The sequence below is a fragment of the Bacillus sp. B25(2016b) genome (assembly GCF_001679765.1).
GTDB lineage: Bacteria > Bacillota > Bacilli > Bacillales > Bacillaceae_G > Bacillus_A > Bacillus_A thuringiensis_K.
Window position 1 is genome coordinate 64,530 of sequence record NZ_CP016285.1, and the last position, 55,792, is coordinate 120,321.

Genomic DNA, 55,792 nt, shown 5'->3' on the forward strand with positions numbered 1-55,792 from the left:
CGATGTCGGCTCATCGCATCCTGGGGCTGTAGTCGGTCCCAAGGGTTGGGCTGTTCGCCCATTAAAGCGGTACGCGAGCTGGGTTCAGAACGTCGTGAGACAGTTCGGTCCCTATCCGTCGTGGGCGTAGGAAATTTGAGAGGAGCTGTCCTTAGTACGAGAGGACCGGGATGGACGCACCGCTGGTGTACCAGTTGTTCTGCCAAGGGCATAGCTGGGTAGCTATGTGCGGAAGGGATAAGTGCTGAAAGCATCTAAGCATGAAGCCCCCCTCAAGATGAGATTTCCCATAGCGTAAGCTAGTAAGATCCCTGAAAGATGATCAGGTTGATAGGTTCGAGGTGGAAGCATGGTGACATGTGGAGCTGACGAATACTAATAGATCGAGGACTTAACCATATAATATGAAGCAATGTTATCTAGTTTTGAAGGAATATGCCTTCATAGTTTGGTGATGATGGCAGAGAGGTCACACCCGTTCCCATACCGAACACGGAAGTTAAGCTCTCTAGCGCCGATGGTAGTTGGGACCTTGTCCCTGTGAGAGTAGGACGTCGCCAAGCAACTAAACACGAGTCAAATGACTCGTGTTTTTTCGTATTTTCTTTTATAATCCATAGTAATTAAAAAAATGTGCTTAAATAATTACTATTTTGATTAAATGCAGGGGAATGTGGCTAGGATAGTGAATAAGCAAAAGAGTTGCAAATTTTATTAATACGTATATAATTAAAGTCAAAGATAGTCAAAGTCAATAAAGGTGGCGGATAAATGAGAAATATATCTGATATCATTGAGCAATATCTAAAGCAAGTTATTGACTTAAGTAATAATAATGTGATTGAAATCAAAAGAAATGAGATTGCGGATCGCTTCGAGTGCGTACCATCTCAAATCAATTATGTAATCAATACCCGTTTTACATTAGAAAGAGGATTTGTAGTAGAAAGTAAACGTGGTGGAGGAGGTTACATTCGCATTATAAAAGTCAAACTGCATGATGATATAGACATTATTGATCAAATGCTTCATATGATTGATCATAGCGTTGCACAAGGGAATGCAGAGAGTATGATTATACGTTTATTAGAAGAGGGAATTATAACAGGCCGTGAAGCAAAACTAATGTTAAGTGTACTAGATCGTTCTGTATTATCAATGGATATTCCTTCTCGAGATGAACTTAGGGCTCGAATATTATGCGCAATGTTAAGAACACTGAAATATAAATAAATACAGCTTTTGTAAAAGAATGATAATTAAGATAGGGCAGTTAAATATTGTAGAAGTTTTGAAAAAGAGCATGTACTTTTATCTAAATGGATTAAGGAAAGAGGACAATCTAGTAATGTATGAAAAGTATCATGAGGTAGATCGTTCCTGTTGTAAAGGTGGGGATATTGATGACTTGTCAAAACTGTAATATAAGACCAGCAACTTTACATTATACAAAAGTAATCAACGAGAAGAAGGCGGAAGTTCATCTTTGTGAGCAATGTGCAGAGCAAAGTGGCTATACGTCTTTCTTTCAATCATCACAGTCTAACTTTTCATTTCATGATGTATTTGCTGGTTTATTACACGGTGAATCAACAATGTTTGGAGAAGGAAAAAACGGGTTTTCAAATACAAATACAGTAAGATGTCCAGGTTGTAAGATGACATATGAACATTTTACAAAGGTGGGACGCTTTGGTTGTGCTTCTTGTTACGATACATTTAAAGGACACTTAAACCCATTGTTAAAGCGACTTCATGGTGGACATACAGAACATTGTGGAAAAATTCCGGAACGAATGGAAGGAAATATCCACTTAAAGAAAGAATTAGATGAACTAAAACTTATTCTGAAACAATATGTACAGAATGAGGAGTTTGAGAAAGCTGCTGAGGTAAGAGATGAAATTCGAGGGCTTGAAACTCAGCTTAGTGAGCATAGAGAGGGGGAGTAGTTCTATGTCACTGGACAAAATTATGAATGAAGCGATTAGTCCATGGATGAAGGGGGATGGCCCTGATTCTGATATTGTTTTAAGTAGTCGAATTCGTTTGGCTCGTAATTTTAAGCAATATCAATTTTCTACTATGCAAAACGAAGAGGAAGCTCAAAAGGTTCAAGAATTATTTAAAAAGAAATTTATAAATAAAGCGGTAGAGCCCTTTGGGAAGTTTGGACTATTAAAAATGAATGAATTAACTCCTCTTCAAAGGAGAGTTTTAGTTGAAAAGCATTTAATTAGTCCAAATCTAGCAGGGACTGAATATGGAGCATGTCTGTTATCAGAAAGCGAACACATTAGTGTGATGCTTAATGAGGAAGACCACATTAGGATTCAGTGCCTATTTCCAGGACTACAGTTATCAAAGGCCCTTCAAAGCGCCAATCAAATAGATAATTGGATTGAAAAAGAGGTTGAATATGCTTTTGATGAATCACTTGGATATATTACGAGTTGTCCTACTAACGTTGGTACAGGATTAAGAGCTTCTGTAATGATTCATTTACCAGGGCTGGTTTTAACAAAAAGAATTAGCCGTATTATACAAGTAATTCAAAAATTAGGTTTAGTAGTAAGAGGAATATACGGTGAAGGTAGCGAAGCGTTAGGTAATATATTTCAAGTATCAAATCAAATGACGCTAGGGAAATCCGAAGAAGATATTATTGCAGATTTAAAGAGTGTCATGCAGCAAATCATACAACAAGAAAAATTGGCCAGAGAATTAATTGTACAAAATTCGAGTATTGAGCTTGAAGATAAGGTTTATCGTTCTTACGGTATACTAGCAAACAGTCGTTTAATTCAATCTGCAGAAGCGGCAACTTGCTTATCGGATGTACGACTCGGTATTGATCTAGGATATATAAAAGGTATATCGAGAAATATTTTGACTGAGCTAATGGTTCTTACGCAACCTGGTATTTTACAACAATATGCAGGAGGACCTTTAGGACCAGAAGAAAGAGATTATCGAAGAGCAACCTTAATCCGTGAGCGATTACGTATTGAAAAAAACTAAGCGCAAGTAGGAGGCGATTTCTATGATGTTTGGAAGATTTACAGAAAGAGCACAGAAAGTATTAGCTTTATCTCAAGAGGAAGCAATTCGCATTGGGCATAATAACATTGGAACAGAACATATTTTACTTGGGCTTGTACGCGAAGGTGAAGGAATTGCAGCAAAAGCGTTAATTGCTCTTGGATTGAGCCCGGAGAAAGTGCAAAAAGAGGTAGAAGCGTTAATTGGACGTGGAACAGAAGCTTCTCAAACTGTACATTATACACCTCGTGCTAAAAAAGTTATTGAATTGTCTATGGATGAAGCGCGTAAGCTAGGACATTCTTACGTTGGAACAGAACATATTTTACTTGGCTTAATCCGTGAAGGTGAAGGTGTAGCGGCACGTGTATTAAATAATTTAGGTGTAAGCCTCAATAAAGCAAGACAACAAGTGTTACAACTTCTTGGAAGTAACGAAGCAAGTTCAGGTCACCAAGGTGGTTCATCGACAAATGCAAATACACCGACACTAGACAGTTTAGCGCGCGACTTAACAGTTGTTGCACGTGAGAATCGTTTGGATCCTGTTATTGGACGTAGTAAAGAAATTCAACGTGTAATTGAAGTGTTAAGCCGTAGAACAAAAAACAATCCAGTGTTAATTGGAGAGCCTGGTGTAGGTAAAACAGCAATTGCTGAAGGGTTAGCACAGCAAATCGTAAATAATGAAGTTCCTGAAACGTTAAGAGATAAGCGTGTTATGACACTAGATATGGGAACAGTGGTAGCTGGGACGAAATATCGTGGTGAGTTTGAAGATCGTTTAAAGAAAGTAATGGATGAAATACGTCAAGCAGGGAATATTATTCTATTTATTGATGAACTTCATACATTAATCGGTGCAGGTGGAGCAGAAGGTGCAATCGATGCATCAAATATTTTAAAACCATCTTTAGCACGCGGAGAATTACAATGTATTGGTGCGACAACTTTAGATGAGTATCGTAAATATATTGAAAAGGATGCAGCTTTAGAGAGACGTTTCCAGCCAATTCATGTTGATGAGCCGAGTCTAGAAGAATCAACTCAAATCTTGAAAGGTTTACGCGATCGTTATGAGGCCCATCACCGTGTGTCTATTACAGATGATGCAATTGATGCAGCTGTGAAACTTTCCGATCGTTATATTACGGATCGTTTCTTACCAGATAAAGCAATTGATTTAATTGATGAAGCTGCTTCAAAGGTTCGCTTACGTTCTTATACAACACCACCAAACTTAAAAGAGCTTGAAGTGAAGCTTGAGGAAATTCGAAAAGAAAAAGATGCGGCTGTACAAAGTCAAGAGTTTGAAAAGGCTGCTTCCTTACGTGATATGGAACAACGCTTACGTGAGAAATTGGAAGATACAAAGCGTCAGTGGAAAGAACAACAAGGAAAAGAAAATTCAGAGGTTACGGTAGAAGATATTGCAAATGTCGTTTCTACATGGACACGTATCCCTGTTTCTAAACTTGCACAAACAGAGACTGATAAATTATTAAACTTAGAATCCATTCTTCATGATCGTGTCATCGGCCAGGATGAAGCGGTAGTGGCTGTAGCGAAAGCTGTTCGTCGTGCAAGAGCAGGACTGAAAGATCCGAAACGTCCAATTGGTTCATTTATTTTCTTAGGACCAACAGGTGTAGGTAAAACAGAATTAGCAAGAGCATTGGCAGAATCTATGTTCGGTGATGAGGATGCAATGATTCGCATTGATATGTCTGAGTATATGGAGAAACATTCAACTTCTCGCTTAGTTGGTTCTCCTCCAGGATATGTTGGGTATGAAGAAGGCGGACAATTAACAGAGAAGGTTCGTCGTAAGCCGTATTCAGTTGTCCTATTAGATGAAGTAGAGAAGGCGCATCCTGATGTATTTAATATTTTACTACAGGTATTGGAAGATGGTCGTTTAACTGATTCTAAAGGACGTACAGTTGACTTCCGTAATACGATTGTTATTATGACGTCTAACGTTGGTGCTGAGGCGTTAAAACGTAACAAACATCTTGGATTTAACGTACAAGATGAAAGCCGTGATTATTCGGATATGAAAGGTAAAGTAATGGATGAGCTGAAAAAGGCATTTCGTCCAGAATTCTTAAACCGTATTGATGAAATTATCGTATTCCATATGCTTGAGAAAAAACATATTCAAGAAATTGTGACTCTTATGGTAAATCAGTTAGTGAATCGCTTAAAAGAACAAGAAATTGAATTGCAATTAACAGAAGGGGCGATTGCAGCTATTGCTGATAAAGGGTTTGATCGTGAATATGGTGCTCGTCCACTACGTAGAGCAATTCAGAAGCATGTAGAGGATAGACTATCGGAAGAACTTTTAAAAGGTGCTATTGAGAAAGGACAAAAAGTTATCTTTGATGTAGAAGGGGAAACATTTGTCATTCATAGTGCTGAAAAGGTAAAATAAGTATAGACAAACTAAGAGGGCTACGAGATAGCCCTCTTTCTTGTACGAGAAGGTCAAATGTTTATAGATGAAAGCGAAGTGAAATATAAAAAGATATGGCTAAAAAGAAAACAAAATTCACATGTCAAGAGTGTGGTTATCAATCACCAAAATATATGGGTAAATGTCCAGGGTGTGGTCAATGGAATTCGCTTGTTGAAGAGATGGAACCAGTTGTATCATCCAGACGCCTAAATTATGCAAATGCAATTCAAACAGAAGTAACAAAACCAAGACGTCTTACAGAAGTAGAAACAAAGTCTGAGGCACGTATTGAAACAAAATTTCAGGAGTTTAACCGTGTACTAGGTGGCGGAATTGTAGATGGATCTTTAGTACTTATTGGTGGGGACCCTGGGATTGGAAAATCAACGTTATTATTACAGATTTCCTCGCAATTAGCAGATGCTTCATATGATGTATTGTATATATCAGGTGAGGAGTCAGCAAAGCAGATTAAACTTCGTGCAGATCGTTTACATGTAAATGGTAGTAATCTATTTGTTGTATCAGAGACAGATTTACAGCGTATTGCAGCACATATTGAAGAGATGAATCCTGCTTTTGTTGTTATTGATTCTATTCAAACGATACATTTACCTGAGGTGACATCAGCTCCTGGTAGTGTGGCGCAAGTACGTGAATGTACAGCAGAATTAATGAAACTTGCAAAAACAAAGGGAATCCCAATTTTCATCGTAGGGCATGTGACAAAAGAAGGTGCAATTGCGGGACCGCGTATGCTAGAACATATGGTCGATGCAGTTCTTTACTTTGAAGGAGATCGACACCATACATATCGTATTTTACGAGCTGTAAAGAATCGTTTTGGTTCTACGAATGAAATGGGTATCTTTGAAATGAAAGAACTTGGCCTTGCAGAAGTCTTAAATCCTTCTGAGATTTTCCTTGAGGAAAGACCAGTTGGAGTTGCAGGTTCAACAGTAGTTGCCTCAATGGAAGGAACAAGACCAGTTTTAGTAGAAATACAGGCATTAATTTCCCCTACTAGTTTTGGAAACCCTCGAAGAATGGCGACAGGAATTGATCATAATCGTGTCTCGCTTATTATGGCGGTACTAGAGAAAAGAACAGGTTTACTATTACAAAATCAAGATGCGTATTTAAAAGTAGCAGGTGGTTTGAAATTAGACGAACCGGCAATTGATTTAGCTGTCGCCTTAAGTATAGCTTCAAGTTTTAGAGATAAATCTACGGCACCAACTGATGCGGTAATAGGAGAAGTTGGATTAACTGGAGAAATAAGAAGAGTATCAAGAATCGAACAACGTGTACAAGAAGCAGCTAAATTAGGATTTCAACGTGCTATCATTCCTAGAAAAAATTTAGGGGGGTGGACAATTCCAGAGGGGATTGAGGTTGTAGGTGTTTCTAATTTAGGAGAAGCGCTTCGTTTGACATTAGGAGGCTAGGCTATGGAAGAAAATAAGCAACGTGTCAAAAGTATAATTAATATTTTACAGCTCGTGGCCCCGGGAACACCACTGCGCGAAGGGATAGATAATGTACTTCGCGCACAAACAGGGGGACTAATTGTTCTTGGGTATAATGAGCAGATTAAAAGCATTGTTGATGGTGGTTTTCATATTAATTGCGCATTCTCTCCTGCTAGTTTATATGAATTAGCAAAAATGGATGGAGCACTTATTTTAAATGAAACTGGAAGTAAAATTTTAATTGCAAACGCACAGTTAGTTCCAGATTCATCTATTGATTCTATTGAAACAGGTATGCGTCACCGAACAGCAGAGCGTGTAGCAAAGCAGACGGGCAGCCTTGTTGTGGCCATTTCACAAAGACGTAATGTAATTACGCTATATCAAGGGAACTTACGTTATACATTAAAAGATATAGGTGTCATTTTAACAAAAGCAAATCAAGCAATTCAAACGCTAGAAAAATATAAGGCTGTATGGAATGACGGCATTACGAATTTGGGTATTCTAGAATTTGAAGAGGTCGTTACAATGTCCGAGGTGGTTCACGTTTTACATAGTGTTGAAATGGTGCTGCGTATAAAAAATGAAATATTGAGCTATATTCATGAGTTAGGAACAGAAGGTAGGTTAATTCGTTTACAGCTTACAGAATTACTAGCTGATTTAGAGGCAGAGGCAGCATTGTTAATTAAAGATTATCACCAGGAGAAAACACAAGACCATCATCAAATCTTGAAAAAGTTACAAGATCTTGCAAATACACAACTTTTAGAGGATAGTGATTTAGTTAAATTACTTGGCTATCCAGGACAAACAAGTTTAGAAGAAAGTGTGACACCTAGAGGGTACCGAATCACAAGCAAGATTTCTCGTGTTCCGCCACTTATTATCGAGAATTTAATTAATCGATTTAAAACATTGCAAGGTGTTTGCCGAGCAACTATTAATGAATTGGATGATGTGGAAGGAATTGGAGAAGTGAGAGCGAAGAAAATACGAGAAGGTCTAAAAAGAATTCAAGAGCATCTCTATATGAGTAGACACAATTAAGAATATTACATTGATTCTATAATATAACGACACTAGAACATTTTTGGTATATGATATGATATATTGGTAAATAAAACTATTTACAAAAAAACACGTCCGCTTTTGCATTCGGCGTTTTGATTAGCGAAACAATGGTTAATAATGAGTAGGAGGTGGTTGGATGTTAAAACGGATTGTACAGCTCTTCTTTTTAGTGATCGGGGGAGCGTTAGGGATTTACTTAATCCCAAAAATTATTAATGTATTAGATATCGGTGCGGTTCCTTTGTTGGAAGGATCGTATGTTCGTGCAATTATTGGTGCAATTATTTTATTTTTAACAACATTTTGGCTTGTAGATTATATTGTTCAACTTATTAAGCATATTGAAGAGGCTCTTGTAAAGGCGCCTGTAGCAGATGTTTTATTTGGTACATTAGGATTAATCTCTGGTCTTATTGTTGCATATTTAATTTTGATACCAATTCGTGAATTTACAATTCCAGTTATTAGTACGGTGTTGCAAGTGTTCTTCACCCTTTTACTTGGATATTTAGGATTCCAAGTAGGATTTAAAAAGAGGAATGAATTGCTAGGATTATTTACATTACCCCAACGCGGAGGTAAGAAGAAAAACAATAGTGAGAATGAAGAGGTAGAGGTCGAAGCGGAAAAATCTACGACTCATTGGAAAATTCTCGATACGAGTGTAATTATTGACGGACGTATTGCAGATATTTGCCAAACAAAGTTTTTAGAAGGAACAATTGTCATTCCGCAATTCGTATTAGAAGAGCTTCAGCATATTGCCGATTCTTCAGATGCTTTAAAGCGTAATCGTGGCCGCAGAGGACTAGACATTTTAAATCGTATTCAAAAGGAGATGCCAATTCCGGTAGAAATTTATGAAGGCGATTTCGATGATATCCAAGAAGTAGATAGCAAGCTTGTAAAGTTGGCAAAAATCACTGGTGGAACTGTAGTAACAAACGATTTCAATTTAAACAAAGTTTCTGAATTACAAGGGGTTACGGTGTTAAACATTAATGATTTAGCTAATGCGATTAAACCAGTCGTACTCCCTGGTGAAGAATTAAGTGTTTATGTTGTGAAAGATGGTAAAGAACAAAATCAAGGTGTTGCATACTTAGATGATGGTACGATGATTGTAGTAGAAGATGGTAGAGAGTATGTGGGTTCACAACTTGATGTACTTGTTACTAGCGTATTACAAACATCGGCTGGTCGTATGATTTTCGCAAAACGTAAATTGCTAGAAAAAGCATTATAAGTAGAGGATTATTAATATGTATACATTAATTATTCCGGCAGCGGGCCAAGGGAAACGAATGGGTGCTGGTAAAAATAAGTTATTTTTACTTATAGATGAAGTACCAATTATTGTGCACACATTGCGTGCTTTTGAAAAAGATAAAGCGTGCAAAAGTATTATTATGGCAATTAACGAAGAGGAACGCCCGTATTTTGAAGAGTTAATGCAGAAGTACCAGATTGAAAAGCACGTACAATTTATTCAGGGTGGAGCCGAAAGACAAGATAGCGTATATAACGCACTTCAGTATGCGAGTGGTGTCGAATATGTTCTTGTGCATGACGGGGCGCGCCCGTTCGTAACGAATAAAGTGATTCGCGATGTATTAACTGCAGCAGAAAAATATGGAGCTTCCATTTGTGCAGTGCCAGTAAAAGATACTGTTAAGAAAGTAGAGCGGGGTGTTGTTGTAGAAACGGTAGAGCGATCTCAACTTAACGCTGTACAAACACCACAAGGATTCTCTGTTTCTCTTTTGCTAGAAGCTCATAGAAGCGCAAAGCAAAGTTGTTTTCTTGGCACAGATGATGCAAGTCTCGTAGAACGTGTTGGGAAGCAAGTAGGTGTAGTAGAGGGGAGTTACTATAATATTAAAGTGACGACTCCGGAAGATCTATTAATTGCTGAAAGTTTCCTACGTGTTCAGAAGAAATAACGTTGATGATGTGTTAATAAAGAAAAGCTCGGCAACAGCCGGGCTTTTCTTTATAAGGATAGCGATATAATATAGAGTCATAAAGCTCAGTAGTTTAGCTTAAGGAGGAAGTAAGGATGTTTCGAATTGGACAAGGTTTTGATGTACATGAATTTGCGGAAGGGCGCCCGTTGATTATCGGTGGAATTACAATTCCACACGAGAAAGGATTAATCGGTCATTCAGATGCAGATGTATTGTTACATACGATTGCTGATGCATGTTTAGGTGCGATTGCAGCAGGAGATATCGGAAAGCATTTTCCTGATACAGACCCAGCTTTTAAAGATGCAGATTCAGCTGTATTGTTACAAAAAGTTTGGGAATTTGTACGTGAACAAGGTTATGAGTTAGGAAATTTAGATTGTACAATTATTGCTCAAAAACCAAAAATGGCACCACATATTGAGAGCATGCGTAAGCGCATTAGTGAACTGTTAGAAACGTCTATCAATAACATTAATGTAAAGGCAACAACAACAGAAAAATTAGGATTTACAGGTAGAGAAGAAGGGATTGCTTCTCAAGCGGTTGTTTTATTACAGAAAAAATAATGGTTTTTAATTCGTAAGATGGATAATCACATTTTTTTGGTGTACAATTATAGAATGTGTTGACATTAAGAATGGAAGGTGTACCAATTATGGAAAAGCAAGTGAGAGTGCGCTACGCGCCAAGTCCAACAGGACACTTACATATCGGAAATGCGCGTACGGCATTATTTAATTATTTATTTGCTCGTCATTTAGATGGCAAATTTATTATTCGTATTGAAGATACTGATGTAAAACGTAACGTGGCTGGTGGAGAAGAAAGCCAATTAAAATACTTGAAATGGCTCGGTATGGACTGGGATGAAGGTGTTGATGTTGGTGGTGAATTTGGACCATATCGCCAAACAGAGCGTTTAGATATTTATAAAAAATTATATGAAGATTTATTAGAGCGTGGTCTAGCTTATAAATGTTACATGACAGAAGAAGAGCTAGAAGCAGAGCGTGAAGGACAAATCGCTCGTGGTGAAACACCTCGTTACGCAGGTAACCACCGTGAATTAACTGAAGAACAAGTGAAAGAATTTGAAGCTGAGGGACGTATTCCAAGTATTCGTTTCCGTGTACCAGCTGATCGTGACTACACATTCAAAGATATTGTAAAAGATGAAGTTGCGTTCCATTCAAATGATTTCGGTGATTTTGTTATTGTGAAAAAAGATGGAATTCCAACTTATAACTTTGCAGTAGCAGTAGATGATCATCTAATGGAAATTACACATGTACTTCGTGGTGATGATCATATTTCAAATACACCGAAACAAATGATGATTTATGAAGCTTTCGGCTGGGATATTCCACAATTCGGTCATATGACTCTAATTGTTAATGAAAGTCGTAAAAAGTTAAGTAAGCGTGATGAATCTATTATTCAATTTATTGAGCAATATAAAGAGCTTGGGTATCTTCCAGAAGCAATCTTTAACTTTATTGCACTACTAGGTTGGTCTCCGGTAGGAGAAGAAGAAATCTTCTCTAAAGATGAGTTTATCAAAACGTTCGATGCAGCTCGTTTATCAAAATCACCTGCATTATTTGATTCTCAAAAACTAAAATGGATGAACAACCAGTATATGAAAAAGCAAGATTTAGATACGGTTGTAGAGTTAAGCTTACCGCATTTAGTGAAAGCTGGACGTGTGGGAGAAACTTTAAGCGAACAAGACCAAGCTTGGATTCGTGATGTAATTGCTTTATACCATGAACAAATGAGTTTTGGAGCTGAAATTGTAGAGCTTTCTGAAATGTTCTTTAAAGATCATGTTGATTATGAAGAAGAAGGACAAGAAGTATTAAATGGTGAACAAGTACCTGAAGTACTTCGTGCATTTGCTGGTCAAATAGAAGCTCTAGAAGCAATGGAGCCAGCAGCAATTAAGGCAGCGATTAAAGCAGTTCAAAAGGAAACAGGACATAAAGGTAAAAATTTATTTATGCCAATCCGTGTTGCAACTACAGGACAAACGCATGGTCCAGAGCTTCCGAATGCTATTGCACTTCTTGGAAAAGAAAAAGTTTTAAATCGTCTTCAAAAAGTAATTGGTTAACATTTTCTAGATTTAGAAATATAATAAGTATACCTAAAACCTAATAAGGAAAAGCGACGAGAAGGAGAAGTAGAAAATCAGGCTTTTTACAGAGAGAACCACCTTTAGGCTGGGAGTGGTTTATAAGCGGATTTTTGAAATGCCCCTTCGAGTCTTCTGCTGAACAGCGAATTGCTTCGTGGGATGTCTTAGGCCGCAAAGTAAGCAGAAGCGGTGTACACCGTTATCATGGATGAGTTTGAGGCTTTTTTAAGCCTAAACAGAGTGGAACCGCGCTTAAAAGGCGTCTCTGTCAATATGACAGAGACGCCTTTTTTTTATACCGTGTAAATAGGTATGAATATAGAATTTATCTCCTTATATAAAGAATTAGAGGAGAAGTGATGAGTTAGGGGAGTTAGTTCGTTCGACAAAAAAGCAGCCCATAAAGGGGAGGGAACACCGATGTTTAAGAGGCTTCGGGAAGATATTGAAGTCGTTTTTGAACAGGATCCAGCGGCAAGAGGTTATTTCGAAGTCATTTTAACTTACTCTGGATTACATGCAGTTTGGGCCCACCGAATTGCACATGCTTTTTATAAAAGAAATTTTTTCTTTCTTGCACGTTTTGTTTCACAAGTGAGCCGCTTTTTTACTGGCATTGAGATCCATCCAGGAGCAACTATTGGTCGACGCTTTTTCATAGATCATGGAATGGGAGTTGTAATTGGAGAAACTTGTGAAATTGGTGATAATGTAACGATTTATCAAGGGGTTACATTAGGTGGTACAGGAAAAGAAAAAGGGAAGAGGCACCCAACAATTCAGGATAATGTATTAATTGCGACGGGTGCTAAAGTTCTTGGGTCTATTACTGTGGGGGAGAATTCTAAAATCGGAGCAGGGTCTGTCGTATTAAAAGAAGTTCCTGCACATTCTACAGTTGTAGGTATACCTGGCCGTGTCGTTATTCAAAATGGAGTAAAGATTGGTCAAGAATTAAATCACTCTGACCTTCCAGATCCGATTTTTGATAAATTAAAGGCTATGGAAGTAGAAATTGATAAATTGAAGAAACAATTGGAATTAAAGGTAGAAAGGAAGGATAAAAATGACTATTCACATTTATAATACGTTAACACGTCAAAAAGAAGAGTTTATTCCATTAGAAGAAAATAAGGTAAAGATGTATGTATGCGGACCTACAGTTTATAACTACATTCATATTGGGAATGCAAGACCTCCTATGGTATTCGATACAGTGCGTCGTTATTTAGAATACAAAGGATACGATGTGCAATATGTATCTAACTTTACGGATGTAGATGATAAATTAATTAAAGCGGCAAATGAATTAGGTGAAGATGTACCGACAATTGCTGATCGTTTTGTTGAAGCGTACTTTGAAGATGTAACAGCACTAGGTTGCAAACACGCAACAGTTCATCCTCGTGTAACAGAAAATATGGATATCATTATTGAATTTATTCAAGAACTTGTGAATAAAGGGTATGCATATGAATCAGAGGGTGATGTGTACTTTAAGACGAAGGAATTCGAAGGTTACGGTAAATTATCACATCAACCAATCGCAGATTTACGTCACGGTGCTCGTATTGAGGTAGGGGAAAAGAAACAAGACCCTCTTGATTTTGCTTTATGGAAAGCTGCGAAAGAAGGAGAAATCTTCTGGGAAAGCCCTTGGGGGCAAGGACGTCCAGGATGGCATATTGAATGCTCAGCAATGGCGCGTAAGTACTTAGGGGATACAATTGACATTCATGCTGGTGGTCAAGACTTGGCGTTCCCACATCATGAAAATGAAATTGCGCAGTCAGAGGCATTGACTGGAAAAACGTTTGCACGTTACTGGATGCATAATGGATATATTAATATTAACAATGAGAAGATGTCTAAATCGCTTGGTAACTTTATTTTAGTTCACGATATTATTAAGCAATACGACCCGCAGTTAATTAGATTCTTTATGTTATCAGTACACTATCGTCACCCGATTAACTTTAGTGAAGAGTTATTACAAAGTACGAATAATGGACTGGAAAGAATTAAAACAGCTTATGGAAACTTAAAGCATCGTATGGAGAGTAGTACGGATTTAACGGACCATAATGAGAAATGGTTAGCTGAAATAGAGAAATTCCAGACTGCATTTGAAGAGGCAATGAATGATGACTTTAACACTGCAAATGCAATTACCGAATTATACAACGTAGCAAATCATGCAAATCAATATTTACTTGAAGAGCATACATCTAAAGTTGTAATTGAAGCATACGTAAAACAACTGGAAACGTTATTTGATATTTTAGGATTAGAATTATCAAAAGAAGAATTACTGGATGAAGAAATTGAAGAGCTTATCCAAAAGCGCATTGAAGCTCGTAAAAATCGCGATTTCGCATTGTCTGATCAAATTCGTGACGATTTAAAAGAACGTAATATTATTTTAGAAGATACCGCTCAAGGTACAAGATGGAAAAGAGGATAAGGATGATTGATGCAAAGCAATTAAACAGCTTGGCGTTAGCGTATATGGGTGATGCGGTATATGAACAATATATCCGCTATCACCTCCTTCAAAAAGGAAAAGTTCGCCCTAATCAATTACATCGCTTAGGGACGAGCTTTGTTTCAGCAAAAGCACAGGCGAAAGTTGTTTATCATTTATTAGAGACGGCATTTTTGACAGAGGAAGAAGAGGCGGTATTAAGAAGAGGGCGTAATGCAAATTCAGGTACAGTTCCGAAAAATACGGATGTACAAACATATCGACATAGTACAGCCTTTGAAGCACTAATTGGTTATCATCATTTATTAAATAATCGTGAAAGATTAGATGAAATTGTATATAAGGCAATTGCAGTTTTAGAAGAAAAGGAAGGGGGCACATCATCATGACTAGTGAATATATTATCGGACGTAACCCTGTAATTGAAGCGTTAAGATCAGGGAGAGATATTAATAAAATTTGGATCGCAGAAGGTGCTGCCAAAGGACAAGTACAAATTGTACTAGCGTTAGCGAAAGAAAATAAGATTATTTTACAACATGCACCAAAGAAAAAGTTAGATCAATTAGTTGAGGGTAATCATCAAGGTGTAATTGCTCAAGTAGCTGCATATCAGTATGCAGAGTTAGAAGATTTATTCAAAGTGGCAGAAAAACGTAATGAAGATCCATTCTTCTTAATTTTAGATGAGATTGAAGATCCGCATAACCTAGGTTCTATTATGCGTACTGCTGATGCAACAGGAGCTCATGGAATTATTATTCCGAAGAGAAGAGCTGTGGGACTTACAGCATCAGTTGCGAAAGCATCAACAGGAGCGATTGAATACATTCCTGTTGCGCGCGTAACAAACTTATCTCGTACAATTGATGAATTAAAAGAGCGTGGACTTTGGATTGCTGGTACAGATGCCAAAGGGAAAACGGATTACCGTAATTTAGATGGTACAATGCCGATTGGATTAGTAATTGGTAGTGAAGGAAAAGGTATGAGTCGTATTATTGGTGAAAAATGTGATTTCCTAATCACTCTACCGATGGTGGGGAAAGTTACATCCTTAAATGCTTCAGTAGCCGCAAGTTTGTTAATGTATGAGGTATATCGTAAACGTCACGAAATTGGTAAATAAAAAATGAACGATATTTTAATCGTTGACGGTTACAACATTATCGGAGCTTGGGGAGATTTGAAGAAACTGCGGGATGTAGATTTACAATCATCAAGAGATGCGCTTATTGATAAGATGGCGGATTATCAAGGGTATACAGGCACAAAAGTGATGATAGTCTTTGATGCCTATACAGTCCATGGTATTGAAAAAAAGATGAAACAATCTCGTGTAGAAGTCATATTCACACGAAAGAATCAAACTGCAGACGAAAAGATAGAGCAACTTGCAATAGAGCTTAGAAATATAAATACACAAATATATGTTGCGACTTCTGATTATACAGAACAATGGGTTATATTTGGGCAAGGTGCCCTTCGAAAATCTGCGCGTGAATTAGAGTTGGAAGTACAAGCGATGGAACAACAAGTAAGAAGGCGTACAAAAGACACGAAAGAACAGCAGCCCGCCATGCGAAAGATATTTAGTAAAGATATTACAGAAAAATTAGAAAAATTAAGAAGAGGAGAGCGTTGAAGCATTGACGCTCTTTATCTTTTTACTGTATAATATTGCTAAATAAATAGCGGTCGGAGGGATCAAGGTGGAAGCAGGCTTCGTAAGTATAGGCGACGTTACATTTCGTGATTTAGAGGATGAGGCAATCGTTGAGTTAGTTCGAAAAGGTAATACTGACGCTCTAGAATATTTAATTCACAAGTATAAGAACTTTGTTCGTGCGAAATCAAGATCTTACTTTTTAGTGGGTGCCGATCGAGAAGACATTGTTCAAGAAGGTATGATAGGGTTGTTTAAAGCAATTCGTGATTATAAAGAGGACAAGCTGTCTTCATTCAAAGCATTTGCTGAACTATGTATCACTCGACAAATTATTACCGCTATTAAAACGGCAACAAGACAAAAACATATTCCTTTAAATTCGTATGTGTCTTTAGATAAGCCGATTTACGATGAGGAATCTGATCGAACGTTATTGGATGTTATTTCTGAAGCAAAGGTGACTGATCCTGAAGAGATGATCATTAGCCAGGAAGAATATACAGACATAGAATCAAAAATATCTGAATTATTAAGCGATTTAGAAAGGAAAGTGCTTTCTTTATATTTAGATGGTCGTTCTTATCAAGAGATTTCAGAACAGTTAAACAGGCATGTGAAATCTATTGATAACGCTTTACAACGAGTAAAGAGGAAATTGGAACGATATATGGAAATGAGAGAAAGTACAACTTTAAATTCATAAGAAGTAACAAGTGCTACAGGTGTAAAATAAATCACCTGTTTTCTTTTGTAGAGAGTACAAATGCATGTCATTGACATTGTCTTTTATTGTATGATACATTTTTAGGGACATAATGTTACAAGGTTGGTGTAACTAATGAGGAAAAAAGTTGTACTCTCATGTGAAGAGTGTAAAAATCGAAACTACTCTACTATGAAAGATACGAGCTCAATAGAGCGACTTGAAATAAAAAAGTTTTGTAAAACATGCAATCAGCATACAGTTCACAAGGAAACAAAATAAATAATTGAAATAATACACTGGAGGTCCCGTAGATGCGTTTAACGAACTTTTTCGGCGATGTAGGTCGCGAAATGAAAAAAGTAAGTTGGCCTAAAAAAGATGAATTACTCCGCTCAACAGCGACTGTTGTTGCTACAGTTGTGTTCTTTGCGATTTTCTTCGCAGTAGTTGATATGGGCATTTCTTCTTTAATTCGGTTAATTCTTGGTTAATTCTTGAATAAGAAGCACTTATCCATGATATAATGTTATTTATAAGAACTGTGTAAAAGCCCGGTGAACGGGTTTTTTCATTTGCGCAAAAAAATGTACGTCAGGGAGGGAAGGACGCTCGTCCTAAATGAATGGAAAAAAGTTGGTATGTTGTCCATACTTATTCTGGATATGAAAATAAAGTAAAAGCAAACCTAGAGAAACGTGTAGAATCAATGGGTATGCAAGATAAAATTTTCCGTGTTGTTGTCCCGGAAGAAGTAGAAGTAGAAATGAAAAACGGAAAAGAAAAATTAATGAAAAGAAAAGTGTTCCCAGGTTATGTATTAGTAGAATTAATCATGACTGATGACTCTTGGTATGTTGTACGTAACACGCCAGGTGTAACTGGGTTCGTTGGTTCTTCTGGTTCTGGATCTAAACCATCACCTCTATTAGAAGAGGAAGTTGTTACCATTATGAAACATATGGGCATGGATAACGAAGTGGTTGATTTCGACTTTGAACTTCATGAGACAGTACGTGTAAATGAGGGGCCATTCGCAGATTATACAGGTGCTATTGAAGAAATTGATGTGGAGAAGAAAAAGGTTAGCGTACTTGTGGACATGTTTGGTCGCGAGACTCCAGTTGAACTTGACTTCCATCAAATTGAAAAATTATAAAATGAAACTTGAAATGAATTGTAAAAAGTGATAATATCTTTTAAGTCAGTACGTCTTCGTTATCGGAGACGTTTTTTGAAAGATTTTATCCTTACAGATAAAATATGACGTGGGAGGGCAAATCACTGTCCAATTGACCACATCACGGACTTAAGGAGGTGTGTCTCGTGGCTAAAAAGGTAATTAAAATGGTAAAGCTTCAAATTCCTGCAGGTAAAGCTAACCCAGCTCCACCAGTTGGTCCAGCATTAGGACAAGCAGGTGTTAACATCATGGGCTTCTGTAAAGAGTTTAACGCTCGTACAGCAGATCAAGCTGGTCTTATCATCCCTGTTGAAATTACGGTATTTGAGGACCGTTCATTCACTTTCATTACTAAAACTCCTCCTGCTGCTGTTCTTCTTAAGAAAGTAGCTGGTATTGAGTCTGGTTCTGGTGAACCAAACCGTAATAAAGTGGCAACTGTTAAGCGTGATAAAGTACGCGAAATCGCTGAAACTAAAATGCCTGACCTAAACGCTGCTAGCGTAGAAGCTGCAATGCGTATGGTTGAAGGTACTGCACGCAGTATGGGCATCGTTATCGAAGACTAATTCGATTTGTTTTTAAAAAAGGTTGCGGGTCTGGAATTCCAATTCGCAACCTTTATTATCGTAAATGATTATCGTTTTTAAATAAATGGATGGCGCTCATCCTCAGGTTATACCTGAAAACAGGCGTAAACGTGGGAGGTTATTCCGCTAAAACCACATTCGAGGAGGAAATAAAAATGGCTAAAAGAGGTAAAAAGTACGTAGAAGCTGCAAAGCTTGTTGATCGTGCAGCTGCTTACTCTGCAACAGAAGCAGTAGAATTAGTAAAGAAAACAAACACAGCTAAATTTGATGCAACTGTAGAAGCTGCATTCCGTTTAGGTGTTGACCCTAAGAAAGCTGACCAACAAATCCGTGGTGCAGTTGTTCTTCCACATGGTACTGGTAAAGTACAACGTGTATTAGTATTTGCTAAAGGTGAAAAAGCTAAAGAAGCTGAAGCTGCTGGAGCTGACTTCGTAGGCGATACTGATTACATCGGTAAAATCCAACAAGGTTGGTTCGATTTCGATGTAGTAGTAGCAACTCCTGATATGATGGGTGAAGTTGGTAAACTTGGTCGCGTATTAGGACCTAAAGGTTTAATGCCAAACCCTAAAACTGGAACAGTTACTTTCGATGTAACTAAAGCTGTTAACGAAATCAAAGCTGGTAAAGTTGAATACCGCGTTGATAAAGCTGGTAACATCCACGTTCCAATCGGTAAAGTATCTTTTGAAGATGCTAAATTAGTAGAAAACTTCAAAACAATTGCTGACACTTTACAAAAAGTTAAGCCAGCTGCTGCAAAAGGTACTTACATGAAGAACGTAACAGTTGCTTCTACAATGGGACCTGGCGTACGTGTAGACGTTTCTACATTAGCGTAAATTTTGGAAGTTGACTTCATAAAGAAGTTTTAATATAATCATTTATGTTGTGAATTTAATTAGTGTACCGTAGACAGTAGGTGTCAATAGACTTAATTTCCTACCTAGGTGTTAATATACGAAGCGGAATCTTTTTTCTGTGACTATATGCCTCCATGTCTACAAGTTGGGCATGGAGGTTTTTAGTGCACTTTCGGTACATCTTCTATATAATCTACAGGAGGTGTAATAACATGAGCAAAGTAATCGAAACTAAACAACAAGTTGTAACTGAAATCGCGGACAAACTTCGCGCTAGTAAATCTACAATCGTTGTTGACTACCGTGGTTTAACAGTTTCTGAAGCAACAGAATTACGTAAGCAATTACGTGAAGCTGGCGTTGAGTTCAAAGTTTACAAAAACTCTCTAACTCGTCGTGCTGCAGAATCTGCTGAAATGGCTGAGTTAAATGAATTCTTAACAGGACCAAACGCAATCGCGTTCAGTAACGAGGATGTAGTTGCTCCTGCGAAAGTATTAAACGACTTCGCTAAAGATCATGAAGCTTTAGAAATTAAAGCGGGCGTAATCGAAGGTAAACTTGTAACACTTGATGAGGTTAAAGCAATCGCTACTCTTCCATCACGTGAAGGCTTACTTTCTATGCTTCTTAGCGTTCTTCAAGCTCCAATCCGTAACCTTGCACTTGCTACTAAAGCAGTTGCAGACCAAAAGGAAGAGCAAGGCGCTTAATTTTTTAAAAGATAATTACGTATTATCGATAAAACAATACAAACCTATTTAAGGGAGGATATTTACAATGACTAAAGAACAAATCATTGAAGCAGTTAAATCTATGACTGTATTAGAACTTAACGACTTAGTAAAAGCTATCGAGGAAGAATTCGGCGTAACTGCTGCTGCTCCTGTAGCTGTTGCTGGTGGCGCTGGAGAAGCTGCTGCTGAGAAAACTGAATTTGATGTGGAACTAACTAGCGCTGGTGCACAAAAAATCAAAGTTATCAAAGTTGTTCGTGAAATCACTGGTCTTGGCTTAAAAGAAGCTAAAGAATTAGTTGACAACACTCCAAAAGTAATCAAAGAAGCTGCTGCTAAAGAAGAAGCTGAAGAAATCAAAGCTAAACTTGAAGAAGTTGGCGCTGCTGTAGAAGTTAAGTAATTAACTTTTGATGCTTTAAAAAAAGCTCGCTCTCATGCGAGCTTTTTTTTTAACTGTAAAGAAAAGAGGTGGCCATATGGCAGACCATTATTTTTCTAACGACCCTTCTAGTAAAAGTGATCGCAAGCGATGGGAGTTTGTCCTTCGTGGATCTCGATTTACTTTCTTATCTGACCATGGGGTGTTCTCGAAAAACGAAGTGGACTTTGGTTCCCGTCTTTTAATTGAAGCGTTTCAAATGCCAGATATTAAAGGTAATATATTAGACGTAGGTTGCGGATACGGTCCTATTGGTTTGTCGTTAGCGAAAGAGTTTCAAGGTCGTGAAGTTCACATGGTGGATGTGAATGAGAGGGCACTTGGGCTTGCAAAAGAAAACGCCGCTAATAACAAAATCGAGAATATACGTATTTTTCAAAGTAGCGTCTATGAAAATGTAGATGGTAAGTATGCTGCTATTCTATCTAACCCTCCGATTCGTGCGGGTAAAGATATCGTACATGAGATTTTAGAAAAAGCTGTGGAGTATTTAGTTCCAGGTGGAGAACTTTGGATTGTTATTCAAAAGAAACAAGGTGCACCGTCTGCGCTAAAAAAACTAGAAGAAGTATTTTCTGAAGTTGAGGTTGTAGAAAAGAAAAAAGGATATTATATCATAAAATCAAAAAAACGTTGACGGTTATTTTTGGCTATGTTAACATTATACAATGCCAATATATGATTTTCTGCGTTGAGAAAGATGTATATTTTTGTTTCTCTTGGAAAAGATAGTAAAATCAGCAGATTATGAAACAGAATGATGGTTTTCTTATAGAAGCCATTTTTCTTTTTTGAGCAGGTAGAAAGACTCAACGTATTTATCTTTAAGAGAAAGAGACTACGCTAATAGCAGTAGTTGTATTTATTTGTGATTTTGCACAAATTTTTTTGTGCATTTATAATACTCATGATTTGAGGGGTGAAGCAGTTGACAGGTCAACTAGTTCAATACGGACGCCACCGCCAACGAAGAAGTTATGCCCGTATTAGTGAAGTATTAGAGTTACCAAATCTTATCGAAATTCAAACCTCTTCTTATCAGTGGTTTCTTGATGAGGGTTTGCGAGAAATGTTCCAAGACATTTCTCCGATTGAAGACTTTACGGGAAATCTATCGCTTGAATTTATCGACTACAGCTTAGGTGAACCTAAATACTCTGTAGACGAATGCAAAGAGCGTGATGTGACGTATGCAGCACCACTTCGTGTAAAAGTGCGTCTAATCAACAAGGAAACTGGTGAAGTAAAAGAACAAGATGTGTTCATGGGAGATTTCCCACTCATGACAGAGACTGGAACATTCGTAATTAACGGTGCAGAACGTGTTATCGTTTCCCAGTTAGTTCGCTCTCCAAGCGTATACTATAGTGGCAAAGTGGATAAAAACGGAAAACGTGGTTTTACTGCTACTGTAATTCCAAACCGCGGAGCTTGGTTAGAGTATGAGACAGATGCTAAGGATGTTGTATATGTGCGTATTGACCGTACGCGTAAACTTCCTGTAACTGTTTTGTTACGCGCATTAGGGTTTGGCTCTGATCAAGAAATCACCGAGCTTTTAGGTGATAACGAATACTTAAGCAACACATTAGAAAAAGACAACACAGATAGCACAGAAAAAGCATTGCTTGAAATTTATGAGCGTCTACGTCCTGGTGAACCACCAACAGTAGAAAATGCTAAGAGCTTACTTGTGTCTCGTTTCTTCGATCCAAAGCGCTACGATTTAGCAAATGTAGGTCGCTATAAGATCAACAAGAAGTTACACATTAAAAACAGATTGTTTAATCAACGTTTAGCTGAAACATTAGTGGATCCAGAAACTGGTGAAATTTTAGCGGCAGAAGGAACAATCTTAGATCGTCGTACACTTGATCGCATTTTACCTTACTTAGAGAAAAACATTGGATTCAAAACAGCGAAACCAATGGGTGGAGTGGTAGAAGGCGATGTTGAGCTGCAATCTATTAAGATTTATGCTCCTGAGTCGGAAGGCGAACGCGTAATTAATGTAATTGGTAATGCAAACATTACTCGTGATGTGAAACACATCACACCAGGTGATATCCTTGCTTCTATCAGTTACTTCTTCAACCTACTATACAAAGTAGGGGATACAGATGATATTGACCATTTAGGAAACCGTCGTCTGCGTTCTGTTGGAGAACTATTACAAAATCAATTCCGTATCGGTCTTTCTCGTATGGAACGTGTTGTTCGTGAGAGAATGTCGATCCAAGATACAAATGCAATTACACCACAGGCACTAATTAATATTCGTCCTGTTATTGCATCTATTAAAGAGTTCTTCGGAAGTTCTCAGTTATCTCAGTTTATGGACCAAACAAACCCATTAGCAGAGTTAACTCACAAACGAAGACTATCTGCATTAGGACCTGGTGGTTTAACACGTGAGCGCGCAGGCTTTGAAGTGCGTGACGTTCATTACTCTCACTACGGTCGTATGTGTCCGATTGAAACACCAGAGGGACCAAACATCGGTTTGATTAACTCGTTATCTTCGTTCGCGAAAGTAAATGAGTTTGGTTTCATTGAAACACCATACCGTCGTGTTGACCCAGAAACTGGTCTTGTAACAGGGCATGTTGATTACTTAACAGCAGATGAAGAAGATAACTATGTTGTAGCCCAAGCGAATATGAAATTATCTGACGAAGGTGAATTCCTAAGTGAAGATATCGTAGCTCGTTTCCGTGGTGAAAACATTGTCACAAATAGAGAACGCATCGACTACATGGATGTATCTCCAAAACAAGTAGTGTCGGCAGCGACAGCTTGTATTCCGTTCTTAGAAAACGATGACTCTAACCGCGCACTTATGGGAGCGAACATGCAACGTCAGGCGGTTCCGTTAATGAATCCGGAATCTCCGATTGTAGGTACAGGTATGGAGTACGTATCAGCAAAAGACTCAGGTGCTGCAGTAATCTGTAAACATCCTGGTGTTGTTGAGCGCGTAGAAGCACGTGAAGTTTGGGTACGTCGCTATGTAGAAGTTGACGGTCAAACAGTAAAAGGCGACTTAGATCGCTATAAAATGCAAAAATTCATTCGTTCTAACCAAGGAACTTGTTACAACCAACGTCCAATCGTAAGTGTTGGAAATGAAGTTGTAAAAGGTGAAATCCTTGCGGATGGTCCTTCTATGGAATTAGGTGAACTAGCACTTGGACGTAACGTGCTTGTTGGCTTCATGACTTGGGACGGTTATAACTACGAGGATGCGATCATCATGAGTGAGCGCCTTGTAAAAGATGATGTGTACACTTCTATTCATATTGAAGAATATGAATCAGAAGCTCGTGATACGAAGCTTGGACCAGAAGAAATTACACGTGACATTCCAAACGTTGGGGAAGACGCATTACGTAACCTTGACGAGCGCGGTATCATTCGCGTTGGTGCTGAAGTAAAAGATGGAGATTTACTTGTTGGTAAAGTAACACCTAAAGGTGTAACAGAATTAACAGCTGAAGAACGTCTATTACATGCTATCTTTGGAGAAAAAGCGCGTGAAGTACGTGATACATCACTACGTGTACCACACGGTGGTGGCGGTATTATCTTAGACGTAAAAGTATTCAACCGTGAAGATGGCGATGAATTGCCACCAGGCGTGAATCAACTTGTACGTGCATATATCGTTCAAAAACGTAAAATTTCTGAAGGTGACAAGATGGCCGGACGTCACGGTAACAAAGGTGTTATTTCTCGTATTTTACCAGAAGAAGATATGCCTTACTTACCAGACGGTACGCCAATCGATATCATGTTAAACCCATTAGGGGTACCATCTCGTATGAATATCGGTCAGGTATTAGAGCTTCATCTTGGTATGGCAGCAAGATACCTTGGCATTCACATTGCAACACCAGTATTCGATGGTGCTCGTGAGGAAGATGTTTGGGGCACAATTGAAGAAGCTGGTATGGCAAATGACGCGAAAACAATCCTGTATGACGGACGTACTGGTGAACCATTCGATAACCGCGTATCTGTTGGTGTCATGTATATGATCAAACTTGCGCACATGGTTGACGATAAACTTCATGCTCGTTCTACTGGACCATACTCACTTGTAACGCAGCAACCTCTTGGAGGTAAAGCTCAGTTCGGTGGACAGCGTTTCGGTGAGATGGAGGTTTGGGCACTTGAAGCTTACGGTGCTGCTTATACTCTTCAAGAAATCTTAACAGTGAAGTCTGATGATGTTGTTGGACGTGTTAAGACTTATGAAGCAATTGTTAAAGGCGAAAATGTTCCAGAACCAGGCGTTCCTGAATCATTCAAAGTATTGATTAAAGAGCTGCAAAGTTTAGGTATGGACGTTAAAATGATGTCTAGCGACGATACAGAAATTGAAATGCGTGATACAGAAGATGACGATGATCATCAATCAGCAGATAAATTGAATGTCGAAGTTGAGACAACTAAGGAATAATTGGGATAACCTGTAGACTAAAAGGGAGGTAGGCCCCTTGATAGATGTAAATAACTTTGAATATATGAAGATTGGACTTGCTTCACCTGACAAGATTCGTTCTTGGTCATACGGTGAAGTTAAGAAACCAGAAACTATTAACTATCGTACGTTAAAGCCTGAAAAAGATGGCTTGTTCTGTGAGCGTATTTTCGGACCACAAAAGGACTGGGAATGTCATTGCGGAAAATACAAACGTGTACGTTATAAAGGTGTAGTTTGTGATCGATGTGGCGTTGAAGTAACGCGTGCAAAAGTACGTCGTGAACGCATGGGTCATATCGAATTAGCTGCTCCTGTATCTCATATTTGGTATTTCAAAGGTATCCCGAGCCGCATGGGACTTGTCTTAGACATGTCCCCTCGCGCGCTTGAAGAAGTAATTTATTTCGCTTCTTATGTTGTAACAGAAAGTGGAGATACACCACTTGATAAGAAGCAATTACTTTCTGAAAAAGAATACCGTGCATATCGTGATCGATATGGTAGCACATTCCAAGCTGCTATGGGTGCAGAAGCGATTAAAAAGCTACTACAAGACATCGATTTAGATAAAGAAGTAGACTTCTTAAAAGAAGAATTAAAAACAGCACAAGGACAACGCCGTACTCGTGCTATTAAACGTCTAGAAGTATTAGAAGCATTCCGTAACTCTGGAAATGAACCATCTTGGATGATCTTAGATGTTCTACCAGTAATCCCACCAGAACTACGCCCAATGGTACAGTTAGATGGTGGACGTTTTGCTACTTCTGACTTAAACGACTTATACCGTCGTGTAATTAACCGTAACAATCGTTTAAAACGTCTATTGGACTTAGGTGCACCAAGCATCATCGTTCAAAACGAAAAACGTATGTTACAAGAAGCTGTAGACGCATTAATCGATAATGGTCGTCGTGGCCGTCCAGTTACTGGACCAGGTAACCGTCCATTAAAATCACTATCTCACATGCTTAAAGGTAAACAAGGACGTTTCCGTCAAAACTTATTAGGTAAACGTGTTGACTACTCTGGTCGTTCTGTAATTGTTGTAGGACCGAACTTAAAGATGTATCAATGTGGATTACCAAAAGAAATGGCGCTTGAACTGTTCAAACCTTTCGTAATGAAAGAGTTAGTTGAAAAAGGATTAGCACATAACATTAAGAGTGCGAAACGTAAAATCGAGCGTGTACAACCTGAAGTTTGGGACGTTTTAGAGTCTGTGATTAAAGAACATCCAGTACTTCTAAACCGCGCACCAACACTTCACCGTCTTGGTATCCAGGCGTTTGAACCTACATTAGTAGAAGGTCGCGCAATCCGTCTTCACCCACTTGTATGTACTGCATACAACGCGGACTTTGACGGTGACCAAATGGCCGTTCACGTACCTTTATCATCAGAAGCTCAAGCTGAAGCTCGTCTTCTTATGTTAGCGGCACAAAACATCTTGAACCCGAAAGACGGTAAACCAGTTGTTACTCCATCTCAGGATATGGTATTAGGTAACTATTACTTAACACTTGAGCGTGAAGGTGCAATCGGTGAAGGTATGGTCTTCAAAGATGCAAACGAAGCATTACTTGCATATCAAAATGGATATGTTCATCTTCATACACGTGTTGCGGTAGCTGCAAGTGCAGTAAACAACGCAACATTTACTGAAGAGCAAAAGAGTATGCTTCTATTAACAACAGTTGGTAAATTAATATTTAACGAAATCTTACCAGAGTCGTTCCCTTATATTAATGAACCAACAAATTCAAACCTTGAAAAAGAAACACCAGCGAAATACTTCGTTGAAAAAGGTGCGAACATTAAAGAAATTATTGCTAGTCGCGAAGAAGTGGCGCCATTTAGCAAGAAAATCCTTGGTAACATCATTGCGGAAGTGTTCAAACGTTTCCAAATTACAGAAACGTCTCGCATGCTTGATCGTATGAAAAACTTAGGATTCAAGTACTCTACAAAAGCTGGTATTACAGTTGGGGTATCTGACATTCTTGTATTAGGCGAAAAAGATGAAATTCTCCACGAAGCACAAGCAAAAGTAGATAATGTAATTAAACAATTCCGTCGCGGTTTAATCACGGAAGAAGAACGTTACGATCGTGTTATCTCTATTTGGAGTAATGCAAAAGATGTTATCCAAGGAAAACTGATGAAATCCTTGAATAAACGCAACCCAATCTTCATGATGAGTGACTCAGGTGCCCGTGGTAACGCATCTAACTTTACTCAGCTTGCTGGTATGCGTGGTCTTATGGCCAATCCATCTGGTCGTATCATCGAACTTCCAATCAAATCGAGTTTCCGTGAAGGTTTAACAGTACTTGAGTACTTCATCTCTACGCATGGTGCGCGTAAAGGTCTTGCCGATACAGCACTTAAAACTGCCGATTCTGGTTACTTAACACGTCGTCTTGTTGACGTTGCACAAGATGTAATCGTTCGTGAAGATGATTGTGGAACAGATCGCGGTTTATTAATTGGTGCGATTAAAGAGGGTAATGAAGTTATCGAGTCATTATATGATCGTCTTGTTGGACGTTTTGCAAGAAAAACTGTAAAACATCCTGAAACAGGTGAAGTATTAGTTGCTGAAAATCAATTAATTACTGAAGATATCGCTCATATCGTTGAAAATTCGGGTGTTGAAACTGTAAACATTCGTTCAGCGTTTACGTGTAACACTCGCCACGGTGTATGTAAGAAGTGTTACGGTCGTAACTTAGCAACTGGAACAGACGTAGAAGTAGGAGAAGCGGTAGGTATTATCGCAGCTCAATCTATCGGTGAGCCAGGTACACAGTTAACGATGCGTACATTCCATACAGGTGGGGTTGCCGGAGATGATATCACTCAAGGTTTACCTCGTATCCAAGAGATCTTCGAAGCTCGTAATCCGAAAGGTCAGGCAGTTATCAGTGAAATCGACGGTGTTATCGCAGCGATCAACGACGTTAAAGATCGCCAAGAAGTAGTTGTACAGGGTGAAGTTGAAGCTCGTACGTATGCTATCCCTTACGGTGCTCGTCTGAAAGTAACTCCAGGACAGCCAATTAGCCACGGTAAAGAGTTAACAGAAGGTTCTATTGATCCGAAAGAATTACTAAAAGTAACGGACATTACGGCGGTTCAAGAATACTTATTACGTGAAGTTCAAAAAGTATACCGTATGCAAGGGGTAGAAATTGGTGACAAACACGTAGAAGTAATGGTACGTCAAATGTTACGTAAAGTTCGTGTAAGTGATGCAGGTGAAACAGATGTATTACCAGGAACATTACTAGATATCCATCAGTTTACTGATGCGAATGCTAAGGTCTTACTGCAAGGTAAGCAACCAGCAACAGCTAGACCTGTTCTGCTTGGTATTACAAAAGCTTCACTTGAAACAGATTCATTCTTATCTGCAGCATCGTTCCAAGAAACAACTCGTGTCTTAACTGATGCAGCAATTAAGGGTAAACGCGATGAACTTCTAGGATTAAAAGAAAATGTTATTATCGGTAAACTTGTTCCTGCTGGAACAGGTATGAATCGTTATCGCAAAGTGGATCTTGTAAAAACAACACAAGATGACATGAATGTAGAAAACGATGAGGTTTATGTGGAACAGTAAAATTTTCCGTCATAAATTTTGTATAAAAACAATTAATCTTAGTTGACATTGTATGAGTCAAAATGTTACTATAATCAAGGTTGCTCCTGAACGATGCTTTGGAGGATATTTATATGTCTTATCAAAAAGTATCAACTGCTGAAAATGTAGTTGTTGGTCATAAACGCACATTGGAAGCAATTAAAAATGGTACAGTTAAAGAAGTTGTCATCGCAGAGGATGCTGACATGCGGTTAACCCATGCTATCATTCGTATTGCAATGCAATATAACGTGCCCATAACAAAAGTTGAATCAGTTCGTAAGCTTGGTAAAGCTTCGGGGATTCAAGTGGGAGCTTCAGCAATAGGAATAATAAGTTAAAACTGTTTTTGTGAGGAGAGAGCATTTGCTCTTCCTTGCAAAAACTTTGTTTTCAACTAATAATGAACCACCTGGATATGTGGTCATACAAACATGCGAAGGGAGGATAATCAAATGCCTACTATTAACCAATTAGTGAGAAATGGTCGTACTGATAAAGTATGGAAATCTAAATCACCTGCGTTAAACAAAGGTTTTAACTCTTTAAAGAAAAAATCAACTGATATCTCTGCACCTCAAAAACGTGGTGTATGTACTCGTGTTGGTACAATGACTCCAAAGAAACCTAACTCAGCGTTACGTAAATACGCTCGTGTACGTTTAACAAACGGTATCGAGGTTACAGCTTACATCCCAGGTATCGGTCATAACCTACAAGAGCATAGCGTAGTATTAATTCGCGGTGGTCGTGTAAAGGATTTACCGGGGGTACGTTACCACATCGTTCGTGGTGCGCTTGACACAGCTGGTGTTGACAAACGTATGCAAGGACGTTCTAAATATGGTACTAAGAGACCAAAACCTGCTAAAAAATAATAACTTTAAAATGAAAGGAGGAACTCAATATGCCTCGTAAAGGACCTGTTGCTAAACGTGACGTGTTACCAGATCCAATGTACAATTCGAAGCTAGTAACACGCCTTATCAACAAAATGATGGTTGACGGTAAAAAAGGTAAATCTCAAACAATTCTTTATAATGCGTTCGATATCGTAAACGAACGTACTGGTAAAGAGCCAATGGAAGTATTCGAGCAAGCTCTTAAGAACATCATGCCTGTTCTTGAAGTACGTGCTCGTCGTGTTGGTGGTGCTAACTACCAAGTTCCAGTTGAGGTTCGTCCAGAACGCCGTACAACTTTAGGTCTTCGTTGGTTAGTAAACTACGCTCGTCTTCGTGGTGAAAAAACTATGGAAGAGCGTCTTGCTAACGAAATCTTAGATGCAGCTAACAACGCTGGTGCATCTGTTAAGAAACGTGAAGACACTCATAAAATGGCAGAAGCTAACAAAGCATTTGCTCATTACCGTTGGTAGGATTCAACGTAAAATAAATGTAAGCATAAACCGCTTTATTTGTCGCTTATGGAAGTGTGGAGAGGGAGAATGCCTCTCCCTTTCATCGGGCGCTCGTTTTACATAATGAGAGTACTGGACATACTGACATGTGTAACAATATAAAGTGGCTTTTTTGCTACTTAAAATAAAAAAATCCAATCCATATATGGAAGGAGCAAGACACCAAATGGCAAGAGAGTTCTCTTTAGAAAACACTCGTAATATTGGTATCATGGCTCACATCGATGCTGGTAAAACAACAGCAACTGAGCGTATTCTGTACTACACAGGACGTATTCATAAAATCGGTGAAACTCACGAAGGTGCATCTCAGATGGACTGGATGGAGCAAGAGCAAGAGCGTGGTATCACAATTACTTCTGCTGCAACTACAGCACAATGGAAAGGTCATCGTGTAAACATCATTGATACTCCAGGACACGTAGATTTCACAGTAGAAGTAGAACGTTCTTTACGCGTACTTGATGGTGCTGTAGCAGTACTTGATGCGCAATCTGGTGTAGAACCACAAACAGAAACTGTTTGGCGTCAGGCTACTACTTACGGCGTACCTCGTATCGTATTCGTTAACAAAATGGATAAGATCGGTGCAGATTTCTTATACTCTGTAGGAACAATCCACGATCGTTTACAAGCAAACGCACATCCAATTCAGTTACCAATCGGTGCTGAAGATGAGTTCAATGGTATCATTGACCTTGTTGAAGAGTGTGCTTACATGTACGGTAACGATTTAGGAACAGACATTCAACGTGTTGAAATTCCTGAAGAGCACAAAGAATTAGCTGAAGAATACCGTGGAAAACTTATTGAAGCGGTAGCTGAGCTTGATGAAGAAATGATGATGAAGTACCTAGAAGGTGAAGAAATCACTGTAGAAGAGCTTAAAGCTGGTATCCGTAAGGCTACAACTTCTGTAGAATTCTTCCCAGTAATCTGTGGTTCTGCATTCAAAAACAAAGGTGTTCAAATTCTGTTAGACGCAGTTATCGACTACCTTCCATCTCCACTAGATGTACCTGCTATTAAAGGTACTCTACCGGATACAGATGAAGAAGTAGAACGTAAGTCTAGCGATGAAGAACCATTCGCAGCTTTAGCATTCAAAATCATGACTGACCCTTATGTTGGTAAGTTAACGTTCTTCCGTGTGTACTCTGGTGTGTTAAACTCTGGATCATACGTGAAAAACTCAACTAAAGGTAAGCGTGAGCGTGTAGGTCGTATCCTACAAATGCACGCTAACAGCCGTGAAGAGATTTCAACAGTTTACGCTGGTGATATCGCTGCTGCTGTAGGTTTAAAAGATACTACTACTGGTGATACTCTTTGTGACGAGAAGAGCCTTGTTATCCTTGAGTCTATGGAATTCCCAGAGCCAGTTATCTCTGTAGCTATCGAACCAAAATCTAAAGCTGACCAAGATAAAATGGGTACAGCATTATCTAAGCTTTCTGAAGAAGATCCAACATTCCGTGCTCACACTGACCAAGAAACTGGCCAAACTATCATCGCTGGTATGGGTGAACTTCACCTTGATATCATCGTTGACCGTATGCGTCGTGAATTCAAAGTGGAAGCAAACGTTGGTGCTCCTCAGGTAGCATACCGTGAGACTTTCCGCGCTGCTGCGAAAGTTGAAGGTAAGTTCGCTCGTCAATCTGGTGGTCGTGGACAATTCGGTCACGTTTGGATTGAGTTTGAACCTAACGAAGAAGGTAAAGGATTCGAATTCGAAAACAAGATCGTCGGTGGTGTAGTTCCTCGTGAATACATCCCAGCTGTTGGAGCAGGTCTTGAAGATGCACTTAAAAATGGTGTACTAGCTGGTTATCCACTAGTTGACATTAAAGCTGCATTAGTTGACGGATCTTACCATGATGTCGATTCATCTGAGATGGCGTTCAAAATCGCTGCATCTATGGCACTTAAAGCTGCGGTTTCTAAATGTAGCCCAGTAATTCTTGAGCCAATGATGAAAGTTGAAGTTGTAATTCCTGAAGAGTACATGGGTGACATTATGGGTGACGTAACATCTCGTCGTGGACGTGTAGAAGGTATGGAAGCTCGCGGTAACGCACAAGTTGTTCGCGCTATGGTTCCACTTTCTGAAATGTTCGGTTATGCAACGTCATTACGTTCTAACACTCAAGGACGCGGAACATTCTCTATGGTGTTTGACCACTATGAAGAAGTACCAAAGTCTGTTTCTGAAGAAATTATCAAAAAAAATAAAGGTGAATAATTGATTTTTATCGATTGTTCAAGTATAACTACTTATGTAAGCTTAGAAAGTGGGACGTAAGTTTCACTTTCTAGTCTAAATATAAAATAACCTATATAAACTAAGGAGGAATTTAGAATGGCTAAAGCTAAATTCGAACGTTCTAAACCCCATGTTAACATCGGTACAATCGGCCACGTTGACCATGGTAAAACTACATTAACTGCTGCGATCACTACAGTTCTTGCAAAAGCTGGTGGTGCTGAAGCACGCGGATACGATCAAATCGATGCTGCTCCAGAAGAAAGAGAGCGCGGTATCACAATCTCAACTGCACACGTTGAGTACGAAACTGAAACTCGTCACTATGCACACGTTGACTGCCCAGGTCACGCTGACTATGTTAAAAACATGATCACTGGTGCTGCTCAAATGGACGGCGGTATCTTAGTAGTATCTGCTGCTGACGGCCCAATGCCTCAAACACGTGAGCACATCCTTCTTTCTCGTCAAGTAGGTGTTCCTTACATCGTTGTATTCTTAAACAAATGCGACATGGTAGATGACGAAGAATTATTAGAATTAGTAGAAATGGAAGTTCGCGACCTATTATCTGAATACGGATTCCCAGGCGACGACATTCCTGTAATCAAAGGTTCTGCTCTTAAAGCTCTTCAAGGAGAAGCTGATTGGGAAGCAAAAATCATTGAATTAATGGCTGAAGTTGATGCTTACATCCCAACTCCAGAACGTGAAACTGACAAACCATTCTTAATGCCTGTAGAGGACGTATTCTCTATCACAGGTCGTGGTACAGTTGCTACTGGTCGTGTTGAGCGCGGTATCGTTAAAGTTGGTGACGTAGTAGAAATCATCGGTCTTGCTGAAGAAAATGCTTCTACAACTGTAACTGGTGTAGAGATGTTCCGTAAACTTCTTGACCAAGCTCAAGCTGGAGACAACATCGGTGCTTTACTTCGTGGGGTTGCTCGTGAAGACATCCAACGTGGACAAGTACTTGCAAAAAGCGGTTCTGTAAAAGCTCACGCTAAATTCAAAGCTGAAGTTTTCGTATTATCTAAAGAAGAAGGTGGACGTCACACTCCATTCTTCGCTAACTACCGTCCTCAGTTCTACTTCCGTACAACTGACGTAACTGGTATCATCCAATTACCAGAAGGTACTGAAATGGTAATGCCTGGTGACAACATCGAAATGACTATCGAACTTATCGCTCCAATCGCTATCGAAGAGGGAACTAAATTCTCTATTCGTGAAGGTGGACGTACAGTAGGTTACGGTGTAGTTGCTACTATCGTTGAGTAATCTTAACTGATATAAAAAAACCTAAGGGATTTTCCCTTAGGTTTTTTGTTTGCGTTTATATAAGGGAGAAGAGAGTGTTTTTTTGTTTTGACGAGTTTCTTCTATAGTATATAAAAACAACAAAAGATAATCCAGAAACTGTAAAATGAATTCTGTTAGATGAAAACTTGAAATTCTTTAAAGTGCCATGTATAATAGCAAAAGTAGAGAAAAGCGGATGCAAACAAAAAGATGCTTGCATCTAGACGAATAACATTGTATAATAGACAATGTTGGTCTTTGACTGCGATGAAGTGGAAGGTTGCTGACACACCCGGCCGCTTTGCCATGGCATGGTGTGGGGAAATTTCCATGGAGAAGGTCTATTTTAGAAATAGGCGAACGAAGGAGGGAAAATAATGGCAAAAGAAAAAATTCGTATCCGTTTAAAAGCTTACGATCACCGTATTCTTGATCAGTCAGCTGAGAAAATTGTAGAAACAGCTAAGCGTTCTGGGGCAACAGTTTCTGGTCCGATCCCATTACCAACTGAAAAAACTGTTTACACAATTCTTCGTGCTGTTCATAAGTACAAAGATTCTCGTGAGCAATTCGAAATGCGCACGCACAAACGTCTAATCGACATCGTGAGTCCTACTCCACAAACAGTAGATTCATTAATGCGTTTAGACTTACCATCTGGTGTAGATATCGAAATCAAACTATAATTTATATAACTTAAAAATGTAGGAGGTGTAACTCATGACCAAAGGAATCTTAGGAAGAAAGATCGGTATGACTCAAGTATTTGCTGAGAACGGTGAGTTAATCCCAGTAACAGTTATCGCTGCTAATCCAAACGTTGTTCTTCAAAAGAAAACAACTGAAACTGATGGCTACAATGCAATCCAGTTAGGATTTGAAGATAAACGTGAAAAGTTAACTAACAAACCTGAACAAGGCCACACTGCTAAAGCATCTACAACTCCTAAGCGCTTCATTCGCGAAATCCGCGATGCAGACGTGGACGGATTAGAGGTTGGTCAAGAGGTAAAAGTTGACGTATTCGCTACAGGTGAAATCGTTGATGTAACAGGAATTTCTAAAGGTAAAGGTTTCCAAGGTGTTATCAAACGCCACGGACAATCTCGCGGACCTATGTCTCATGGTTCTCGCTATCACCGTCGTCCAGGTTCAATGGGCCCAGTTGCTCCGAACCGTGTATTCAAAGGCAAAAAACTTGCTGGACGTATGGGTGGAGACCAAGTTACTATCCAAAACTTAGAAATCGTTCAAGTTGACACTGAGCGCAACTTATTACTAGTAAAAGGTAACGTTCCAGGTGCTAAGAAATCTCTTGTAGTTGTTCAAGGCGCTGTGAAGGTTAGCAAATAATTCACAATAGGAAGGAGGAATTCCAATGCCAAAAGTTACTGTATATAACCAAACTGGTTCACAGGTTGGTGAAATCGAATTAGCTGAAGCTATTTTCGGTATCGAACCAAATGAAGCTGTACTTTTCGAAGCTGTAATGATGCAACGTGCATCTTTACGTCAAGGTACACACAAAGTAAAAACTCGCTCTGAAGTTCGCGGTGGTGGTCGTAAACCATGGCGTCAAAAAGGAACTGGACGTGCTCGTCAAGGGTCTATCCGCTCTCCTCAATGGCGTGGTGGTGGTACGGTATTCGGACCTACACCAAGAAGCTATGCGTACAAACTTCCTAAGAAAGTTCGTCGTTTAGCAATCAAATCTGCATTAGCTACTAAAGTAGTTGAGAACAACATTGTAGTTCTTGAAGACCTAGTGTTAAATGCACCAAAAACAAAAGATATGCTAGCAGTACTTAAAGGATTAACTGTTGAGAAGAAAGCTCTTATCGTAACTGCTGATGCAAACGAATCTGTAGAGTTATCTGCTCGCAATATCCCTGGAGTAACAGTAATCACTGCTGATGGCGTAAACGTTTTAGACGTGCTTCATCATGATAAGCTAATCATGACAAAAGCGGCAGTGGAAAAAGTAGAGGAGGTGCTTGCATAATGAGAGATCCTCGTGATATCATTAAGCGCCCAGTTATCACTGAACGTTCTATGGAAATGATGGCTGAAAAAAAATACACGTTCGATGTGGACGTTAAATCTAATAAAACAGAAGTTAAAGATGCTCTTGAAGCGATCTTTGGTGTTAAAGTAGAAAAAGTGAACATCATGAACTACAAGCCGAAAGCAAAACGCGTTGGTCGTCACGCTGGTTTTACTAGCCGTCGTCGTAAAGCAATCGTTAAGCTAACTGCTGACAGCAAAGAAATCGAAATCTTCCAAGGCGTTTAATTCTTACTAAAGAAGGAGGGAAATTGAGATGGGAATCAAAAAGTATAATCCAACTACTAACGGTCGTCGTAATATGACTACGAATGATTTCGCTGAAATCACGACTGATAGACCCGAAAAGTCATTACTTGCTCCTTTAAGCAAGAAGGCTGGTCGTAATAACCAAGGTAAAATCACTGTACGTCATCAAGGTGGCGGACATAAGCGTCAATACCGTATCATCGACTTTAAGCGTAACAAAGATGGAATTCCAGGACGCGTTGCTACGATCGAATACGATCCAAACCGCTCTGCGAATATCGCATTAATTAACTACGTTGACGGTGAAAAACGTTACATTCTTGCTCCTAAATCTTTAGAAGTAGGTATGGAAGTTATGTCTGGCCCAGAAGCTGACATTAAAATCGGTAACGCATTACCATTAATCAACATTCCAGTAGGTACTGTTGTTCATAACATCGAGCTTAAGCCTGGTCGTGGCGGACAATTAGTTCGTTCTGCTGGTACATCTGCTCAAGTACTTGGTAAAGAAGGTAAATACGTACTTGTACGTTTAACTTCTGGTGAAGTACGTCTTGTATTATCTGCTTGTCGCGCTTCAATCGGTCAAGTAGGTAACGAACAACACGAACTTATCAAAATCGGTAAAGCAGGTCGCTCTCGCTGGTTAGGTAAACGCCCAACAGTTCGTGGTTCTGTAATGAACCCGGTTGATCACCCACACGGTGGTGGTGAAGGACGTTCTCCAATCGGACGTAAGTCTCCAATGTCTCCATGGGGTAAACCAACTCTTGGATTCAAGACTCGTAAGAAAAACAAAGCGTCTGACAAATTCATCGTTCGTCGTCGTAAAAAATAATGGGATTGTAGTACGGTTCATTTCTAGAACCGTACGCCAATCACGAAGGGAGGCACCAAAATGGCTCGTAGCTTAAAAAAAGGACCATTTGTCGATGATCACTTAATGAGCAAAATGGAAAAATTAGTTGCATCTGAGCAAAAACAAGTTGTTAAAACTTGGTCTCGCCGTTCAACAATCTTCCCTCAGTTCATCGGACACACAATCGCTGTATATGATGGTCGTAAACACGTACCTGTGTACATCACTGAGGATATGGTTGGCCATAAGTTAGGTGAATTCGCACCAACTCGTACGTACAAAGGTCACCTTGCTGACGATAAGAAAACTAGAAGATAATGAGAGGAGGCACTTCAATGCAAGCTAAAGCAGTAGCGAGAACAGTTCGTATTGCTCCTCGTAAAGTTCGTTTAGTAGTAGACTTAATCCGAGGTAAGCAAGTGGGTGAAGCGATTGCTATCCTTAACCACACACCAAAAACTGCTTCTCCAGTTGTAGAAAAAGTTTTAAAATCTGCAATCGCAAATGCAGAGCACAATTATGAGATGGACATTAACAACCTAGTTGTTGAAAAAGTTTTCGTTGACGAAGGTCCAACGTTAAAACGTTTCCGTCCACGTGCAATGGGTCGTGCAAGCCAAATTAACAAACGCACAAGCCACATCACAGTTGTGGTATCAGAAAAGAAGGAGGGATAATCGATGGGTCAAAAGGTTAATCCAATTGGTCTTCGTGTCGGCGTTATCCGTGACTGGGAATCTCGTTGGTTCGCTGAGAAAGATTACGCTACATTATTACATGAAGACATCAAAATCCGTGAGTACATTAATGTACGCTTAAAAGATTCTGCTGTTGCTAAAGTAGAAATCGAACGTGCAGCAAATCGTGTAAATGTTACAATTCACACTGCAAAACCTGGTATGGTAATTGGTAAAGGTGGTACTGAAGTTGAAGCACTTCGTAAAGCTCTTAACCAATTAACAGGCAAGCGTGTACACATCAACATTTTAGAAGTTAAGAGAGCTGATCTTAACGCTAAATTAGTAGGCGAAAACATCGCTCGTCAATTAGAAAACCGTGTATCATTCCGTCGTGCACAAAAGCAAGTTATTCAACGTGCTATGCGTGCAGGTGCTAAAGGTATTAAAACACAGGTTTCTGGTCGTCTTGGCGGAGCTGATATCGCTCGTGCAGAATCTTACAGTGAAGGAACTGTTCCACTTCATACACTTCGCGCTGATATTGACTATGCAGCAGTTGAAGCTGATACAACATACGGTAAATTAGGCGTAAAAGTATGGATCTACCGTGGAGAAGTCCTTCCTACAAAAAAGAAAGCTTCTGAGGAAGGAGGAAAATAATATGTTAATGCCAAAACGCGTAAAATATCGTAGAGAGCATCGTGGTAAAATGCGTGGTCGTGCTAAAGGTGGAACTGAAATTGCTTTCGGTGAATTCGGTTTACAAGCACAAGCTGCTTCATGGATTACAAACCGTCAAATCGAAGCTGCTCGTCGTGCAATGACTCGTTACATGAAACGTGGCGGTAAAGTATGGATTAAAATTTTCCCTTCTAAACCTTACACTGCAAAACCTCTAGAAGTACGTATGGGTTCCGGTAAAGGGGCACCAGAAGGCTGGGTAGCAGTAGTAAAACCTGGGAAAATTATGTTCGAAATCGCGGGTGTATCTGAAGAGGTAGCACGCGAAGCATTACGTCTTGCAGCTCACAAGTTACCTGTGAAATGTAAATTCGTAAAACGTGAAGAAAATGGTGGTGAATCTAATGAAAACTAATGATATTCGTGAATTAACCACTGCCGAAATCGAAACAAAAGTTAAAGCTTTAAAGGAAGAGTTGTTTAATCTTCGCTTCCAACTTGCTACAGGACAATTAGAGAATCCAACTCGCATTCGTGAAGTGCGTAAAGCAATTGCTCGTATGAAAACTGTAGTTCGTGAAAGAGAGATCGGAATTAATCGATAAATTGAGGGGAGGTTTGCATAGTGAGCGAACGTAACCAACGCAAAGTTTATACTGGTCGTGTAGTGTCTGACAAAATGGACAAAACGATTACAGTTTTAGTTGAAACTTACAAAACTCATTCCTTGTACGGAAAACGTGTTAAGTATTCTAAGAAGTACAAAGCCCATGATGAGCAAAACCAAGCGAAACTTGGCGATATCGTTAAAATCATGGAAACTCGCCCGCTTTCTGCTACTAAGCGTTTCCGTTTAGTTGAAATCGTTGAAGAAGCGGTTATTATCTAAATAGACGAATCGGAATTTTTAGTCCGAAGGGAGGTTTCATAACATGATCCAACAAGAATCTCGTTTGAAAGTTGCTGACAACTCTGGTGCACGTGAACTTTTAACAATTAAAGTATTAGGCGGCTCTGGTCGTAAATATGCTAACATTGGTGACATTATCGTTGCTACGGTAAAACAAGCAACACCAGGTGGCGTTGTTAAAAAAGGTGACGTTGTTAAAGCAGTAGTGGTACGTACGAAGAGCGGAGCTCGTCGTCCGGACGGTTCTTACATCAAATTTGATGAAAACGCAGCGGTTATCATTAAAGACGATAAGAGCCCACGTGGTACTCGTATCTTCGGACCAGTAGCTCGTGAATTACGTGATAGCAACTTCATGAAGATCGTTTCTTTAGCTCCAGAAGTTCTATAATTTAAGGTATTGCCTTGCTAAGGAGGTGCAGAATTAAGATGCATGTAAAAAAAGGTGATAAAGTACAGGTAATCACTGGTAAAGACAAAGGAAAACAAGGCGTTATCCTTGTGGCTTTCCCAAAGCAAAACCGTGTTATCGTTGAGGGTGTCAATATCGTTAAGAAGCACTCTAAGCCATCTCAATTAAATCCACAAGGTGGAATTATTACTAAAGAAGCACCTATTCACGTTTCTAACGTTATGATTTTAGATCCGAAAACAGGTGAACCTACTCGTGTAGGCTTCAAAGTAGAAGATGGTAAAAAAGTTCGTATTGCAAAAAAATCTGGTGAATTATTAGATAAATAATTTTCTTAAGAAAGGAGGTCACTTCATTGAATCGCCTTAAAGAGAAGTTCCAAAAGGAAATTACTCCTGCTCTAGTGAGCAAGTTTAACTATAAATCTGTAATGCAGGTACCAAAAATCGAAAAGATCGTAATCAACACTGGTGTTGGTGACGCGGTATCTAATTCAAAAGCGTTAGACAACGCAGTAGAAGAATTAACACAAATCACAGGTCAAAAACCTGTTGTAACTCGTGCTAAAAAATCAATCGCTGGTTTCCGTCTTCGTGAAGGTATGCCAATCGGTGCGAAAGTAACTTTACGCGGCGAGCAAATGTATGAGTTCTTCGACAAATTAGTATCAGTTTCTTTACCACGTGTACGTGATTTCCGTGGTGTTTCTAAGAAATCATTCGATGGTCGTGGAAACTATACATTAGGTGTTAAAGAGCAACTTATTTTCCCTGAGATTGATTATGATAAAGTAAGCAAAGTCCGCGGTATGGACATCGTAATCGTTACTACAGCGAAAACTGATGAAGAAGCTCGTGAACTTTTAACACAATTCGGTATGCCATTCCAAAAATAATGGAAGCCAACGCTAAGTAGAGGAGGCGAAAACGTGGCTAAAAAATCTATGATAGCGAAACAAAAGCGTACTCCTAAGTTTAAAGTACAAGAGTATACACGTTGCGAACGCTGCGGTCGTCCGCATTCTGTATACCGCAAATTTAAACTTTGCCGTATTTGTTTCCGTGAACTTGCATATAAAGGTCAAATTCCTGGTGTTAAAAAAGCTAGTTGGTAAAACCCACAAATGGGAAGGAGGTAAAACACATGGTGATGACAGATCCAATTGCAGACATGCTTACTCGCATCCGTAATGCGAACATGGTACGTCATGAGAAATTAGAGGTTCCTGCTTCTAAAATCAAAAAAGAGATCGCTGAACTTTTAAAACGTGAAGGTTTCATTCGTGATGTAGAATACATCGAGGATAACAAACAAGGTATCCTTCGTATTTTCCTGAAATATGGTGCAAACAATGAACGTGTAATCACTGGATTAAAACGTATCAGTAAACCTGGCTTACGCGTTTACGCTAAAGCTGACGAAGTACCACGTGTACTTAACGGATTAGGTATCGCTCTTGTTTCTACATCTAAGGGAGTAATGACAGACAAAGACGCTCGTCAATTACAAACTGGTGGAGAAGTAGTAGCATACGTTTGGTAATATATATTTAAAACGAACGGAGGTGTGACCACATGTCTCGTATTGGTAAAAAGATTCTTGAAATCCCTGCAGGTGTTACTATTACAGTTGCAGAAGACAATACTGTAACAGTAAAAGGCCCTAAAGGTGAATTAACTCGTACTTTCAATGCTGATATGCTTATCAAAATTGAAGAGAATACATTAACAGTTGAGCGTCCATCTGAACAGAAGGAACACCGTGCATTACACGGTACAACTCGTGCTTTAATCGGAAACATGGTTGAAGGTGTAACTGAAGGTTTCGCACGCGGACTTGAATTAGTCGGTGTTGGTTACCGTGCTCAAAAACAAGGTGATAAACTTGTATTAAGCGTAGGTTATTCTCATCCAGTAGAAATGACTCCGGAAGCAGGTCTTGAAGTTGAAGTACCTGCACCAACTAAGATCGTAATTAAAGGTATCGACAAGCAACGTGTTGGCGAATTCGCTGCTAACATCCGTGCTGTACGTGCTCCTGAGCCTTACAAAGGTAAAGGTATTCGTTACGAAGGCGAAGTTGTTCGTCGTAAAGAAGGTAAAACTGCTAAGTAAACCCGTTAGGTGAGAGAAAGGAGTGACAAGAATGATCACTAAAGCTGATAAAAATGCGACTCGTAAGAAAAGACATGCACGTGTACGTGCTAAACTTACTGGTACTGCAGAGCGTCCACGTTTAAACGTGTTCCGTTCTAACCAACATATTTACGCTCAAGTTATTGATGATGTGAATGGTGTAACGTTAGTAAGTGCATCTACTCTTGATAAAGACCTTGCTCTTAACGGTACTAGCAATATTGAAGCTGCTACGAAAGTTGGAGAATCAGTTGCTAAGCGTGCTGTAGAGAAAGGCGTTAAAGAAGTAGTATTTGATCGCGGTGGTTACTTATACCATGGCCGTGTTAAAGCTCTAGCTGAAGCTGCTCGTGAGGCTGGATTACAATTTTAATGGTCAAAGGAGGGAAAATTGATGCATCGCATTGACCCAAGTAAATTAGAACTTGAAGAACGTGTAGTTACGATAAATCGTGTCGCGAAAGTTGTTAAGGGTGGTCGTCGTTTCCGCTTTGCTGCACTAGTTGTAGTTGGCGATAAAAACGGTCATGTTGGATTCGGTACTGGTAAAGCACAAGAGGTACCAGACGCAATCCGTAAAGCTATCGAAGACGCTAAGAAAAACTTAATCGCTGTACCATTAGTTGGTACAACAATTCCACACACAATCAACGGTCATTTTGGCGCTGGTGAAGTATTCTTAAAACCTGCTGCTGAGGGTACTGGTGTTATTGCTGGTGGACCTGTTCGTGCGGTCCTTGAATTAGCTGGTGTACAAGATATTCTTTCGAAATCTCTTGGTTCTAACACACCAATCAACATGATTCGCGCTACTGTGAACGGATTAAGCGAACTTAAGCGCGCTGAAGATGTTGCAAAATTACGCGGTAAATCTGTAGAAGAGCTACTAGGTTAAGGAGGGAAAACAAATGGCGAAAAAGTTAGAAATTACCCTCACTCGTAGTGTAATTGGTCGTCCACAAGATCAACGTGCGACGGTAGAAGCTTTAGGTCTTAAAAAGTTGAATTCAACTGTAGTTAAGGAAGAAACTCCTGCTATTCTTGGTATGATCAACAAAGTTTCTCACCTTGTAACTGTAAAAGAAGCTTAAGGATAACTCATTAATATAAGGAGGTGCCTGGGAATGAAACTTCATGAATTAAAACCTGCAGAAGGTTCTCGTAAAGTACGTAACCGTGTCGGTCGTGGTATCGGTTCTGGTAACGGTAAAACTGCTGGTAAAGGTCATAAAGGACAAAACGCACGTTCTGGCGGCGGTGTTCGTCTTGGCTTCGAAGGTGGTCAAACTCCATTATTCCGTCGTTTACCAAAACGCGGCTTCACAAACATTAACCGTAAAGAGTTTGCTATTGTAAACTTATCAACGTTAAATCGTTTTGAAGATGGTACAGAAGTAACACCTGAATTATTGCTGGAAACTGGCGTTATCAGCAAGTTAAACGACGGTGTTAAAGTTCTTGCAAGCGGAGCAGTAGAGAAAAAACTAACTGTTAAAGCGCACAAGTTCTCTTCAAGTGCTAAAGAAGCAATTGAAGCAGCTGGCGGATCAGTTGAGGTGATCTAATGTTTCGTACAATCTCCAACTTTATGCGCGTTGCTGAGATAAGACGTAAAATATTATTCACTTTAGCGATGTTAATCGTATTCAGGATTGGCACGTTTATCCCCGTGCCATTTACAAATGGAGACGTACTGAAGGCACAAGATCAATTAAATGCTTTAGGTATTCTAAATACATTTGGCGGTGGAGCCTTGAAAAACTTCTCCATCTTTGCGATGGGAATCATGCCGTATATTACAGCATCCATCATCGTGCAATTATTGCAGATGGATGTTGTTCCTAAATTTTCGGAATGGTCGAAGCAAGGTGAAATGGGCCGTCGTAAATTAACGCAATTCACGCGTTACTTTACAATTGTTCTTGCGTTTATTCAGGGGTTTGGTATGTCAATCGGTTTTAACGGTATGGTAGGTGGACAATTAATTTTGAATCCAGGTTGGAGCACTTATTTATACATTGCTACGGTACTGACTGCTGGTACTGCATTTTTAATGTGGTTAGGTGAACAGATTACAGCTAAAGGTGTAGGTAATGGTATTTCCATCCTTATCTTTGGCGGTATTGCCGCGGCGATCCCAAGTGTTATATCTCAAGTGTATCAGCAACAGTTTCAAAATATCGGAGATCAATTGTTCATGAGTATCGTTAAAGTTGCATTGATTTTACTAGCTGTGCTAGCAGTTATTGTGGGTGTTATTTTCATTCAACAGGCTGTTAGAAAGATCCCAATTCAATATGCGAAGCGTGTAACAGGAGGAAATGGTGGTTATGCTGGAGCACAAAACACACATTTACCGCTTAAGGTAAATAGTGCTGGTGTTATTCCAGTAATTTTTGCTGTTTCATTCTTAATTACGCCTCCGACTATTGCACAGTTCTTCCCGAAACATGATGTATCGCAGTGGATTATTGCAAACTTTAACTATTCTCACCCAGTGGGAATGATCATATATGTTGCGCTCATTGTAGCCTTCACATATTTCTATGCATTTGTTCAGGTTAATCCAGAGCAAATGTCAGAGAATCTAAACAAGCAAGGTGGATATGTTCCAGGTATTCGTCCGGGTAAGAATACGGAACAATATCTAACAAAAATCTTGTATCGTTTGACCTTTGTAGGATCAATTTTCCTAGCAGCGATTGCAATCTTACCAGTTATCTTTACGAAATTGGGAAATCTTCCTCCATCTGCACAGATCGGTGGAACGAGTATGTTAATCGTTGTCGGCGTTGCTTTAGAAACAATGAAGCAGCTAGAAAGCCAACTGGTAAAACGCCATTACAAAGGGTTTATCAAGCAGTGAGTAAGTGGGAAGAATTGTCTTCCCTACATGCTCATGTACTCTGAGGGGGAACAAGGATGAACTTAATTTTAATGGGGCTTCCTGGTGCTGGTAAAGGTACACAAGCCGAACAGATTGTTGCCAAGTATAACATCCCTCACATTTCAACAGGAGACATGTTCCGTGCAGCTATGAAGGCTGAAACTGAAATGGGTCTACAAGCAAAATCTTTTATTGATAAAGGTGCACTTGTTCCAGATGAAGTTACAATCGGAATCGTTCGTGAACGTTTAAGTCAAGACGACTGCGTAAGAGGTTTCTTACTAGACGGTTTCCCACGAACTGTTGCACAAGCATCAGCTCTTGAAGAAATTATGAAAGATCTTGGCAAAAAAATCGACTATGTTTTAAACATTAATGTGGATTCAGGGTTGTTATTAAAACGCCTTACAGGCCGTCGCATTTGTAAAGAGTGCGGTGCGACTTACCACTTAGAATTCAATCCACCAGCAAAAGCTGATGTGTGCGATAAATGTGGTGGCGAATTATATCAACGCTCTGATGACAATGAAGAAACTGTAGCAAATCGTTTAGATGTAAATATTAAGCAAACAAAACCTTTGCTTGATTTCTACGAAGAGCTTGGTTACTTACAAAGCATTAATGGTGAGCAAGATATCAATAAAGTATTTGCTGATATCGATGTTCTCATCGGAGGCTTAGCGTAATGATAATCTGCAAAACTCCTCGCGAGATAGAAATCATGCGAGAAGCTGGCAGGATCGTTGCTTTGACTCATCAAGAGTTGAAACAACACATTACTCCAGGAATTACAACGAAAGAGCTCGATCAAATAGCGGAAAAGACGATTCAAAAATATGGTGCTACGCCATCTTTTAAAGGATACAACGGATTTCCGGGGAGCATATGTGCTTCTGTAAATGAAGAGCTTGTACACGGAATTCCAGGGAAGCGCAAGCTCAAAGAGGGCGATATCATCAGTATCGATATTGGTGCGAAATACAATGGGTACCATGGAGATTCTGCATGGACGTATCCAGTTGGAAACATTTCTGAATCTGTTCAAAAGCTACTTGATGTCACAGAAAAATCGTTGTATCTTGGTCTAGAACAAGTAAAACCAGGCGAGAGATTATCAAATATCTCACATGCGGTTCAAACCCATGCTGAAGAGAATGGATTCTCGATCGTTAGGGAGTATGTTGGTCACGGAATCGGGCAAGACTTACATGAGGACCCTCAAATCCCGCACTATGGTCCACCAAATAGAGGCCCTAGATTAAAGCCGGGAATGGTCATCTGTGTTGAGCCGATGGTGAATCAAGGAAGACGATATGTAAAAACACTATCTGATGACTGGACAGTGGTAACGGTAGATGGTAAATGGTGTGCCCATTTTGAGCACACGATTGCTCTTACAGAAGCAGGATACGAAATCCTTACCACTTTATAAGTAGCTGGCTCTCCGGGATTTCAGAGCAGTGTAAAATGTTACTGATTTGAAGAAGGGAGAACTATTGAATGGCTAAAGATGATGTAATTGAAGTCGAAGGTACCGTTCTTGAAACGTTGCCAAATGCTATGTTCAAAGTAGAATTAGAGAATGGGCATGTCGTATTGGCTCACGTTTCTGGTAAAATCCGTATGAACTTCATTCGTATTTTACCAGGAGACAAAGTTACGGTAGAATTATCTCCGTACGATTTAAATCGTGGTCGTATTACGTACCGTTTTAAATAATATAGCACTCCGTAATCTTTAAGGAGGTTCGAGACATGAAAGTAAGACCGTCAGTTAAACCAATCTGCGAAAAATGTAAAGTTATTCGTAGACGTGGAAAAGTAATGGTTATTTGTGAAAACCCTAAACATAAACAAAAACAAGGTTAATCAGAAGGAGGTGCATTCGTAATGGCACGTATCGCAGGTGTAGATATTCCTCGAGACAAACGCGTTGTTATTTCTTTAACTTACGTATTCGGCATTGGTCGCACAACTGCTGAAAAAATTCTTGCTGAAGCAGGTATTTCTGAAGAAACACGAGTTCGTGATTTAACGGAAGACGAATTAGGACGTATCCGTGATATCATCGATCGTATTAAAGTTGAGGGAGACCTTCGTCGTGAAGTATCTCTTAACATTAAACGTCTAATGGAGATCGGTTCTTACCGTGGTCTTCGTCACCGTCGTGGCTTACCAGTTCGTGGTCAAAATTCTAAAAACAATGCTCGTACACGTAAAGGTCCACGTCGTACAGTAGCAAATAAAAAGAAATAATAAGTAAAGGAGGTTGAACTAACAATGGCACGTAAAACAAACACTCGTAAAAAACGTGTGAAAAAGAATATTGAAGCTGGTATAGCTCATATTCGTTCTACTTTCAACAACACAATCGTAACTCTTACAGATACTCACGGTAACGCACTTTCTTGGTCTAGTGCTGGTGCACTTGGTTTCCGTGGATCTCGTAAATCTACTCCATTCGCTGCGCAAATGGCTGCTGAAACTGCTGCTAAAGCTGCAATGGAACACGGTTTAAAAACTTTAGAGGTTACTGTTAAAGGTCCTGGTGCTGGTCGTGAAGCTGCAATTCGTGCTCTTCAAGCTGCAGGTCTAGAAGTAACAGCAATTAGAGATGTTACTCCAGTTCCTCATAATGGATGTCGTCCACCAAAACGTCGTCGTGTGTAATTTTTCTGTATAGAATTTTCCCTTTTGTCTATAATGGATATGATGCATTATCGAGAAATTTCGTACAGAAACATCGCTTGTTGTGCACAATCGGGAACTGCCTAAGGGGGACTTTCGGTTAGACAGGGGTTGTACCTTTGTTTAACCGGGGTTTCGACGTTTTGAAGGAGGGTTTAGTTAATGATTGAAATCGAAAAGCCGAAAATCGAAACGGTTGAACTTAACGAAGATGCTAAATATGGTAAATTCGTAATTGAACCGCTTGAGCGTGGATATGGTACTACGTTGGGTAACTCCTTACGTCGTATTCTTTTATCTTCACTCCCTGGTGCCGCTGTTACTGCTATCCAAATCGATGGCGTATTACATGAATTTTCAACAGTTGAGGGCGTAGTAGAAGACGTTACAACGATCATCTTAAACTTGAAAAAGTTAGCTCTTAAAATCTACTCTGAAGAAGAGAAGACGTTGGAAATTGATGTGCAGGGCGAAGGTATTGTCACAGCTGCTGATATTACTCACGATAGTGATGTAGAAATCTTAAATCCAGATTTACACATTGCAACGTTAGCAAAAGATGCGCATTTCCGCGTGCGTTTAACTGCAAAGCGTGGCCGTGGGTATACGCCAGCTGATGCAAATAAAAGCGAAGATCAACCAATAGGAGTAATTCCTATTGATTCTATTTATACTCCAGTATCACGTGTGACTTACCAAGTGGAAAAGACACGTGTCGGACAAGTGGCTAATTATGATAAGCTTACGCTTGATGTATGGACGGATGGAAGCATCGGGCCAAAAGAAGCTATCTCTTTAGGTGCCAAAATCTTAACTGAGCATTTAAATATCTTTGTTGGTTTAACTGATGAAGCACAAAATGCTGAGATTATGGTTGAGAAGGAAGAAGATCAAAAAGAGAAAGTTCTTGAGATGACTATCGAGGAACTAGATCTTTCTGTTCGTTCTTATAATTGCCTTAAACGTGCAGGAATTAATACTGTACAAGAGCTTGCGAACAAAACAGAAGAAGATATGATGAAAGTTCGTAACTTAGGACGTAAATCCTTAGAAGAAGTTAAACATAAACTTGAAGAATTAGGTTTAGGTTTACGTAAAGACGACTGAGGATTTAAACCCATCAACAAAGGAGGGAACTACGAATGGCATACAGAAAATTAGGCCGTACAAGTGCGCAACGTAAAGCTATGTTACGTGACTTAGCTACTGATTTAATTATCAACGAGCGCATCCAAACGACAGAAACTCGTGCAAAAGAACTTCGTTCTGTAGTGGAAAAAATGATCACTTTAGGTAAACGCGGAGATCTTCATGCTCGTCGTCAAGCAGCAGCTTTCATTCGCAATGAAGTAGCTAACGCTGAGACTGGTCAAGATGCACTTCAAAAATTATTCGCTGATGTAGCTCCACGCTATGCTGAGCGCCAAGGCGGATACACTCGTATTGCAAAAATTGGTCCACGTCGCGGAGACGCAGCACCAATGGTAATTATCGAGTTAGTATAATGATAATTAAAAGGGCAGGACAGTTCTTTTCAAGAAACTGGTCATGGCCCTTTTTTTTAAATATAAAAATAGGCTAACTTGGCGAAGGAAAGGGTGCCTTGTATTGAAAAAAGAGAAACTTCGGACAGAAAATATATCCTTTCAATATCCTGGGGCAGCCACTTATGCATTAAAAGATGTTTCATTTTCCTTATATGAGGGAGAATGGGTATCTGTTATTGGACAAAACGGTTCAGGGAAGTCTACACTTGCAAAATTATTGAATGGTTTGTTTTTGCCAGAAGCAGGAACTATTACAGTAAATGATACAATGGTTTTATCAGAGGAAACGGTATGGGATGTTCGAAAACAAATTGGGATGGTATTTCAAAACCCAGATAATCAATTTGTTGGAACGACAGTGCAAGACGACGTTGTTTTTGGCTTAGAGAATATCGGAATGCCAAGAGAACAGATGGTAGAAAGATTAGATCAGGCTCTCAAACTTGTCCGTATGGAAGATTTTCTTAATGATGAGCCTCATTCGTTATCTGGTGGGCAAAAACAGCGAGTGGCAATAGCAGGCGTTTTAGCACTTCAGCCATCTATTTTAATATTAGATGAAGCAACGTCAATGCTAGACCCCCAAGGGAGACGTGAAGTAGTAGAAACGGTTAGACAACTTGTTAATCAAAAAGGTATTACCGTGTTATCAATTACGCACGATTTAGAAGAAGCGGCACAATCAGACCGTGTCATTATTTTAAATAAGGGAGAGATATTAGAGGAAGGGACTCCAGAACAAATTTTCAAATCCTCTCATATGCTCCAAGAAATTGGATTAGATGTACCATTATCAGTGAAAATAGCAGAATTATTAAAAAGAAATGAAATTCTCTTGCAAAATACGCATCTTACAATGGAAAGCTTGGTGAACGAACTTTGGAGATTACATTCCAAAAAGTAGAACATCGTTATCAATATAAAACTCCATTTGAAAGACGCGCACTTTATGATGTAGACGTGTCGTTTCCAAGTGGGGGTTATTATGCCATTATCGGTCATACTGGTTCAGGTAAGTCGACGATGATTCAACATTTAAATGGTTTATTGCAGCCGACAAATGGTACAGTTCAAATTGGTGAACATTTGATTTCGGCAGGAAAGAAAGAAAAAAAGCTAAAGCCACTACGTAAAAAAGTAGGGGTTGTCTTTCAATTCCCAGAACATCAGTTGTTTGAAGAGACTGTGGAGAAAGATATTTGTTTCGGCCCTACTAATTTTGGAGTATCTGTAGACGAAGCAAGGCAAAAGGCTAGAAAGGCAATTGAACTTGTAGGGCTAGAACCGGAACTGTTAACACGTTCTCCGTTCGAATTAAGTGGTGGACAAATGAGACGTGTTGCTATAGCGGGTGTACTGGCGATGGAACCTGAAGTGCTTGTATTAGATGAACCTACAGCAGGACTAGATCCAAAAGGGCAGAACGAACTTATGGAGATGTTTTATAAGCTGCACAAGGAGAAGGGTCTTACAGTTATCCTTGTAACGCATAATATGGAGGATGCTGCTCAGTATGCGGAGCAGATTGTAGTTATGCATAAAGGAACGGTCTTTTTGCAAGGAAGTGCAGAGGAAGTATTTTCACATGCTGATGAACTAGAGAAAATTGGTGTGGATCTTCCTATGTCATTAAAGTATAAACGTGCAATTGAAGAGAAGTTTGGTATTTCAATTCCAAAGGCTACCTTATCTTTAGAGGATCTTACTCATGAAGTTGTGCAGGTGTTACGAAAAGGTGGTCATGAATCATGCAGCAGTTGATTATTGGGAGATATATCCCGGGGAATTCACTTATTCATCAACTTGATCCACGTACGAAGCTGCTGATTGTCTTTTTATATGTATTTGTTGTTTTCTTAGCAAATAATGCGATTTCATATGGATTTTTATTTTTATATGCACTCATTGCTTTATTTTTTGCAAAAGTGCCGATTCGTTATGTACTTTCGGGCTTAAAACCAATTTTATGGATTTTTCTTTTTACATTTTTCCTGCATATTTTTACAAATAAAGAGGGGGATGTACTATTCCAGCTTGGTTGGTTTTCGATATATGAAAAAGGATTAGAGCAAGGGATATACATTTCTGTACGATTCTTCGTTATTATTTTAATGACGACATTATTAACGTTAACGACGACACCTATTGAAATTACAGATGGTTTGGAGACGTTATTAAAGCCGTTGAAGCGTATAAAGGTTCCTGTTCATGAAATCGCATTAATGATGTCAATTTCTCTTCGTTTTATCCCGACATTAATGGATGAAACGAGTAAAATAATGAAAGCACAAGCGTCACGTGGTATTGATTTTGCCGGGGGACCGATAAAAGATAGAATGAAAGCTATTATTTCACTGCTCGTTCCTCTGTTTATCAGTGCTTTTAAGCGTGCAGAGGACTTAGCCATTGCGATGGAAGCTCGTGGATATCAAAGTGGTGAAGGACGTACTAAATTTAGGCAACTACGCTGGAAAACAAGCGATACAGTAACGATTGTCAGCTTATTTTGTTTAGCTTGTATTTTGGCATGGGTGCGATCGTAATGGAGAATAGAGAAATGGATAGAATAAAATGTACGGTTGCATATGATGGCATGCATTTTTGTGGTTATCAAATTCAGCCGAACCATCGTACTGTTCAACAGGAGATAGAAAAAGCATTGCAGAAATTGCATAAGGGAGAACTTGTTCGTGTTCAGGCATCTGGTAGAACAGATTCTACAGTTCATGCAAAAGGACAAGTAATACACTTTGATACCCCTTTGTCTCTTGAAGAGTGGCAATGGAGTAATGCTTTAAACACAATGTTGCCAGATGATATTGTTATAAGACAAGTAGAGAAAAAAACAGAAGAATTTCATGCACGTTACGGTGTTGAGAAAAAAGAATATCGTTATCGTGTATTATTATCAAAGACTGCGGATGTATTCCGTAGAAATTACGTATATCAATATCCATACCCGCTCGAAATCAACTCTATAAGAAAAGCAATTCCTTATTTTATTGGAACGCATGATTTCACTTCTTTTTGTTCGGCAAAAACTGACAAAAAAGATAAAGTGCGAACAATTTATGAAATTGAGTTAATTGAACAAGATGATGAAATAATTTTTCGTTTTGTAGGTAATGGATTTTTATATAATATGGTCAGAATTATTGTTGGTACGTTACTTAGCATAGGACAAGGAAAGCTTGATCCTGATAGCATTCCAGAGATTTTAGCGAAACAAAATCGTCAGTTTGCTGGAAAGATGGCTCCAGGTCATGGGCTTTACTTATGGGAGGTAAACTATAACAACTAATCCTGGTGTAACATTTGCTTGACATTAGAAACTCAAAAGTATATCATAACATATGGTATTGTTTCTAAAACCACGATTAGCCCCGGAAGGAAATCGTGTTTAAGATAAACAATAGATTTTTTCTATGGAAAAGATAACGAGGAGGGAAACACATGCGTACGACTTTTATGGCAAAAGCTAACGAAGTTGAGCGTAAATGGTATGTGGTTGATGCTGAAGGTCAAACTTTAGGTCGCCTTGCTAGTGAAGTAGCATCCATTTTACGTGGTAAAAACAAACCTACATTTACACCACACGTTGACACGGGTGATCATGTAATTATTATTAACGCTGAGAAAATTCATTTAACAGGTAATAAATTAAACGATAAAATTTACTACCGTCACACTAACCACCCAGGTGGACTTAAGCAAAGAACAGCTCTTGAAATGCGTACAAACTACCCTGTACAAATGTTAGAGCTTGCAATTAAAGGCATGCTTCCAAAAGGACGCTTAGGCCGTCAAGTTTCTAAGAAACTTAACGTGTATGCTGGAGCAGAGCATCCACACCAAGCACAAAAACCAGAAGTTTACGAACTTCGCGGATAATTAATTAAAGGAGGGCTTACTTTGGCACAGGTTCAATACTATGGTACTGGACGTCGTAAGAGTTCAGTAGCGCGCGTACGCCTAGTTCCAGGCGAAGGACGCGTTATCATTAACGGTCGTGATTTTGAAAACTATATCCCATTTGCTGCATTACGTGAAGTAGTGAAACAACCTCTAGTTGCAACAGAAACTTTAGGTAACTACGATGTACTTGTAAACGTAAATGGTGGTGGATACACTGGTCAAGCTGGTGCTATTCGTCACGGTATTTCTCGCGCTTTATTAAAAGCTGATCCAGAATACCGTCTAACACTAAAACGTGCAGGTCTATTAACTCGTGACGCACGTATGAAAGAGCGTAAAAAATACGGTCTTAAAGGCGCACGTCGTGCACCTCAGTTCTCAAAACGTTAATTTTTGCGAACTACAAACCCCAACCATTTTGGTTGGGGTTTTTTTATGTTTCATTCCTCTTTTGCAATTTTTATAGCTTGGAATATTTTAGTGCTACCGCCGCGCGTATGCTTCTTCTTTAGAAGTTTAGACTAATACGTATTAGGGAGGTTTATAAGTACTATGAATGTCATTGTCAGCTTACAAGAAAAACAAAAAGAAAAGCAGTTAAAATACGAGCGGAAGATGTTGCGGGAATTATCATTAAAAACATTGCGTTCAAATATTCGTGATGCCTTTCAAATGCAAGAGCTTCATCGTCAGTATGAAGATTACTGTATTGAATTAGGGATAGAATCTTATTTATTAGGAGCGAGATACAGTAAATTTGGTTATTATGGTGAATCATTTATTGATGTGAAATATAGAGCTTTAGAAGAAGAACAACAATTAACTGAAACGCTATTTCAATTTTTAACGAGTATGACTATGCGAGAAATAAAGTTGAAAGATGAGGAATTACTTTTTGAATCTTGTCAGCAGTTTATAGGATTGTGGTGGCAAGAAGGGTATGAAAAAGGTGAAAGAAGATATCGATTAAAGCTTCATTAAGACAAGCATAAACTTTCCTCTTGTCCCATATAAGTAATTAGAGGGACTAGCTGGAGGAGGAAAGGTATGAAGAGAATTCGAATTATCTCTTTTGCACTCGCTGCGGTTGTATTGTTTTTTTTAGTCAAACAAGAATTTCAAATTACAAAATCGTGGCGTGCTTGGAATTTACCCTTATCAGGGAAAGTAATCGTATTAGATGCTGGGCATGGTGGACCAGATGGAGGGGCTGTTGGTGGAAAGGATATTATAGAAAAGGATATTACGCTTGAAATTACAAAAAAGGTACAAGACTATTTACAAGAACAAGGTGCACTAGTTATTTTAACGCGTGAGGGAGATTATGATTTAGCTAACAAAGATACAAAGTCATATAGCAGACGTAAAGCAGAGGATTTAAAAAAACGTGTAGAAATCATCAATAAACCTGATGTAGACTTTTTTGCAAGTATTCATTTAAATGCTTTAACTAGTAGTGGATCGAAAGGCGCACAAACGTTCTATTACCGTTCTTCAATTGAAAATGAACGTGCTGCAAAATTTATACAGGCTGAATTGAGAACAAGTTTAGAGAACACGAATCGTTCTGCTAAGACTATTTCGCATGTGTATTTATTAAAGTATTCTAAAACACCAGGTGCTTTAATTGAAGCTGGCTTTTTATCGAATGTGAACGAAAGGTATATGTTAAATTCGGAGAAATATCAGCAAAAGTTAGCAGCTGCAATATACCGTGGTATATTACGTTATTTCACGGAAAAAGGAAATCCTCCAGAATAAGGAGGATTTTTTTGAGCTTCTCTCGTTAACGAAGTTTTCGGAAAATATGTTATACTGGAAATGTAAACGCATTTATTTCAAGAATAAGCAGAGATAAATTCAATTAACATTACGTTATTTTTCATACAGGGGGCTGGGCTAATTATGGTAACGAAAGAGCAAGTGGTTGAAGCGTTAGAAGGGATTGTGGATCCGTTTTTACATAAAACATTAAAAGAAACAAATGCAATTAAAGAGGTAACAGTCAAGCCAGAGAAGGAACATGTGAGTGTCAAAATTGCAATCGTAAAAACCGGTACAGCGGAACAAATGCAGTTGCAGTCTGGAATTGTAAAGTTAGTAAAAGAACTTGGGGCAGCAACAGTTGGACTTCGTTTTGCAGAATTTACAGAAGAGGAATTAGCTCAGTTTGCACCGGAACAACAAGAAGAGCAAAGTGAATCTTTATTGTCACCTAATTCAAAAACAACATTCTTAGCAGTAGCGAGTGGAAAAGGTGGCGTGGGAAAATCAACTGTTTCCGTTAACCTTGCAGTTGCTTTAGCTCGTTTAGGAAAAAAAGTTGGTATTATCGATGCGGACATTTACGGTTTTAGTGTGCCAGACATGATGGGGATAGAAAAACGTCCTATCGTAAGAGGTGACAAAATAATTCCGGTGGAACGTTTAGGTGTAAAGGTAATCTCAATGGGCTTCTTTGTAGAGGATAATGCACCAGTTATTTGGAGAGGACCTATGCTTGGGAAAATGTTAAACCACTTCTTCACAGAAGTAGAATGGGGCGATCTAGATTATTTAGTACTAGATTTGCCACCAGGCACAGGTGATGTTGCGTTAGATGTGCACTCAATGTTGCCATCTTGCAAAGAGATTATTGTAACGACGCCTCATCCAACAGCTGCGTTTGTAGCAGCACGTGCTGGAGCGATGGCATTGCGCACTGAACATAGTATTCTTGGTGTTGTTGAGAATATGGCATATTTTGAAAGTAAGGTAACTGGTGAGAAAGAATATGTATTTGGAAAAGGCGGGGGAGATAAGTTAG

General features: G+C 39.2%; 70 protein-coding genes, 1 rRNA gene and 4 other annotated features (1 of these 75 running past the window's edge). All 71 genes read left to right on the plus strand.

Translation table 11 applies throughout. From position 1 onward, the window contains the following. Positions 1-106, plus strand: a sequence feature (23S ribosomal RNA rRNA prediction is too short). 19 nt (positions 107-125) lie between these two features. Next, positions 126-387, plus strand: a sequence feature (23S ribosomal RNA rRNA prediction is too short). Between the two features lie 60 nt (positions 388-447). After that, positions 448-563: ribosomal RNA gene (gene rrf / locus BAQ53_RS00365) — 5S ribosomal RNA — on the plus strand. Between the two features lie 208 nt (positions 564-771). Further along, positions 772-1,233, plus strand: a complete 462-nt coding sequence (ctsR, locus tag BAQ53_RS00370; protein WP_001244565.1) for a transcriptional regulator CtsR — start codon at positions 772-774, stop codon at positions 1,231-1,233. A 170-nt stretch (positions 1,234-1,403) separates the two neighbouring features. Further along, on the plus strand, positions 1,404-1,952 hold the full coding sequence (gene mcsA / locus BAQ53_RS00375; protein ID WP_000128402.1) for a protein-arginine kinase activator protein McsA: 549 nt from the start codon (positions 1,404-1,406) through the stop codon (positions 1,950-1,952). A gap of 4 nt (positions 1,953-1,956) precedes the next feature. Then, positions 1,957-3,021 carry a protein-arginine kinase McsB gene (mcsB, locus tag BAQ53_RS00380; protein WP_000050842.1) on the plus strand — a complete coding sequence of 355 codons (1,065 nt, stop codon included), beginning with the start codon at positions 1,957-1,959 and terminating at the stop codon, positions 3,019-3,021. A gap of 22 nt (positions 3,022-3,043) precedes the next feature. Then, positions 3,044-5,479, plus strand: a complete 2,436-nt coding sequence (clpC, locus tag BAQ53_RS00385; RefSeq protein WP_000971184.1) for an ATP-dependent protease ATP-binding subunit ClpC — start codon at positions 3,044-3,046, stop codon at positions 5,477-5,479. Positions 5,480-5,574: 95 nt separating this feature from the next. After that, positions 5,575-6,951: a DNA repair protein RadA gene (gene radA / locus BAQ53_RS00390; protein ID WP_001085202.1), complete on the plus strand. Its 1,377-nt coding sequence runs from the start codon at positions 5,575-5,577 to the stop codon at positions 6,949-6,951. Between the two features lie 3 nt (positions 6,952-6,954). Then, positions 6,955-8,028: a DNA integrity scanning diadenylate cyclase DisA gene (disA, locus tag BAQ53_RS00395; RefSeq protein ID WP_000392158.1), complete on the plus strand. Its 1,074-nt coding sequence runs from the start codon at positions 6,955-6,957 to the stop codon at positions 8,026-8,028. Positions 8,029-8,188: 160 nt separating this feature from the next. Continuing rightward, positions 8,189-9,298 (plus strand): PIN/TRAM domain-containing protein, encoded by a 1,110-nt coding sequence (locus BAQ53_RS00400; protein WP_000919677.1) that lies wholly within the window; start codon positions 8,189-8,191, stop codon positions 9,296-9,298. 16 nt (positions 9,299-9,314) lie between these two features. Continuing rightward, positions 9,315-9,995, plus strand: coding sequence for a 2-C-methyl-D-erythritol 4-phosphate cytidylyltransferase (gene ispD, locus BAQ53_RS00405; RefSeq protein WP_000288285.1), 681 nt, complete (start codon positions 9,315-9,317; stop codon positions 9,993-9,995). 116 nt (positions 9,996-10,111) lie between these two features. Next, positions 10,112-10,588 carry a 2-C-methyl-D-erythritol 2,4-cyclodiphosphate synthase gene (ispF, locus tag BAQ53_RS00410; protein ID WP_000488388.1) on the plus strand — a complete coding sequence of 159 codons (477 nt, stop codon included), beginning with the start codon at positions 10,112-10,114 and terminating at the stop codon, positions 10,586-10,588. Positions 10,589-10,677: 89 nt separating this feature from the next. Then, the gene (gene gltX / locus BAQ53_RS00415; RefSeq protein WP_208906418.1) at positions 10,678-12,135 is read left to right on the plus strand and encodes a glutamate--tRNA ligase; all 1,458 of its coding nucleotides are present in this window, start codon (positions 10,678-10,680) and stop codon (positions 12,133-12,135) included. Between the two features lie 47 nt (positions 12,136-12,182). Beyond that, positions 12,183-12,429: a binding site (T-box leader), on the plus strand. 150 nt (positions 12,430-12,579) lie between these two features. Then, on the plus strand, positions 12,580-13,245 hold the full coding sequence (gene cysE, locus BAQ53_RS00420) for a serine O-acetyltransferase (RefSeq protein ID WP_000476496.1): 666 nt from the start codon (positions 12,580-12,582) through the stop codon (positions 13,243-13,245). Next, positions 13,226-14,623, plus strand: a complete 1,398-nt coding sequence (gene cysS, locus BAQ53_RS00425) for a cysteine--tRNA ligase (protein WP_000152251.1) — start codon at positions 13,226-13,228, stop codon at positions 14,621-14,623. The genes cysE and cysS overlap by 20 nt, the downstream gene beginning before the upstream one ends. Before the next feature lie 2 nt (positions 14,624-14,625). Further along, positions 14,626-15,033, plus strand: a complete 408-nt coding sequence (locus tag BAQ53_RS00430; protein ID WP_000564261.1) for a Mini-ribonuclease 3 — start codon at positions 14,626-14,628, stop codon at positions 15,031-15,033. Continuing rightward, entirely contained in the window at positions 15,030-15,773 is a 744-nt protein-coding gene (gene rlmB, locus BAQ53_RS00435; protein ID WP_000200237.1) for a 23S rRNA (guanosine(2251)-2'-O)-methyltransferase RlmB, read from the plus strand. The genes BAQ53_RS00430 and rlmB overlap by 4 nt, the downstream gene beginning before the upstream one ends. 3 nt (positions 15,774-15,776) lie before the next feature. Then, positions 15,777-16,289 carry an NYN domain-containing protein gene (locus BAQ53_RS00440; RefSeq protein WP_000997886.1) on the plus strand — a complete coding sequence of 171 codons (513 nt, stop codon included), beginning with the start codon at positions 15,777-15,779 and terminating at the stop codon, positions 16,287-16,289. A 67-nt stretch (positions 16,290-16,356) separates the two neighbouring features. Continuing rightward, positions 16,357-17,016 (plus strand): RNA polymerase factor sigma-70, encoded by a 660-nt coding sequence (locus tag BAQ53_RS00445; protein WP_000387193.1) that lies wholly within the window; start codon positions 16,357-16,359, stop codon positions 17,014-17,016. Between the two features lie 135 nt (positions 17,017-17,151). Next, positions 17,152-17,298 carry a 50S ribosomal protein L33 gene (rpmG, locus tag BAQ53_RS00450; protein WP_014481927.1) on the plus strand — a complete coding sequence of 49 codons (147 nt, stop codon included), beginning with the start codon at positions 17,152-17,154 and terminating at the stop codon, positions 17,296-17,298. A 32-nt stretch (positions 17,299-17,330) separates the two neighbouring features. After that, on the plus strand, positions 17,331-17,510 hold the full coding sequence (secE, locus tag BAQ53_RS00455; RefSeq protein WP_001241323.1) for a preprotein translocase subunit SecE: 180 nt from the start codon (positions 17,331-17,333) through the stop codon (positions 17,508-17,510). A gap of 131 nt (positions 17,511-17,641) precedes the next feature. After that, positions 17,642-18,175 (plus strand): transcription termination/antitermination protein NusG, encoded by a 534-nt coding sequence (gene nusG, locus BAQ53_RS00460; protein WP_000415794.1) that lies wholly within the window; start codon positions 17,642-17,644, stop codon positions 18,173-18,175. A 167-nt stretch (positions 18,176-18,342) separates the two neighbouring features. Further along, positions 18,343-18,768: a 50S ribosomal protein L11 gene (gene rplK / locus BAQ53_RS00465; protein WP_001085872.1), complete on the plus strand. Its 426-nt coding sequence runs from the start codon at positions 18,343-18,345 to the stop codon at positions 18,766-18,768. 176 nt (positions 18,769-18,944) lie between these two features. After that, positions 18,945-19,637, plus strand: coding sequence for a 50S ribosomal protein L1 (gene rplA / locus BAQ53_RS00470; RefSeq protein ID WP_001987630.1), 693 nt, complete (start codon positions 18,945-18,947; stop codon positions 19,635-19,637). Between the two features lie 49 nt (positions 19,638-19,686). Then, positions 19,687-19,831: a sequence feature (ribosomal protein L10 leader region), on the plus strand. Positions 19,832-19,870: 39 nt separating this feature from the next. After that, positions 19,871-20,371, plus strand: coding sequence for a 50S ribosomal protein L10 (gene rplJ / locus BAQ53_RS00475; RefSeq protein WP_000048716.1), 501 nt, complete (start codon positions 19,871-19,873; stop codon positions 20,369-20,371). A gap of 67 nt (positions 20,372-20,438) precedes the next feature. Next, the gene (rplL, locus tag BAQ53_RS00480) at positions 20,439-20,798 is read left to right on the plus strand and encodes a 50S ribosomal protein L7/L12 (RefSeq protein WP_000159736.1); all 360 of its coding nucleotides are present in this window, start codon (positions 20,439-20,441) and stop codon (positions 20,796-20,798) included. Between the two features lie 76 nt (positions 20,799-20,874). After that, entirely contained in the window at positions 20,875-21,474 is a 600-nt protein-coding gene (locus BAQ53_RS00485) for a class I SAM-dependent methyltransferase (RefSeq protein WP_000763289.1), read from the plus strand. A gap of 291 nt (positions 21,475-21,765) precedes the next feature. Further along, positions 21,766-25,299: a DNA-directed RNA polymerase subunit beta gene (gene rpoB / locus BAQ53_RS00490; RefSeq protein ID WP_000147553.1), complete on the plus strand. Its 3,534-nt coding sequence runs from the start codon at positions 21,766-21,768 to the stop codon at positions 25,297-25,299. Between the two features lie 37 nt (positions 25,300-25,336). Beyond that, positions 25,337-28,948 carry a DNA-directed RNA polymerase subunit beta' gene (gene rpoC, locus BAQ53_RS00495; RefSeq protein ID WP_000567939.1) on the plus strand — a complete coding sequence of 1,204 codons (3,612 nt, stop codon included), beginning with the start codon at positions 25,337-25,339 and terminating at the stop codon, positions 28,946-28,948. 113 nt (positions 28,949-29,061) lie between these two features. Further along, entirely contained in the window at positions 29,062-29,310 is a 249-nt protein-coding gene (locus BAQ53_RS00500) for a 50S ribosomal protein L7ae-like protein (protein ID WP_000121836.1), read from the plus strand. A 114-nt stretch (positions 29,311-29,424) separates the two neighbouring features. Next, positions 29,425-29,847, plus strand: coding sequence for a 30S ribosomal protein S12 (gene rpsL / locus BAQ53_RS00505; protein WP_001142341.1), 423 nt, complete (start codon positions 29,425-29,427; stop codon positions 29,845-29,847). A gap of 29 nt (positions 29,848-29,876) precedes the next feature. Further along, on the plus strand, positions 29,877-30,347 hold the full coding sequence (gene rpsG, locus BAQ53_RS00510; protein ID WP_001137491.1) for a 30S ribosomal protein S7: 471 nt from the start codon (positions 29,877-29,879) through the stop codon (positions 30,345-30,347). A 208-nt stretch (positions 30,348-30,555) separates the two neighbouring features. Then, positions 30,556-32,634 carry an elongation factor G gene (gene fusA / locus BAQ53_RS00515; RefSeq protein ID WP_000090370.1) on the plus strand — a complete coding sequence of 693 codons (2,079 nt, stop codon included), beginning with the start codon at positions 30,556-30,558 and terminating at the stop codon, positions 32,632-32,634. A gap of 117 nt (positions 32,635-32,751) precedes the next feature. Then, complete coding sequence (gene tuf / locus BAQ53_RS00520; protein WP_001029614.1) at positions 32,752-33,939, plus strand: elongation factor Tu; 1,188 nt, start codon at positions 32,752-32,754, stop codon at positions 33,937-33,939. 398 nt (positions 33,940-34,337) lie between these two features. Further along, a complete protein-coding gene (rpsJ, locus tag BAQ53_RS00525; protein ID WP_001040596.1) occupies positions 34,338-34,646 on the plus strand; it encodes a 30S ribosomal protein S10 in 309 nt (102 codons plus the stop codon). A gap of 34 nt (positions 34,647-34,680) precedes the next feature. Continuing rightward, on the plus strand, positions 34,681-35,313 hold the full coding sequence (rplC, locus tag BAQ53_RS00530) for a 50S ribosomal protein L3 (RefSeq protein ID WP_000160207.1): 633 nt from the start codon (positions 34,681-34,683) through the stop codon (positions 35,311-35,313). 25 nt (positions 35,314-35,338) lie between these two features. Then, positions 35,339-35,962, plus strand: a complete 624-nt coding sequence (rplD, locus tag BAQ53_RS00535; protein ID WP_001127258.1) for a 50S ribosomal protein L4 — start codon at positions 35,339-35,341, stop codon at positions 35,960-35,962. Continuing rightward, positions 35,962-36,252: a 50S ribosomal protein L23 gene (rplW, locus tag BAQ53_RS00540; protein ID WP_001205558.1), complete on the plus strand. Its 291-nt coding sequence runs from the start codon at positions 35,962-35,964 to the stop codon at positions 36,250-36,252. The genes rplD and rplW overlap by 1 nt, the downstream gene beginning before the upstream one ends. Positions 36,253-36,280: 28 nt before the next feature. Beyond that, positions 36,281-37,111 (plus strand): 50S ribosomal protein L2, encoded by an 831-nt coding sequence (rplB, locus tag BAQ53_RS00545; RefSeq protein ID WP_000511583.1) that lies wholly within the window; start codon positions 36,281-36,283, stop codon positions 37,109-37,111. A 60-nt stretch (positions 37,112-37,171) separates the two neighbouring features. Next, positions 37,172-37,450 carry a 30S ribosomal protein S19 gene (rpsS, locus tag BAQ53_RS00550; RefSeq protein ID WP_000124454.1) on the plus strand — a complete coding sequence of 93 codons (279 nt, stop codon included), beginning with the start codon at positions 37,172-37,174 and terminating at the stop codon, positions 37,448-37,450. Between the two features lie 17 nt (positions 37,451-37,467). Beyond that, positions 37,468-37,809, plus strand: a complete 342-nt coding sequence (gene rplV, locus BAQ53_RS00555) for a 50S ribosomal protein L22 (RefSeq protein ID WP_001148024.1) — start codon at positions 37,468-37,470, stop codon at positions 37,807-37,809. Between the two features lie 3 nt (positions 37,810-37,812). Next, the gene (gene rpsC / locus BAQ53_RS00560) at positions 37,813-38,472 is read left to right on the plus strand and encodes a 30S ribosomal protein S3 (protein ID WP_000529956.1); all 660 of its coding nucleotides are present in this window, start codon (positions 37,813-37,815) and stop codon (positions 38,470-38,472) included. Between the two features lies 1 nt (position 38,473). Then, positions 38,474-38,908 carry a 50S ribosomal protein L16 gene (rplP, locus tag BAQ53_RS00565; RefSeq protein WP_000928969.1) on the plus strand — a complete coding sequence of 145 codons (435 nt, stop codon included), beginning with the start codon at positions 38,474-38,476 and terminating at the stop codon, positions 38,906-38,908. After that, the gene (rpmC, locus tag BAQ53_RS00570; protein ID WP_000855718.1) at positions 38,898-39,098 is read left to right on the plus strand and encodes a 50S ribosomal protein L29; all 201 of its coding nucleotides are present in this window, start codon (positions 38,898-38,900) and stop codon (positions 39,096-39,098) included. The genes rplP and rpmC overlap by 11 nt, the downstream gene beginning before the upstream one ends. A gap of 20 nt (positions 39,099-39,118) precedes the next feature. Next, positions 39,119-39,382, plus strand: a complete 264-nt coding sequence (rpsQ, locus tag BAQ53_RS00575) for a 30S ribosomal protein S17 (protein ID WP_000004106.1) — start codon at positions 39,119-39,121, stop codon at positions 39,380-39,382. 43 nt (positions 39,383-39,425) lie between these two features. Next, on the plus strand, positions 39,426-39,794 hold the full coding sequence (gene rplN, locus BAQ53_RS00580) for a 50S ribosomal protein L14 (protein WP_000615912.1): 369 nt from the start codon (positions 39,426-39,428) through the stop codon (positions 39,792-39,794). A gap of 38 nt (positions 39,795-39,832) precedes the next feature. After that, positions 39,833-40,144: a 50S ribosomal protein L24 gene (gene rplX, locus BAQ53_RS00585; RefSeq protein ID WP_000558200.1), complete on the plus strand. Its 312-nt coding sequence runs from the start codon at positions 39,833-39,835 to the stop codon at positions 40,142-40,144. Between the two features lie 26 nt (positions 40,145-40,170). After that, complete coding sequence (gene rplE / locus BAQ53_RS00590) at positions 40,171-40,710, plus strand: 50S ribosomal protein L5 (protein ID WP_001080831.1); 540 nt, start codon at positions 40,171-40,173, stop codon at positions 40,708-40,710. A 33-nt stretch (positions 40,711-40,743) separates the two neighbouring features. Next, entirely contained in the window at positions 40,744-40,929 is a 186-nt protein-coding gene (gene rpsN / locus BAQ53_RS00595) for a 30S ribosomal protein S14 (RefSeq protein WP_001085700.1), read from the plus strand. Between the two features lie 29 nt (positions 40,930-40,958). Beyond that, the gene (rpsH, locus tag BAQ53_RS00600) at positions 40,959-41,357 is read left to right on the plus strand and encodes a 30S ribosomal protein S8 (protein WP_000245511.1); all 399 of its coding nucleotides are present in this window, start codon (positions 40,959-40,961) and stop codon (positions 41,355-41,357) included. Positions 41,358-41,389: 32 nt separating this feature from the next. After that, entirely contained in the window at positions 41,390-41,929 is a 540-nt protein-coding gene (gene rplF / locus BAQ53_RS00605; RefSeq protein ID WP_000086558.1) for a 50S ribosomal protein L6, read from the plus strand. A gap of 31 nt (positions 41,930-41,960) precedes the next feature. Then, on the plus strand, positions 41,961-42,323 hold the full coding sequence (gene rplR / locus BAQ53_RS00610; protein WP_000628816.1) for a 50S ribosomal protein L18: 363 nt from the start codon (positions 41,961-41,963) through the stop codon (positions 42,321-42,323). A gap of 21 nt (positions 42,324-42,344) precedes the next feature. Next, the gene (gene rpsE / locus BAQ53_RS00615) at positions 42,345-42,845 is read left to right on the plus strand and encodes a 30S ribosomal protein S5 (protein WP_000554646.1); all 501 of its coding nucleotides are present in this window, start codon (positions 42,345-42,347) and stop codon (positions 42,843-42,845) included. A 13-nt stretch (positions 42,846-42,858) separates the two neighbouring features. After that, a complete protein-coding gene (rpmD, locus tag BAQ53_RS00620; RefSeq protein WP_001085234.1) occupies positions 42,859-43,041 on the plus strand; it encodes a 50S ribosomal protein L30 in 183 nt (60 codons plus the stop codon). A gap of 33 nt (positions 43,042-43,074) precedes the next feature. Beyond that, positions 43,075-43,515: a 50S ribosomal protein L15 gene (gene rplO, locus BAQ53_RS00625; protein WP_000766081.1), complete on the plus strand. Its 441-nt coding sequence runs from the start codon at positions 43,075-43,077 to the stop codon at positions 43,513-43,515. Further along, a complete protein-coding gene (gene secY / locus BAQ53_RS00630) occupies positions 43,515-44,816 on the plus strand; it encodes a preprotein translocase subunit SecY (protein ID WP_000490117.1) in 1,302 nt (433 codons plus the stop codon). Before rplO ends, secY begins: the two co-directional genes overlap by 1 nt. Before the next feature lie 56 nt (positions 44,817-44,872). Further along, on the plus strand, positions 44,873-45,523 hold the full coding sequence (locus tag BAQ53_RS00635) for an adenylate kinase (protein WP_001048989.1): 651 nt from the start codon (positions 44,873-44,875) through the stop codon (positions 45,521-45,523). Then, a complete protein-coding gene (gene map / locus BAQ53_RS00640; protein WP_000582539.1) occupies positions 45,523-46,269 on the plus strand; it encodes a type I methionyl aminopeptidase in 747 nt (248 codons plus the stop codon). Before BAQ53_RS00635 ends, map begins: the two co-directional genes overlap by 1 nt. A 68-nt stretch (positions 46,270-46,337) precedes the next feature. Beyond that, positions 46,338-46,556, plus strand: a complete 219-nt coding sequence (infA, locus tag BAQ53_RS00645) for a translation initiation factor IF-1 (protein ID WP_001029884.1) — start codon at positions 46,338-46,340, stop codon at positions 46,554-46,556. 35 nt (positions 46,557-46,591) lie between these two features. Next, entirely contained in the window at positions 46,592-46,705 is a 114-nt protein-coding gene (gene rpmJ / locus BAQ53_RS00650; RefSeq protein WP_000868344.1) for a 50S ribosomal protein L36, read from the plus strand. Between the two features lie 21 nt (positions 46,706-46,726). Beyond that, positions 46,727-47,092: a 30S ribosomal protein S13 gene (gene rpsM / locus BAQ53_RS00655; RefSeq protein WP_000090788.1), complete on the plus strand. Its 366-nt coding sequence runs from the start codon at positions 46,727-46,729 to the stop codon at positions 47,090-47,092. Positions 47,093-47,116: 24 nt separating this feature from the next. Beyond that, positions 47,117-47,506: a 30S ribosomal protein S11 gene (rpsK, locus tag BAQ53_RS00660; RefSeq protein WP_000101798.1), complete on the plus strand. Its 390-nt coding sequence runs from the start codon at positions 47,117-47,119 to the stop codon at positions 47,504-47,506. A 180-nt stretch (positions 47,507-47,686) separates the two neighbouring features. Then, the gene (locus BAQ53_RS00665; RefSeq protein WP_000569643.1) at positions 47,687-48,631 is read left to right on the plus strand and encodes a DNA-directed RNA polymerase subunit alpha; all 945 of its coding nucleotides are present in this window, start codon (positions 47,687-47,689) and stop codon (positions 48,629-48,631) included. 35 nt (positions 48,632-48,666) lie between these two features. Then, a complete protein-coding gene (rplQ, locus tag BAQ53_RS00670; protein ID WP_000331490.1) occupies positions 48,667-49,029 on the plus strand; it encodes a 50S ribosomal protein L17 in 363 nt (120 codons plus the stop codon). Between the two features lie 103 nt (positions 49,030-49,132). Beyond that, on the plus strand, positions 49,133-49,975 hold the full coding sequence (locus tag BAQ53_RS00675) for an energy-coupling factor ABC transporter ATP-binding protein (RefSeq protein ID WP_208906419.1): 843 nt from the start codon (positions 49,133-49,135) through the stop codon (positions 49,973-49,975). Beyond that, positions 49,951-50,832, plus strand: a complete 882-nt coding sequence (locus BAQ53_RS00680) for an energy-coupling factor ABC transporter ATP-binding protein (RefSeq protein ID WP_000406535.1) — start codon at positions 49,951-49,953, stop codon at positions 50,830-50,832. The genes BAQ53_RS00675 and BAQ53_RS00680 overlap by 25 nt, the downstream gene beginning before the upstream one ends. Beyond that, entirely contained in the window at positions 50,820-51,614 is a 795-nt protein-coding gene (locus BAQ53_RS00685) for an energy-coupling factor transporter transmembrane component T family protein (RefSeq protein ID WP_001186526.1), read from the plus strand. Before BAQ53_RS00680 ends, BAQ53_RS00685 begins: the two co-directional genes overlap by 13 nt. A gap of 14 nt (positions 51,615-51,628) precedes the next feature. Further along, entirely contained in the window at positions 51,629-52,372 is a 744-nt protein-coding gene (gene truA, locus BAQ53_RS00690; protein ID WP_002163816.1) for a tRNA pseudouridine(38-40) synthase TruA, read from the plus strand. Between the two features lie 152 nt (positions 52,373-52,524). Then, complete coding sequence (gene rplM, locus BAQ53_RS00695) at positions 52,525-52,962, plus strand: 50S ribosomal protein L13 (RefSeq protein ID WP_001260793.1); 438 nt, start codon at positions 52,525-52,527, stop codon at positions 52,960-52,962. A gap of 21 nt (positions 52,963-52,983) precedes the next feature. Beyond that, positions 52,984-53,376: a 30S ribosomal protein S9 gene (gene rpsI / locus BAQ53_RS00700; RefSeq protein ID WP_000079986.1), complete on the plus strand. Its 393-nt coding sequence runs from the start codon at positions 52,984-52,986 to the stop codon at positions 53,374-53,376. A gap of 162 nt (positions 53,377-53,538) precedes the next feature. Beyond that, the gene (locus BAQ53_RS00705; RefSeq protein ID WP_208906420.1) at positions 53,539-53,967 is read left to right on the plus strand and encodes a DUF2521 family protein; all 429 of its coding nucleotides are present in this window, start codon (positions 53,539-53,541) and stop codon (positions 53,965-53,967) included. A gap of 66 nt (positions 53,968-54,033) precedes the next feature. Further along, entirely contained in the window at positions 54,034-54,747 is a 714-nt protein-coding gene (cwlD, locus tag BAQ53_RS00710) for an N-acetylmuramoyl-L-alanine amidase CwlD (RefSeq protein WP_000822438.1), read from the plus strand. A gap of 144 nt (positions 54,748-54,891) precedes the next feature. Next, a protein-coding gene (locus tag BAQ53_RS00715; RefSeq protein WP_000256616.1) for an Mrp/NBP35 family ATP-binding protein crosses the window boundary here: on the plus strand, positions 54,892-55,792 show its 5' portion. The gene runs 167 nt beyond the window's last position; 901 of the gene's 1,068 nt are visible here — the first part of the coding sequence; its start codon is at positions 54,892-54,894; its stop codon lies beyond the right edge, outside the window.

What these genes read in the sequence shown, in the direction of transcription:
- clpC (WP_000971184.1), top strand. Translation starts at nt 3,044, where the DNA reads ATGATGTTTGGAAGATTTACAGAAAGAGCACAGAAAGTATTAGCTTTA.
- rpsE (WP_000554646.1), top strand. Translation starts at nt 42,345, where the DNA reads ATGCATCGCATTGACCCAAGTAAATTAGAACTTGAAGAACGTGTAGTT.
- mcsB (WP_000050842.1), top strand. Translation starts at nt 1,957, where the DNA reads ATGTCACTGGACAAAATTATGAATGAAGCGATTAGTCCATGGATGAAG.
- rpmC (WP_000855718.1), top strand. Translation starts at nt 38,898, where the DNA reads ATGAAAACTAATGATATTCGTGAATTAACCACTGCCGAAATCGAAACA.
- BAQ53_RS00400 (WP_000919677.1), top strand. Translation starts at nt 8,189, where the DNA reads ATGTTAAAACGGATTGTACAGCTCTTCTTTTTAGTGATCGGGGGAGCG.
- disA (WP_000392158.1), top strand. Translation starts at nt 6,955, where the DNA reads ATGGAAGAAAATAAGCAACGTGTCAAAAGTATAATTAATATTTTACAG.
- cwlD (WP_000822438.1), top strand. Translation starts at nt 54,034, where the DNA reads ATGAAGAGAATTCGAATTATCTCTTTTGCACTCGCTGCGGTTGTATTG.
- rplJ (WP_000048716.1), top strand. Translation starts at nt 19,871, where the DNA reads ATGAGCAAAGTAATCGAAACTAAACAACAAGTTGTAACTGAAATCGCG.
- BAQ53_RS00635 (WP_001048989.1), top strand. Translation starts at nt 44,873, where the DNA reads ATGAACTTAATTTTAATGGGGCTTCCTGGTGCTGGTAAAGGTACACAA.
- rplQ (WP_000331490.1), top strand. Translation starts at nt 48,667, where the DNA reads ATGGCATACAGAAAATTAGGCCGTACAAGTGCGCAACGTAAAGCTATG.
- rpsJ (WP_001040596.1), top strand. Translation starts at nt 34,338, where the DNA reads ATGGCAAAAGAAAAAATTCGTATCCGTTTAAAAGCTTACGATCACCGT.
- ispF (WP_000488388.1), top strand. Translation starts at nt 10,112, where the DNA reads ATGTTTCGAATTGGACAAGGTTTTGATGTACATGAATTTGCGGAAGGG.
- rplN (WP_000615912.1), top strand. Translation starts at nt 39,426, where the DNA reads ATGATCCAACAAGAATCTCGTTTGAAAGTTGCTGACAACTCTGGTGCA.
- ctsR (WP_001244565.1), top strand. Translation starts at nt 772, where the DNA reads ATGAGAAATATATCTGATATCATTGAGCAATATCTAAAGCAAGTTATT.
- cysS (WP_000152251.1), top strand. Translation starts at nt 13,226, where the DNA reads ATGACTATTCACATTTATAATACGTTAACACGTCAAAAAGAAGAGTTT.
- rpsS (WP_000124454.1), top strand. Translation starts at nt 37,172, where the DNA reads ATGGCTCGTAGCTTAAAAAAAGGACCATTTGTCGATGATCACTTAATG.
- nusG (WP_000415794.1), top strand. Translation starts at nt 17,642, where the DNA reads ATGGAAAAAAGTTGGTATGTTGTCCATACTTATTCTGGATATGAAAAT.
- radA (WP_001085202.1), top strand. Translation starts at nt 5,575, where the DNA reads ATGGCTAAAAAGAAAACAAAATTCACATGTCAAGAGTGTGGTTATCAA.
- rplR (WP_000628816.1), top strand. Translation starts at nt 41,961, where the DNA reads ATGATCACTAAAGCTGATAAAAATGCGACTCGTAAGAAAAGACATGCA.
- fusA (WP_000090370.1), top strand. Translation starts at nt 30,556, where the DNA reads ATGGCAAGAGAGTTCTCTTTAGAAAACACTCGTAATATTGGTATCATG.
- gltX (WP_208906418.1), top strand. Translation starts at nt 10,678, where the DNA reads ATGGAAAAGCAAGTGAGAGTGCGCTACGCGCCAAGTCCAACAGGACAC.
- mcsA (WP_000128402.1), top strand. Translation starts at nt 1,404, where the DNA reads ATGACTTGTCAAAACTGTAATATAAGACCAGCAACTTTACATTATACA.
- ispD (WP_000288285.1), top strand. Translation starts at nt 9,315, where the DNA reads ATGTATACATTAATTATTCCGGCAGCGGGCCAAGGGAAACGAATGGGT.
- BAQ53_RS00705 (WP_208906420.1), top strand. Translation starts at nt 53,539, where the DNA reads ATGAATGTCATTGTCAGCTTACAAGAAAAACAAAAAGAAAAGCAGTTA.
- rplW (WP_001205558.1), top strand. Translation starts at nt 35,962, where the DNA reads ATGAGAGATCCTCGTGATATCATTAAGCGCCCAGTTATCACTGAACGT.
- BAQ53_RS00430 (WP_000564261.1), top strand. Translation starts at nt 14,626, where the DNA reads ATGATTGATGCAAAGCAATTAAACAGCTTGGCGTTAGCGTATATGGGT.
- BAQ53_RS00685 (WP_001186526.1), top strand. Translation starts at nt 50,820, where the DNA reads ATGCAGCAGTTGATTATTGGGAGATATATCCCGGGGAATTCACTTATT.
- rplO (WP_000766081.1), top strand. Translation starts at nt 43,075, where the DNA reads ATGAAACTTCATGAATTAAAACCTGCAGAAGGTTCTCGTAAAGTACGT.
- rpsG (WP_001137491.1), top strand. Translation starts at nt 29,877, where the DNA reads ATGCCTCGTAAAGGACCTGTTGCTAAACGTGACGTGTTACCAGATCCA.
- BAQ53_RS00665 (WP_000569643.1), top strand. Translation starts at nt 47,687, where the DNA reads ATGATTGAAATCGAAAAGCCGAAAATCGAAACGGTTGAACTTAACGAA.
- BAQ53_RS00485 (WP_000763289.1), top strand. Translation starts at nt 20,875, where the DNA reads ATGGCAGACCATTATTTTTCTAACGACCCTTCTAGTAAAAGTGATCGC.
- rplF (WP_000086558.1), top strand. Translation starts at nt 41,390, where the DNA reads ATGTCTCGTATTGGTAAAAAGATTCTTGAAATCCCTGCAGGTGTTACT.
- rpmG (WP_014481927.1), top strand. Translation starts at nt 17,152, where the DNA reads ATGAGGAAAAAAGTTGTACTCTCATGTGAAGAGTGTAAAAATCGAAAC.
- tuf (WP_001029614.1), top strand. Translation starts at nt 32,752, where the DNA reads ATGGCTAAAGCTAAATTCGAACGTTCTAAACCCCATGTTAACATCGGT.
- rplP (WP_000928969.1), top strand. Translation starts at nt 38,474, where the DNA reads ATGTTAATGCCAAAACGCGTAAAATATCGTAGAGAGCATCGTGGTAAA.
- map (WP_000582539.1), top strand. Translation starts at nt 45,523, where the DNA reads ATGATAATCTGCAAAACTCCTCGCGAGATAGAAATCATGCGAGAAGCT.
- BAQ53_RS00440 (WP_000997886.1), top strand. Translation starts at nt 15,777, where the DNA reads ATGAACGATATTTTAATCGTTGACGGTTACAACATTATCGGAGCTTGG.
- rplL (WP_000159736.1), top strand. Translation starts at nt 20,439, where the DNA reads ATGACTAAAGAACAAATCATTGAAGCAGTTAAATCTATGACTGTATTA.
- secE (WP_001241323.1), top strand. Translation starts at nt 17,331, where the DNA reads ATGCGTTTAACGAACTTTTTCGGCGATGTAGGTCGCGAAATGAAAAAA.
- rpmD (WP_001085234.1), top strand. Translation starts at nt 42,859, where the DNA reads ATGGCGAAAAAGTTAGAAATTACCCTCACTCGTAGTGTAATTGGTCGT.
- cysE (WP_000476496.1), top strand. Translation starts at nt 12,580, where the DNA reads ATGTTTAAGAGGCTTCGGGAAGATATTGAAGTCGTTTTTGAACAGGAT.
- rpsK (WP_000101798.1), top strand. Translation starts at nt 47,117, where the DNA reads ATGGCACGTAAAACAAACACTCGTAAAAAACGTGTGAAAAAGAATATT.
- infA (WP_001029884.1), top strand. Translation starts at nt 46,338, where the DNA reads ATGGCTAAAGATGATGTAATTGAAGTCGAAGGTACCGTTCTTGAAACG.
- rplM (WP_001260793.1), top strand. Translation starts at nt 52,525, where the DNA reads ATGCGTACGACTTTTATGGCAAAAGCTAACGAAGTTGAGCGTAAATGG.
- rpsH (WP_000245511.1), top strand. Translation starts at nt 40,959, where the DNA reads ATGGTGATGACAGATCCAATTGCAGACATGCTTACTCGCATCCGTAAT.
- truA (WP_002163816.1), top strand. Translation starts at nt 51,629, where the DNA reads ATGGATAGAATAAAATGTACGGTTGCATATGATGGCATGCATTTTTGT.
- rplV (WP_001148024.1), top strand. Translation starts at nt 37,468, where the DNA reads ATGCAAGCTAAAGCAGTAGCGAGAACAGTTCGTATTGCTCCTCGTAAA.
- rpsM (WP_000090788.1), top strand. Translation starts at nt 46,727, where the DNA reads ATGGCACGTATCGCAGGTGTAGATATTCCTCGAGACAAACGCGTTGTT.
- BAQ53_RS00500 (WP_000121836.1), top strand. Translation starts at nt 29,062, where the DNA reads ATGTCTTATCAAAAAGTATCAACTGCTGAAAATGTAGTTGTTGGTCAT.
- rplC (WP_000160207.1), top strand. Translation starts at nt 34,681, where the DNA reads ATGACCAAAGGAATCTTAGGAAGAAAGATCGGTATGACTCAAGTATTT.
- rpsC (WP_000529956.1), top strand. Translation starts at nt 37,813, where the DNA reads ATGGGTCAAAAGGTTAATCCAATTGGTCTTCGTGTCGGCGTTATCCGT.
- rplB (WP_000511583.1), top strand. Translation starts at nt 36,281, where the DNA reads ATGGGAATCAAAAAGTATAATCCAACTACTAACGGTCGTCGTAATATG.
- rpmJ (WP_000868344.1), top strand. Translation starts at nt 46,592, where the DNA reads ATGAAAGTAAGACCGTCAGTTAAACCAATCTGCGAAAAATGTAAAGTT.
- rplA (WP_001987630.1), top strand. Translation starts at nt 18,945, where the DNA reads ATGGCTAAAAGAGGTAAAAAGTACGTAGAAGCTGCAAAGCTTGTTGAT.
- rpsL (WP_001142341.1), top strand. Translation starts at nt 29,425, where the DNA reads ATGCCTACTATTAACCAATTAGTGAGAAATGGTCGTACTGATAAAGTA.
- rlmB (WP_000200237.1), top strand. Translation starts at nt 15,030, where the DNA reads ATGACTAGTGAATATATTATCGGACGTAACCCTGTAATTGAAGCGTTA.
- rplD (WP_001127258.1), top strand. Translation starts at nt 35,339, where the DNA reads ATGCCAAAAGTTACTGTATATAACCAAACTGGTTCACAGGTTGGTGAA.
- secY (WP_000490117.1), top strand. Translation starts at nt 43,515, where the DNA reads ATGTTTCGTACAATCTCCAACTTTATGCGCGTTGCTGAGATAAGACGT.
- rplX (WP_000558200.1), top strand. Translation starts at nt 39,833, where the DNA reads ATGCATGTAAAAAAAGGTGATAAAGTACAGGTAATCACTGGTAAAGAC.